The following is a 56,078-nucleotide window of genomic DNA, read 5'->3' as shown; positions in this document are numbered from 1 at the left end:
GGGCATGACGCTCTACACCTTCGCCAAGGATACGGATGGCAAATCGGCGTGCAACGGGTCCTGCGCCACGAACTGGCCGCCGCTGCTGGCGGATGCCGGCGCCAAGCCCGACGCCGGCTACTCGATCGTCACCCGCGACGACGGGGCCAAGCAGTGGGCCTACAAGGGCAAGCCGCTCTACACCTGGACCAAGGACAGCAAGCCCGGTGACATCACCGGCGACGGCTTCCTCAACGGCGCCTGGCACATCGCCGCGCCCTGAAGCCGCGCGCCGCGGCGGATGGAGGGGCCGGCTTGACCCGGCCCTCCATCACGCCAACAAAAGAGCCTTGCCCTGCGGTGCTCTTCGACGGGCGCGGCGGCGGCCTGCGGCTGCAGAGGTCCGAGATGCATGGCCCGCGATGACACCGCAGCCTTGCTGGAGCAGCAGATTCCGGCGCTGCGGCGCTACGCCTACGCCCTTGTGCGCGACCAGGATGCGGCGGACGACCTGGTGCAGGACTGCCTCGAGCGGGCGCTGTCGCGCTGGTCGCTCCGGCGCCCGGAGGGCGAGCTGCGTGCCTGGCTGTTCGCCATCCTCCGCAATCTTTATCTCGACCGCTACCGGCAGCTCGTCCGCCGCGGTCCGCATGTGGAGCTGGATACGGAGATGATGGCGCAGCCGGCCACCCAGGAGGCGGGTGCCGAAATGAGCGATGTGCTCGCCGCCTTGCAGCAGCTGCCGGAGGAGCAGCAGAGCGTGCTGCTGCTCGTCGGCGTCGAGGATTTTTCCTACGAGGAGGCGGCCCGCTCGCTCGGGCTTCCCGTCGGCACGGTGATGTCGCGGCTGTCGCGCGGCCGCAGCCGGCTGCGCGCCATCCTGGAGAACGGCCACGGCCCGGCCCTGCGGAGGGTGAAATGACGGCCGGCGAAGCGCCCATGGGCGACGACGATCTGCAGGCGTGGATCGATGGCCGGCTCGCCGGCACCAGGCTGGCGCAGGTCGAAGCCTATCTCGACGCCCATGCCGACGTGCGCGAGCGGGCGACGGCGGACCGGCGCCTGCGTGAGGGCTTGCGGGTCCGCCTGGCGGCCCGGGCGGCGGAGCCGATTCCGGCCCGGCTGCGCGTCGCCCATATCCAGGCTGGCCGTCGCGCCGCCCGGCTGCGCCGGTTGCAGGCCGCCGCCGCGGCCATCGGCCTGTTCGCGCTCGGGGGCGCCGGCGGTTGGGCCGCGGCGCGCTGGGGCGTCGTTCCGGCGGCCCCGCCGCAGCCGACGTCCGCCGTCGTCGCGCGCGATGCCGCCCGCGCCTACCGCGTCTTCGTTGTCGAAGTGGCCCACCCGGTCGAGGTCGCGGCCAGCAACGAGAAGCACCTGCTGCAATGGTTGTCGAAGCGGCTCGGCCGGCCGCTGGCAGCGCCGGATCTGGCCCGCTTCGGCTATCGGCTGATGGGCGGGCGCCTGCTGCCGGGCGGCACCGGCGCGGCGGCCCAGCTGATGTACGAGGACGGCGCCGGCCGCCGGTTGACGCTCTACGTGCAGGCGGCCAAGGGCGACGAGACGGCGTTCCGCTTTCGCGAGGAGGGCGGGGCCGCGACCTTCGTCTGGATCGATCAGGGCTTCGGCTTCGCGGTGACGGCGGGCCTCGACCGCGACGAGCTGCTGCCCATCGCCGAAGCCGTGTACCGGGAGGGCTGGTCGGGCGACGCCCGGCCATGACGCCATCGCTGGCCGGACGCGGGCCGCGCACGGCCGCCGTCGGCTTCCAGCCGCATGGTTTTCGACGATAAATTTTACAAGTGTATAAAAATACACTACCGTATAAAAATGACCAGGCCAAAACGCACCGATCGCTCCCGGAATCTCATCCTCGACGCGGCAGACGCGGCGTTCCGGGAGATGGGATTTACCAACGTGTCGGTGGAGCAGATCGCCCAGCGCGCCGGCCTGACCCGTAAGACGGTCTACAACCTGTTCAGCTCGAAGGAGGACATCGCCTTGCGGCTCATCGGCCGCGTGGAAGCGGACGACGCGGTCTATCGCACCCGCATCGCGGCAAACGAAGACGTATTGGCCCTGCTCCAGACAGTCTTTCTCGACAGCGCGCACTGGTGTCTGGCCAATCCGTCGCTTGCAAGGCTGGCGCTCGCTCCCGCCGAGCGACCGTCGCTCCAACCGCCGCCGGAGCGTCCATCCTTCCAGCGACTCGTCCGCGACCTTCTGGTGCTCGGACAACGGCAGGGCGTCATTCGCAAAGACGACGATCCCGACTTCATGTCGCTGGTTCTGCTCGGAATCTATGGGCAAGCCATGCTGTCGGCTCTTGCCGGAGGGCCCTTCAGCGAAGATGAGATCAGGCACCTCATCCGCATCGTCGTCGAAGGCATCGGCGAGCAGCCCTCGCGCTCATCCGCCGGGAAGGCTCTCGACAGCTTCGACGTTCGATAGGGGCAGGGTCGGCCGTGCTGGAACAATTCGGCCACGAGATCTGGACTGCGGATGGTTCCGATGTGGTGGCCATGATGGGCTTTCACTACCCGACCCGCATGGTCGTCATCAGATTGTCTGGTCGACGCCTCTTCGTTTGGTCGCCCGTTGCGTTGACGGATCGTCTTCGAAGCGCGGTCGATGCGCTTGGCGAGGTCCGCTATCTGATCGCTCCCAACTCACTCCACCACTTGTTCATCACGGATTGGAAAGGCGCCTATCCGGATGCGCAGATCTACGCCGCGCCCGGATTACGGGAGAAACGCAAGGATGTCGCTTTTGACGGCGATCTGGGAAGCGCGCCAAATCCCGGTTGGGCCGCGGAGATCGATCAAGTCGTGGTGCAGGGCAACGCCATCACCAGCGAAGTGGTATTCTTCCATCGTAACAGCCGCACCGTGATGTTCACCGACCTCATCCAACAACTCCCCGCTAATTGGTTTTCGAGCTGGCGTGCATTTGTGGCGAAATGGGACCTGATGCTCGGTCCTGAACCGGCAGTGCCGCGGAAGTTCCGTGCGGCCTTTACCAATCGCCGGGCCGCGCGCGCCTCCGTTGCACGCGTCCTCGCATGGCCTGCCGAAAAGGTGCTGATGGCGCATGGAACGCCCGTGACCGACGACGGTCAGGCGTTCATACGACGCGCATTCAGATGGCTGATCCCCTAACAACGGTTCGATCGAGCCAGCAGATCGGTCGAGACGTCGATCGTATATTTCGACATATCACAGGTATCGTTGCCGCCGTCGACTCAGATAGATGTGCATATGTATTATGCTGTCAGAATAGTGATGGTGATAAGATATATTCACACGATCACCTTACGGCCCGTATCGACAGCGCAACCGCTTGCATGACCGCTCGACGCGCCCCGCCGAAACATCGGTCGGACGACCTGCGCCGCTCCGAACCTGCGCGACGATTTTCAGGCACTCCGTGCGCGATGGCGTCCGCACTGCCCGGCCATGGGCCCCAGGGCGGGCGACCTAGACTCTCCAGTCGTGCGGAAGTATCCGTCGATCACGGCCAAGGTTCTGATTGATTGGCGTGGTGGAGCAATCCAGTTTGCGGGCGGCCCGCGCCGGCATCCGCGGTCCCTGCCGACGCCGACAATACTGTCGATCTGCCTCGGATCCGCGTCGTCCGGGCCGCAGCGTCATCGTGACATCTGCCTGGCTCGAGCTTGCGCCGTAAAAGGGCGTGGGCTTGACAAGTCGATCTCCCGCCCGTCCAGTTCCGCCCCAGGGCTGGCGCTGCGCTCTTGCGTTTTCAGGAGCACTGTGCGAGAGGGCGCCCGCGTTTGCCCGGGCATGGGCACTGGCGCAGGCGGCCTCGACTCTGAAAGTCATGCGGAAGTACCCGCCGGCCCCGGCCAAGGTACTGGTTGGTAAACATGTTGAAACAACCCAGTTTGCAGGCCGACGCGCCGGGATCCGCTATCCTGGCCGACGCCGCAATATTGTCGAGCTGCCTCGGGCCCGCATCGTTCTGGCCGCCGCGCCATATCGTGACGTCGGCCTGGCTCGAACACGCGCCGTTCGCGTTCTGGCTGGTGAGCGCCATGCGGCCGGATACCATCGTCGAGCTCGGGACGCACAACGGCTTCTCCTTTCTGTCGTTCTGCCAGGCCGTCCAGCAATTGGAGCTCCCGACCGCCTGTTACGCCGTCGATACCTGGCTTGGCGATGAGCATGCCGGGTTCTATGGCGAGGAGGTGTTTCACGAGCTGAGCGCCGCCAACGAGCGCAATTACGCCGCGTTCGCCAGGCTTCTGCGCTCGACGTTCGACGATTCCCTCCGCTATTTCGCCGACGGATCCGTCGACCTCCTGCATATCGACGGCGCGCACGGCTACGAGGCCGTCAGGCACGACTACGAGACCTGGCTACCGAAGCTCTCGTCCCGGGGCGTCGTCCTGTTCCACGACACCAACGTCAAGGAGCGGGATTTCGGGGTGTTTCGGCTCTGGGCCGAGCTGGCAGAGCAATATCCGTCCTTCGAGTTCCTCCACGGCAACGGCTTGGGCGTTCTGGGCGTCGGGAGGACGCTTCCGCCGGCTATACGTGTTTTGCTCGAGAGCGATATGAAGAGCCGGCAGCTCGTTCGGGCCGCCTACGCCTCCCTGGGGGCGGCGGTCACGAGCCGGTATCAGATAGATTCGGCCCGACGGCAGGCTGCCCAGCTCGAGGTTGCGGTCCGTGCGACGACGCAGGAACGCGACGCGGCGGCGGCGCGCGTGGCGACCCTCGAGGCGGACCGCGCAGCTTCAGAAGCCGAGCTCGACGCGCTGTCGGCCCATCGGGACGAGGCGAGGTCGGCCGCAGCGACGATGCTGCAGGAGAAAGAGCGGCTGAGCCTGGAGCTTGCCGCGGTCCAGGATGCCGCGAGGACCGCGCACGAGGAGAGGGCACGGCTCCGCGGCGAACTCGCCGCGTTGCAAAGCGCCGCGACGACGACGCAGCACGACAAGGAGCGGCTGAGCCGGGAGCTCGCCGCGCTGCAGGGCGCCGTGACGACGGCGCTGCAGGCGAACGGACGGCTGAGCCAGGAATTCGCCGAGCTGCACCATGCCCACGACACGGCCCGCGAGGACCTGCGTCAGCAGCATCGGGCTGCGCATGAAGCGACCCACCGGTTGCAGCTCATCGAGGGCAGCACCGCCTGGCGCGTGACCTATCCGCTGCGCGCCCGTCTGACGAATTTTCCGGGACTCCGTCGGTTCGCGCGACGTTCGCTCAAGCTGGCTTGGTGGACAGCCACCTTTCGGCTTCCGGCCAAGCTGCGCCTGCGGGCCGAGCAGGGCGGCGCCGCGGCCGCCGCCATTGGGACGGCGGGCCCGCCGCTGCCCGTTGATCAGGGCAGACGCCAGGAACAGGCATACGACGCCGCACATCTCGCCGGCCTGCGCGGCGAAGGCGCCGCAAAAATCGTGTTCATCTCCGGCGAGGCCGACACACCCGGCCACATCTATCGCGTACAGCGGGCCGTGGAGGCGGCGCGATCGGTCGGAGCGCAGGCTTTCGACATGCGGATCGAGCAGATCGAGGAGCATCTGCATACCATTCGGAGCGCCGATCTGGTCGTGCTGTGGCGGGCCGCTTGGGATCAGAACGTCGATGCGGTCGTGCGAGCGGCGCGGGATGGCGGATCGCGGCTGATCTTCGACATCGATGACCTGATGTTCGAGCCCGACGTCGCCAAGATCGAGATCATCGACGGCATCCGCTCCATGGGGCTCAGCGAGGGGCCGGTGCGCCGGCTCTACGAGCGGGTGCAGGCCACCCTGGCGCACGCGGACTACTGCATCGCCCCGACAGGGTCGCTGGCCCGTCGGCTGTGGCTGTGCGGCAAGCCGACATTCATGTTGCGGAACGGCTTCGATGAGGGCGTGCTCAATGCCTCGCGGCTGGCGGTACGCCATCGCGCGCTGCGGCCGGGCGACGACCTCGTGCGGATCGGCTATGCGACGGGGACCAGGACGCACCAGAAGGATTTTGCCCAGGCGGCCGAGGCGGTCGCGGACGTGCTGCGTGAACGGCCGCAATGTCGGCTCGTCCTGTTCCAGCATATGGGCGATCCGGTGATGCGGCTCGGCGAATTCCCCGTCTTCTCCGGCCTCGAGGAGCAGATCGAGTGGCGTGAGATGGTGTCGCTCGCGCAGCTGCCCTGGGAGCTGGCCCGCTTTGACATCAACCTGGCCCCGCTCGAGGTGGACAATCCGTTCTGTGAAGCGAAGAGCGAGTTGAAATATTTCGAGGCAGCTCTCGTCGGCGTGCCGACGATCGCATCGCCGACCGAGCCCTACCGCTTAGCCATTCGGGATGGCGATACCGGCTGCCTCGCCCGAACCCGTGACGAATGGCACGACGCGCTCGTGCGGCTGGTGGACAACCCGTCCGCGCGGGCCGCGATGGCCCGGGCGGCGTTCGATGACGTGCTCGGCAAGTTCGGTCCGGAAGCCCGCGCAGAGGCGATCGGCTCGATCATCGAGCAGATCCGCTTTGCCGGTCGTCGCGCGGCGCGCGCCTTCGAGCTGGATCTGGCCCGGGCGGCGAGACCGCTCCGGCCCCGACCTCATATCCCGAGCCATACGACCTTGTTCGAAACGGACCAGCTGCGCCTGGCCGAGGTCACGGTCGTCGTGCCGCTCTACAATTATGCCCATTTCGTCGTCGAGGCATTGGATTCCGTGCGGGACCAGACGCTGGCGGAGATCGACCTGATCGTCATCGACGACGCGTCGACGGATGACTCGCAGGCGATTGCAAGAGCCTGGCTGACGGCGAACCACGAGCGCTTCAATCGCGCCATGCTGATCCAGAATACGCCGAACGCTGGCCTCGCATTTTCGCGCAACGTCGGCTTCTCCCTTGCCGAGACGGCCTACGTATTGCCGCTCGATGCCGATAACCGGCTCATGCCCCGTTGCGCGGAGCAGTGCCTCGCGGCGATCAAGCGATCGGGAGCATCCTACGCCTATCCTCAGCTCCAGCATTTCGGCGACAGCCAGGACCGGATCGGCCTCGATCCCTACGAGCCGGTTCGCTTCGTGCCCGGCAACTACATCGATGCCATGGCCCTGGTCCGCAAATCCGCTTGGGTGAGCGTCGGGGGCTATGAACGTCAGGTCAAGTCCGGCTGGGAGGACTTCGATTTTTGGTGCAAGCTCGTCGAACAGGGCGGCTTCGGCGAGCACGTTCCCGAGGTCCTTGCGGGCTACCGCGTTCATGCTCATTCAATGCTTCACTACGAGACCAACGTGCCTGACAACAAGCTCCAGCTGATCGAGCAGATGCACGAGCGGCACCCCTGGCTGCGGCTGCGGTAGCGGACCCGCGCCGGGCGACATCCCCGTCGAGCGCGCCCACCCGCGGTGCGCAACGCGAGGGTGCCCAGATGGTTCGGAACAAAATTCTGGTGTGATCTAGTCGCTCGCCCCGAGTTTCCGCAGGCCAACGTCACAATACATGACGTAGGCGAGCGCAAAGTAGATCATTTCCCATCCATGCTTGACCATGAACTCGTTCGTGGCCTGTATGACTCCGTAGGGCTCGTTGCTCAGTCCGACTTCGGCTGGGATATAATCGTTCATCACGATCCAGCCGTCCGGCTTGACCTTCGGCCGTATCGCCTCCAGGTCGCGCCAAACGCCCTCATACGTATGGTCTGCGTCGACATAAAAGAGATCGACGCTCGCATCCGGCAGCGTCGAGATGACCGCCGCGCTATCACCTTCGTGCAGAGACACCTGGCCTCGCTCGATCTCGGCCGCAAATCGCCTCCGATAAAACTCGTGGTGGCTGAGATCACCGAAGTGTTCAGTGATGGGCGTGCCCCAGAGCGACGGCAGCTCGTGCAGATCGAAGCGGTCGATGGCCAGGAAGCGGCTCGGGCGGCAGGTCGCCAGGATGGCCTCCGAGAAGCCGCCGAGGGCGACGCCGATCTCGGCGATCACCGCGTTTTTCGGCCACAGGGCCAATGCGGCGTTGCGATCGGATACGACGCGCGATCGACGCAAATGACTGTCCGGCAGGACCGGATAGCGCTGAACATCGAGGACGGAACCCTGTGGCGGTGTGCTCATGTATCAGCTCCATGGCAATCTTTGATTGACAGAAGATGCAAATGCAACCGTAAAGGAAGACGATAGCCCCTCGGGCTGACGGGATGTCTGCCGTCCGTTCGCCCCTGGTCAGCGCCGAGCATCGACGGTGACGCCCCGTATCGGGCCGGGCGAGCAGCCTGCCCCTCACCGCAGACGGCCGTCAGGATGGCTTTGGTCAAAAACGAAACCGCATCCATGATCCCGGCGAAGCACTATACAGCATATTGTCGCCGGGGGTCCCGTAACGGAAGCTCTCGCGGCGGCGGGCATGCGCACCATTACCCCCGGGGTAATTGGACCGCCGCAAGGGGGCCGCTAACCTGCGCCCATGACCCAAGCTCAACGCACCGTCGGCGACCACTTGCGCGACTGGCGTCAGCGCCGCCGCCTGAGCCAGCTCGATCTGGCGCTGGAGGCCGAGATCTCCACCAAGCACCTGAGCTTCCTGGAGACCGGGCGCTCGCAGCCGTCCCGCGACATGCTGCTCCTGCTCGCCGAGCACCTCGATATTCCGCTGCGCGACAGGAACGTGCTGATGGTCGCCGCCGGCTTCGCCCCCGTGTTTCCGGAACGGGCGCTCGACGACCCGGCGCTGACCTCGGCCCGCGCGGCGGTCGACCTGGTGCTCAGGGGGCACGAGCCCTACCCGGCGCTGGCGATCGACCGCCACTGGACCATGGTCGCCGCCAACGGCGCCGTGGCGCCGCTGATGGCCGGCGTGGCGCCGGCCCTGCTCAAGCCGCCGGTCAACGTGATGCGGCTGGCGCTGCATCCGGACGGGCTCGCGCCCCATACGGCCAACCTGCCGGAATGGCGCGGCCACCTGCTCGCGCGCCTGCGCCACCAGGTCGAGGTCTCGGCCGACCCGGTGCTGATCGAGCTCCTCAGCGAGCTCAAGGCCTATCCGACGCCCAGCGTCTCGGGCCCGCGCACGCCGCCGCCGGAGGTCGACCACGCCAGCGTCGTGGTGCCGTTGCAGCTCGTCGTCGACGGCGTCGTGCTGTCGTTTATCAGCACCACGACCGTGTTCGGCACACCGGTCGACATCACGCTCGCGGAGCTGGCGCTCGAAACCTTCTTCCCGGCCGACGCCGCCACGGCGGAGGTGCTGAAGCGCATGGGCGAGGCCCGCGCGCCATAAGCAGAGCAAGAGCTTGCTCGAAGGCCGAGCGCCCTTCGGTCTGAAGCGCGTCCCTGTCGGGCCATGAGCGCTCGTACGGCCGCGGCCGCGGTGCGCGCATGGCGTTCGGGGAACTGTCGTCTAAAGTCGACAGCGCAAACCAAGCCATAAGACCGCCAAGGGTTGAAACCGTCCATGACCACGGCTCTGTCCGATGCGGCGCCGCAGCTCGACCTGCGCACGCGCCTGCTGCTCGAGCGGCCGGTGCTGCCGACGCTGGTGCGTCTCGCCGCGCCGAATGTCTTCGAAGCGCTGGCGCGCATCACCTTCATCACCGCCGATGCGTTCTTCGTCGCCTGGCTCGGCAACGAGGTGCTGGCCGGCGTCTCGGTGGTGTTCCCGCTGCTGACCCTGATGCAGACGATCACGGCCGCGGGCCTCGGTGCCGGCGTCGCCGCGTCGGTGGGCCGGGCGCTCGGTGCGGGCGACCGGGAGCGAGCCCGCTCGCTCGCCGGCACCGCCGTGGGCCTGGCGCTGGCCGGTGCCGTCGCCTCCAGCGTGATCCTGCTGCTCGCCGGCCCGTCCCTCTATCAGGCGATGGGCCTCAGCGGCGCCGCCCTGGCCGCAGCCACGGAGTATGGCGCCATCGTCTTCGGCGGCTGCGTCACCGTGTGGCTGATGAACACGCTCGCCAACATCTCCCGCGGGGCCGGCAACATGCTGGTGCCGGCCTCCGCCATTCTCATCGGTGAAGTCTTCCATCTGCTGCTGTCGCCCGCGCTGATCACCGGCTGGGGGCCATTTCCGCGGCTGGGCGTGGCCGGTGCGGGGGTCGCCGTGCTCGCCGCCTATGGCGTGGGCGCGCTGGTGCTGGGCGGCTATCTCGTGTCCCGCCGGGCGCTGGTGCGGCTCGATGGGCGTCACCTCCGCATCCGCCGCGACGAGGCCGCGGCCATTCTGCGCATCGGCCTGCTCGCCTCGGGGGCCATGGTGGTGTTCCAGGCGAGCGCGCTCCTCGTCACCGGCCTCGTCGGCCGCCTCGGCAGCCAGGCCATCGCCGCCTACGGCGCCGCGTCCCGGCTGGAGCTGCTGCAGGCGCCGGTCACCTTCGCCTTCGCCTCTGCGGTGATCACCATGGTGGCCACCGCCGTCGGCGCCGGCAACCGGCGGCGCGCCCGCCAGGCCGCCATGACCGGCATGGTCGTCGCCGCCGCCATCGGCGTGGTGTTCAGCATCGTGGCCGTCCGCGGCGAGATGTGGATGGCGATCTTCACCACCGATCCGGTGATCGCCGCCCAGGGCGCGCTCTACCTGCTGTGCCTGGCGCCGCTGTTTCCCATCATCGGGGCCGGCGTCGCCGCCTATTTCGCCAGCCAGGCCATCGGCGAGGTGGCACGGCCATTCGCTTGGATCGCCCTGCGCTTCGTCGTCGCGGTGGTCGGCGGGATGATCGGCCTCAGCCTCTATCCGGCGGTTCTGTCGATCTACCTCGCCAGCGCCGCAGCGGCCCTGCTGAGCAGCCTCGGCCTGATTTCCGTCGCCCTCAAGCGCTTCTGACCGATCGGCTCCCGCTCCGCACCGCCGTCAGCATGTAGTTGACGGCCATGTCGGCGGAGAGCCGCCAGCGGTCGGCCAGCGGATCGAAGACCACGCCGGTCTGCCGGTCCACCGTCAGGCCGGCCTGCGCGATCGAACGGGTGAGCTCGGCCGGGGTGACGAAGCGGTTCCAGTCGTGGGTGCCGCGCGGCACCCAGCGCAGCACGTATTCCGCCCCGACGATGGCCAGCGCGAACGACTTCATGGTGCGGTTGAGGGTGGCCATGACCAGCAGCCCGCCGGGCTTCACCGCGTCGCCGCAGCCCTGCACGAACTGCGGCACGCTCGGCACGTGCTCGACCACCTCCATGGCGGTGACGATGTCGAAGCGCTCGCCCACGTCCTCCACCGCCTGGTCGGTGTAGGCGATCGCAAGGCCGCCCGCCGCCGCGTGGGCGCGGGCCACGGCGATGTTCGTCGGCGCCGGATCGATGCCTTTGACCGTGGCCCCCAGCCGCGCCAGCGGCTCGGCCAGCATGCCGGCGCCGCAGCCGACATCGAGCACCGTCAAGCCGTCGAGCGGCGCCTCTGCCCTCGGGTCGCGCCCGAAGCGGGCGCAGGCCTGGTCGCGGATGAAGGCGAGCCGCACCGGGTTCATCCGGTGCAGCGGCTTCATCGGGCCGTTGGGATCCCACCATTCCCGCGCCAGCCGGTCGAAGCGGGCGACTTCGGCCGGATCGGCACCGCGATCGTGAGACGGTTCGGTCAGCGGCATCATCCTCGCTCCACGTCCCGGCTCATACCACGTCCCATCGACGCGCGGGCGGAATTGCGCGGACGTGGCCGCCGGAGCTTTTCGAATCTGGAGCGCTTCTCTCGCGATCGGGGTGATTCCGCCCCGTCGCGACGCTCTCCGGAGCAGGTCCATGCGACGGGATGGCGTCATCTGATCGCATGGCCATGCTCCAACTCCTTGAATCTGGAGCGCTTCTTTTTTGGGACCGGGTGGGCCTGGCCGATCGAGACGCATTCTAAGGTCTTGACCCGGCCCTCCGCATCCCCGATGCAGCCGCAACCCTCGTTCATCCAGTCCTTCCGGTCGAGTTCTTGCGCCGCCCTCGTTCCTTCCTCTCCCGTGTCGGCGAGCGCATTGCCGACGTGACCATGATCGGCCTCGTGCGCGCGGTCTCCGCTGTCCTGCGTCTGCTCGGCCCGGATCGCGCGAGTGCGGCGGGCGGCGCTCTCGGCGGCTTCATCGGCCCGCTACTTCCCGTCCACAAGGTGGCGCTCGCCAATCTGCGGGCCGCCTTTCCCGAGAAGGGCGAGGCGGAGATCCGCGCCATCGCCAAGGGCGCGTGGGAGAACCTGGGGCGCACCGGCGCCGAATACGCGCATCTCAGCCAGATCTTCGACTACGACCATCTCAACCCCAGGCCGGATGGGCGCATCCAGGTGGAGGGCATCGAGCACTTCATCGCGCTGCGCGACGACGGCCGGCCCGGGCTGATCTTCTCCTCGCACCTGGCCAATTGGGAGCTGCCGGCGATCTGCGCCGCCCGCTACGAGCTCGACGTGACGGCGGTGTTCCGGGCGCCGAACGATCCGGCGGTGGCCCACGCGGTGCAGGAGGTGCGCAGCCAGACCATGGGCGGCCTGGAGGCGGCGCGCCCGGGCGCGGCCTTCGCCATGGTCGAGGCGCTGGAGAGGGGCGGCCACCTCGGCATGCTGATCGACCAGCACTTCACTCGCGGCGTGGTGACGCCGTTCTTCGGCCGGCCGGCGCTGACCAATCCGATCATGGGCAAGTTCGCCCGGCGCTTCGAATGCCCGGTGCACGGCGTGCGCGTCGTGCGCACCGGCGGCGCCCGCTTCAAGCTGGAGCTGACGCCGCCGCTCGAGCTGCCGCGCGACGCCGGCGGCGAGATCGACGTCGCCGGCGCCATGGCTGCCATGACGGCGGTGGTCGAGGGATGGGTGCGCGAGCGCCCCGAGCAGTGGCTGTGGATGCACCGGCGCTGGCGGCCGGAGTTCATCAAGCCGTCGCCGGCCAAGGAAAAGCCCGGTGCGGGTGCACCGGGCGTGGACGAACTGTCGTCGTGAAGACGTGATGCGCGCCGCTCAACCCGGCGCTCGACCGTCTCCAGCGCACAACCGTCATGGCCGGACTTGATCCGGCCATCCATCCACTTGAAGACGCGGGCCTGAAGGCAGTCCTGGCGGGCTGGCGTTCATGCGACGATGGATGGCCGGGTCAAGCCCGGCCATGACGGAGGCGCCAGCCTTACTCGGCCGCCGCCTGCTTGGGCATGCCGAGCACGGCCTTCACCTCGAGGAACTCGCCGAAGGCGTGGTCGCCCCACTCGCGGCCGTTGCCGGACATCTTGTAGCCGCCGAACGGGGCCATCAGGTCCGGGTTGGCGCCGTTGAGGTTGACCTGCCCGGCGCGCAGCTGCTTGGCCACGTCCAGCACCTTGGCCGGATCGGTGCCGGAGACGTAGGCGGCGAGCCCGTATTCGGTGTCGTTGCCGACGTCGACCGCCTGCTCGACGCTGTCATAGCCGAGGATCGAGACCACCGGTCCGAAGATCTCCTCCTTGGCGATGGTCATGTCGTTGGTGACGTTGGCGAACACGGTCGGCTTGACATAGTAGCCCTTGTCCAGGCCCTCGGGCTTGCCGGTGCCGCCGGTGACCAGGGTGGCACCCTCGTCGATGCCCTTCTGGATCAGGCCCTGGATCTTGGTCCACTGGGTTTCCGACACCACCGGGCCCATGGCCACGTTGCCGCTGGGGTCGCCGACGATGGTGGCTTCAGCCGCCGCCCGCGCGATGGCGATGACGTCCTCCATCTTCTGGCCCGGCACCAGCATGCGCGTCGGCGCGTTGCACGACTGGCCGGAGTTCAGCATCACCGCCTTGACGCCGCCGGTCACCGCGTTCGTCAGGTCGGCATCCTCCAGGATGATGTTCGGGCTCTTGCCGCCCAGCTCCTGGTGCACGCGCTTCACCGTCGGCGCCGCATTGCGCGCCACCTCGATGCCGGCGCGGGTCGAGCCGGTGAACGACACCATGTCGACCTCCGGGTGCGAGCTGATCGCCGCACCGACCGTCGGCCCGTCACCGTTGACCAGGTTGAACACGCCCGGCGGTACGCCCGCCGCATCGAGGATCTCGGCGAAGATGTAGCCCGAGAACGGCGCGATCTCCGACGGCTTCAGGATCATGGTGCAGCCGGTGGCGAGCGCCGGCGCGACCTTGCAGGCGATCTGGTTCACCGGCCAGTTCCACGGCGTGATGAAGCCGCACACGCCGATGGGCTCCTTGAGCAGCAGCGTGGTGCCGCGCGGCTCCTCGAATTTGTAGCTCTTGAGCACCGCCGCGGCCGTCTGCAGGTGGGCGGCGCCCATGGCGGCCTGGGCGCGCTGGGCGAGCCACACCGGTGCGCCCATCTCTTCGGTGATCGCCTTCGCCATGTCCTCGTGGCGCTTCTTGTACTCGGCGACGATGCGCTCCAGCAGCTCGATGCGCTCCTCGCGGCTGGTGCGGGAGAAGGTCTTGAAGGCCTTGCGCGCCGCCTTGGCGGCCCGGTCGACGTCAGCCGCGGAGCCCAGCGAGATGCGGCCGGCGACGCCCTCGGTCGCCGGATTGATCACATCGAGGGTTTTGGCCTGGCCCGGCTCGACCCATGCCCCGTCGATGTAGAATTTGGTGTAGTCGCGCATGTCGCATCCTCCATCATCGGTCCGTCGGTTTCGCCGACCAACGGTCCCGGACGCCCGCCCTGCGCGGCGCCGCAACCTGTCGGCGCACAGCCACTGGTAGCTGCGTTCGGGGCCGGCCGTGGAGGGTTATCTCATCCCCGATGCATCGTGGGAAGGGCCGCGCCGCGTGGCTCGCGGCGCCGATTGGCCCGCTTACCGGACCAAAAACCGTCGCCCTGTCCCGGGGGAGCCGCTGTCCGGGGGAAGCGGTGGAGCCGTCAGCGGCGATAGACGCCCACGCGCATGCCGAGCACGCGCAGCCTGAAGCCGACGAGCCTGACGGCGATGGCTGCCCGAGCCTTGAGCGGCAGGGAAATGCGGGGCGTGTCTCGGGTCATTGCTGTCGAAGTCTCCGACGTCCGGCGGGCCTTCACGCTCCACGGGACGCATTGCGGGTCTGGGGATTGAGGATGCAGCTACCGGTCTGATCGGAACCGGACCACAGTAGCTGGCAACCTGTAGCACTGCACAGGGATTGTGACGGGTTTGCGTCGGCTGAGCCCTCTGCCATGGTCCAGCGCTTTGCGGCGCTGGAGCCGGCGAGAGCTCAGGCCAGGGCGATCACGACGACGAGCACGGTCGTCAGGCCGCAAAGCCAGGCCAGCACGAGACCCATGTCCATCGAGCTGACGCTTTGCCGGGGGGCCGGCCGGTATTCACGTTTCAACGGGTTCACCTCCAATCCGGAAGGCCGTTCCGGAGACCGAGCGTGCGCCGCGGCGGCAATGGCGCGCCGCGAATCGGAATTCGTCCGTCCGAGCTACGGCGCGCCGGCCCGCCTAGAGCGCTTCGCGATTGGGTGGACTCACCCAATCGCAGGAGAAGCGCTCCAGATTCAAAAAGTTATGAGCATTTCTCTGCCATTGGATGATCCCATCCAATGGCGAAATGCTCTAGACGCGAGGGCCGGATCCGATGCTCCCGGCCGTCAGATGCCGGCGCCGCGCATGGCGTTGGCGGCGATCAGCGCCGCGACCATCAGCGACCAGCCGATCGGCGTGGCGACCAGGATGGAGAAGGCGGAGCGGATGGCGGTCATTGTCTTGTTCCCCTGAGATTTGTGGGCCCGTGACGGGCCGTGCCAAGGGAATTGCAAGGCCGGCGCCAACGGCCTTGCAGAAAATTAACCAACGATATCAGGGGCGGCGCGCGAACGGGCGCGGGCGATTCGCAATCTGCGACGCAGGATGAGAGGCGGCTCGCAGATCGGGAGCCGGCCGCCGCCTCAGGCCCGAGCGCGCTTCGCGATCGTGTGAAATCACCCGATCACTGAGAAGCGCGATTCAGACCCAAAGAGAGTTGGAGCATCCCTCTCCGATCAAACGCTCGGATCTGATCGGGCCGCTACCGCAGCCCGCGACGGATCAGCCGAGCCAGGCGCTCGGAGAAGCCGCGGGTGTCGGCCGGCGGCACGCCGTCGAGGATGCGCGCTTCGTCGAACAGCAGGTGGGCGGCATCCTGGCGGAAATCCGGCTCGCCGTCGCCGAGCGCCGCCAGCGCCTCCACCAGCTCGTGGCCGGGATTGATCTCCAGGATCGGCTTCACCTCGCCCTTCAGCTGGCCGGCGCCGGCCAGCAGCTTCTCGAGCTGGCGGTCGGGCCCGTGCTCGGGGGCGGTGAGGCAGACCATGCTGTCGGTGAGCCGGTCCGAGGCGCGCACGTCGGCGACCGCGTCGCCGAGCGTCTCCTTGACGAAGGCGATGAAGCTGGTGACGGGCTCGCTCGCGGCCGCCGCGGGCTGGCGCGCCGCGTCGAGCGGCGGCACCAGGGCGAGGTCGGCGGTGCCCTGGGTCACCGATTTGAACGGCTTGCCCTCGAAGTCCGGCGCCGCCGTGACCCAGAAGCTGTCGATCGGCTCGGCCAGCAGCAGCACCTCGATGCCGCGGGCCCGGAAGCCTTCGAGCTGCGGTGAGGCTTCCAGCCGCGCCTGGTCGTCGCCGGCGATGTAGTAGATGGCGGTCTGGTTCTCGCGGAGGCCCGCCACATAGTCCTTCAGGGTGCGCCACTCGCCGGGGCGGCGGTGGTCCTGAAGCGGGCGAGGCCGAGCAACTGCTCGCGGCGCTCGAAGTCCTCATAGAGGCCCTCCTTCAGCACCGAGCCGAAGATCTCCCAGACTTTGGTGTAGGCCTCCTTGTCGGTCTCGGCGAGCTTTTCCAGGTCGCCGAGCACGCGGCCGGTCACGCCCTTGCCGACCGCCTTCAGCAGCGTGCTCTCCTGGATCATCTCGCGCGAGATGTTGAGCGGCAGGTCGGCGGAATCGACGATGCCGCGCACGAAGCGCAGGTAGCGCGGCAGGATGTCCGCGTCGGCGGTGATGAAGACGCGCTTCACGTAGAGCTTGACGCGGCCCTTGCGGTCGGCGTCGAACAGGTCGAACGGCCGGGCGCTCGGCACGAACACCAGGGCGGTGTACTCGTGGCGCCCCTCGGCGCGCATGTGCACGGTCAGCGCCGGCTCGTCGAGGTTGTAGCTGACGCTCCTGTAGAAGTCGGTGTACTCCTCGGGCCCGATGTCGCTCTTCGGCCGCGTCCACAAGGCGGCGCCGTCGACGATCTCGGCGGGCTCGGCGCCGGGCTTCTCGACGATGGCGATCGGCACCGGCACGTGGCCGGACTGGGTCCGGACCAGGTTCTCCACCTTGTAGCGCTCGGTGTACGGCTTGGCGTCGGCCAGCAGATGCAGGGTGACGCGCGTGCCCCGCTCCGGCGCGGCCGCCGGATCGGCGGCCTCGATGGTGTAGGCGCCCTGGCCGTCCGACGACCAGCGCGCCGCCGTTTCCGTGCCGGCGCGGCGCGAGATCACCTCGACGCGGTCGGCGACCATGAAGGCGGAGTAGAAGCCCACGCCGAACTGGCCGATGAGCTGGGCGCCGGCCTTGCCGTCACCGGCGTCCTGAGCCTTGGCATCCTGGGCCTTGGCGGCCTCGATGCGCTCCAGGAACGCCTTGGTGCCGGAGCGGGCGATGGTGCCCAGCGCCTCGACCATCTCGTCCGCGGTCATGCCGATGCCGTTGTCCTCGATGGCGAGGGTTCCGGCGTCGGGGTCGAGGGAGATGGTGATGCGGGCCTTGGCGTCGCTGCCGAGCAGGTCCGGCGTGCCGATCGCCTCGTAGCGCAGCTTCTCGCAGGCGTCGGCGGCATTGGAGATCAGCTCGCGCAGAAAGACGTCCTTCTCCGAATAGACCGAGTGCACCATCAGGTGCAGCAGCTTGGCCACATCGGCTTCGAAGGCGCGGCTCTGGGGAGCGGATGCTTCGGCGGTCATGGAACGCAAACCCTTCAATCCCTGGAGCATGTCCCGACCAGATGAGCTCATCCGATCGACGAGAGATGCTCCAACTTCTTGAATCTGGAGCGCTTCTTTTGGGATCGGGTTGATCCTGCGCAATCGCGAAGCACTCGGGAAATCGGCGTCCACCAGATGGCGGAACACGGATGGGATTTCAAGCTCGCGCGGCGCGCGTCGGCAATCGGCGATTGCGCGTGGGGCTCCCGGCGTCGTTGTCGATGGATGGCCGGATCAAGCTCAGTTCAACCACCAGAACGACTGATCCGAGATCGTGTCCTCGAGGCCGAGGTCGGGCGAGGCGATGCCAAAGACGTACTTCGTCAGGTCGAGCAGGACCATGTCCAGCATCGACTGGATGAGCTTGAGATCAGCCGTCACCGCAAGCGCATATGCTTCCATGAGCTTGTCGACCAGCGCGAACATCACGTCCTGACGCGACATTATCGGTTCCCCGTTCGAAGCTATAGCTACGCGCGGCGGATGCCGAAAGACGCGAGGCGACGCCCAAATCTCCTACGCTAGGTCGGGCGCGTTAGGAACTCGCAAAAAACGGGATGCCGGACGAATGAAGCCCGGCCATGCTCCGGCGGCTCGAATCCGGCCTGCTGCGTCCGCGGCCGGGCGGTTCGTCCGGCCGCGCCGCCCACGCCCGTGGCGTCAGGACGCCTTTTCCGGGCGTGCCGCCTCGATCTCCACGCCCGGGATGGCGATGGCGCGCGCCGTCGGCTCGGTGGCCGCGTCGAGCTCCTCGAGCCGCCGCCGGCTGGGCTCGATGCCGAACAGCGCCACCACGACGATCTGCAGCATGAGGAGGCCGATCATCAGCACCATGACGCCGGAGATCCCGTACGCCTCGAACAGCGAGACCACGATGAAGGGTGTCACGATGGTGGCGCCGCGGCCGAAGGTGTTGCAGATGCCGGAGGCGCGCAGCCGCACCTCGGTGGGGAACAGCTCGGGGATGTAGATGCCGAACAGCAGCGCCACCAGCACGTAGATCGGCACCGTCAGGCCGAAGCCGACGAGCGGCAGCAGGGTGGGGTCGGAGACGTTCGGGTAGATCAGGCCGAACAGCACGGCGAGCGCCGACGAGCCGATGATGGTGGGCTTGCGGCCCCAGCGGTCCGCGGTGAGCGCGCCGATGGCCGAGCCGACGGGCGCGCCGAGGCCCATGAGCAGCGAATAGCCGAACGAGGTGGCGATGCTCAGGCCCTGCTTGATGAAGAAGGTCGGCAGCCAGGTCACGAAGCCGTAGAGCAGGGTGTTGACCACGATCAGGCAGATGCAACCGACGACCATGCGCGACAGCAGCGGCGGGCGCAGCAGCGCGCCGAGGTCGAGCCGGGCCGCGGGGGCGGCGGCCGGCGCGGCCGGCGCCGGCAGCGCAGCACCGCGGCCGGCTTCCGCCTCGATCTGCCGGAGCAGCCGCTCGGCCTCCTCGGTGCGGCCGACGGATTCGAGCCAGCGCGGCGATTCCGGCAGCTTCTTGCGCAGGTACCAGACGACGAGGCCGCCGATCCCACCGATGACGAACATAGCCCGCCAGCCGAAGGCGGGGATGATGAGGTAGCCCAGCAGCGAGGCGACCGGCAGGCCAGTGACGACGAAGACGGCCATCAGCCCGAGCCAGCGGCCGCGCGAGCGGGCCGGCACGAACTCGGTCATGGTCGAGTAGCCGACGACGTTCTCGGCGCCGAGGCCGATGCCGATCAGGAAGCGCAGACCGATCAGCACCTCCATGTTCGGCGCGAAGGCCGCCGCCAGCGAGGCGAGGCCGAAGATCAGCAGGTTGGCCTGATAGGTGAAGCGCCGGCCGTAGCGGTCGCCCAGGAAGCCGGTCAGGAACGACCCGGCCATCATGCCGACGAAGGTCGCCGACACGAACAGGGCGTTCTGGCCGATGGTCGAGAAGCCGCTCTTCAGCGTCGCCCCCAGCACTGTCGCGGCGATGTAGATGTCGAAGCCGTCGAAGAACATGCCGACGCCGATGAGCCACATGATCCGGTAGTGGAACGGCCCGATCGGGAGCCGGTCGAGGCGTGGCCCCGCATTGACGATGGCTGACATGGCGTTCCTCCGCAGGCTGAGCGCGGCCCGCCGGACGATCCCGTGCGAAGACGGCTCTGGGTGTGGCGAGACGGTCGGCCCGTCTTGCGCGGGCTTCGGCCACGACGTGTCGTGCGTCGGATGCGGTCATCCGACGGCATGGGTCTGCTGTGCGTGAAGCTGAGCGTCTCTCTGCGCTCGGGTGACGTCACCCGGGCGGAAAACGCTCCAGGGTCAGTTGAGGCGCGGCTGGCTGGCCGTGTCGCGGTACCAGTCGAAGGCGCGGTCGGCGGTCGCCAGCATCACGCTCTTCACCTCGAAATGGTCGTTGAAGCTCTCGGTGCCGAACTCGCGGCCGACACCGCTCTCGCCGACACCGCCCCAGGGCGAGGCCGGATCGAGCCGGTGGTGGTCGTTGATCCAGACGATGCCGGCCTTCACGCCGGCCGCGACCCGGTGGGCGCGGGCGACGTCGCGGGTGCGGATGGCGGCGGCGAGCCCGAACGGGCTGTCGTTGGCGAGCCTGAGCGCCTCGGCCTCGTCCTTGAACGGGGTGACGCTGGTGAACGGGCCGAACACCTCCTCCTGGAAGATGCGCATGTCGGCGCGCACGTCGGCGAAGACGGTCGGCTGCACGAAATAGCCGTTCTCCAGGCCGGGGAGGATGGCGGGCTCGCCGCCGGCGACGAGGCGGGCACCGTCCTGGCGGCCGTAGCCCGCATACCCCAGCACGCGGTCGCGCTGCTTGGCCGAGATCACCGGCCCGAGCTGGGTCGCCGCATCGAAGGGGTCGCCGATGCGGATGCCGCGGGCCTTGGCGGCGAGCTTGTCGACGAACTCGTCGTAGACGGTCTGCTGCACCAGGTGGCGGCTGGCGCACACGCAGGTCTGGCCGGCGCCGATGAAGGCGCCGAAGGCGGCGTAGTTGACCGCCTGGTTGACGTCGAAATCGTCGAACACCAGCACCGGCGTCTTGCCGCCGAGCTCCAGCGTCTGGTGGGCGAAGACCTTGGCCGCCGCGCCGCCGGCGATGCGGCCGGCCTCGGTGCCGCCGGTCAGCACCAGCTTGTTGATGTCGGGATGCTCGGCCAGGAGGCGGCCCGCGGTGGCGCCATAGCCGTTGACGACGTTGAACACGCCGGCGGGCAGCCCGGCTTCGGCAAAGATCTGCGCCAGCTTCAGGGTGGTGAGCGGGGTATATTCCGACGGCTTCACCACCGTCGTGCAGCCCGATGCCAGCACCGCGGCGAGCGACTTGCACATGATCATCAGCGGGTGGTTGAAGGGCGTGCAGTTGGCGACGACGCCGATCGGCGTGCGCAGCGTATAATTGAGGTACGGCCCCTCGACCGGGATGACGTCGTCGCGGCGCGCCAGCGCCAGGCCGGCGAAGTAGCGGAAGAAGTCGGGCAGGCGCGAGAGCTGCGCCCGGGTCTCGTTGATCGGCCGGCCGTTGTTCAGCGTCTCCAGGCGGTAGAGCGTGTCGAGGTTGGCCTCGAAGGCATCGGCCAGGCGGTTGACCAGCCGGGCGCGGGCACGCACGTCCATGCCGCCCCATTCGCGCCCCTCGAAGGCGGCCCGCGCGCTCGCCATGGCGCGGTCCACGTCGGCGGCGGTGGAGTTCGGGATGCGGGCGATGACGGTGCCGGTGGCGGGGTTGCGCACGTCGATCAGCGTGCCGTCGCCGGCCTCGATCTCGCGTCCGTCGACGAAATTGCCGCGCGTTTCGACGGCGAGGGTCGGCCGCTCGTAGGAATTCATGGAACGCTCCTTCAGGGTCTGACGGCGCTGCGCGTCAGGGCCGTCAGCACGCGCTTCTCGGCGCTGGCGACGTGGGACTTGATGAGCCGGCGCGCGGTCCTGACGTCCCGCTGCTGCATGGCGTCGATGATGGCGACGTGCTCGCCGACGAGCTGGGTGGGATCGCGCCCCTTGATGGTGCCGATCGAGACCCGCACCAGCCGGTCGGCCTGCTCGATGAGGTCGCAGGCGACCGCCGCCATGCGGGCATTGCCCGAGGCCTGCGCCAGGGCGCAATGGAAGGCCCGGTTGTAGTCGATGAAGGGCTGCGACGGCGCCAGCGTCCTGAACCGGTCGAGCGCCGCGAGCACGTCGTCGTCGGCGCCCTCGATCGCCTCCGCCGCGCAGGCCGGCTCCAGCGCCAGCCGGAAGCGGAACAGGTCGCGCGCGTCCGATACCGAGATCGGGTTCACCTGGTAGCCCTGGCGCGGATGCACCTTGATCAGCCGCTCGCGCTCCAGCCGCAGCAGCGCCTCGCGCACCGGCTGCCGGCTCACCTCGTAGCGCGCCGCCAGATCGAGCTCCCGCACCTCGGCGCCGGGCATCAGCCGGCAGGTGAGGATCTCGTCCCGGATGGCTTCGTAGAGGTTGTCGCGGAGGAGCATGTCTGATCGACCTTTCCATGATTGATTCCACGTCGTGATATTTCACGCAAGCGAAATTCATGAGTCTTTTTAAGGATTGATGCCGGATATGGTGGGCCATATAACGGTATGTAGAATATGGAGATGACCGAATGAACGTCATGCTGGCCAACGGGCGCGTCAACGCGGCGGTGGTGGGGGACGGCCCGGCGCTGCTGCTCTTCCACTCGCTCCTGGCCGACCGCGCGAGCTTCGACCGGATCGTGCCGGCGCTGGCGCTCCGGTTCCGGGTGATCGTGCCCGAGCTGCCCGGCTTCGGCGGCTCGCCGGCGGTGAGCGGTGGCCTCGCCGCGGTGGCCGACCGCATGGCGGAGGTCGTGCGCGAGGTCTCCGCCGACGGCGAGCCGGTCGTGCTCGGCAACGGTTACGGCGGCTTCGTGGCGCTCCAGATGGCGGTCCGCCACCCCGGCATCGCCGGCCGCCTGGTGCTCGCCGATTGCGGCGCCGCCTTCTCCGAGCCCGGCCGCGAGGCGTTTCGCGGCATGGCTGCGGCGGCCGCCGCCAGGGGGTTGTCGGCCGTGGCCGATACCGCCATGCGCCGCCTCTTCGCCCCGGATTTCCAGGAGGCCCATCCGGAGCTGATCGGCGAGCGCCGGCAGGCGTTTCTGCGCACCGATCCGGCGGTGTTCCGGGCGGCATGCCTGGCGCTCGCGGCGCTCGACCTCTCGACCGAGGTGGGCGGCATCGAGACGCCCGCGCTGGTCCTGGTCGGCGAGCGCGACGAGGCGACGCCGCCGCCGATGGCGATCGACCTCGCCGAGCGGCTGCCCGATGCCCGGCTCGAGGTGCTGCCGAACTGCGCCCACGTCCCGCAGCTGCAGGCGCCCGAGCTGTTCCTCGAGGCGCTGTCCGGCTTCCTGCCCGAGCTTTCGGTGGCAGCGGTGGCGGCCATCTAATTCGGGCCGGCGGCACGGCGGGACGTTACGACTCGACCGCGCCTTGCTCCAACGCCGTCATGGCCGGGCTTGACCCGGCCATCCATCTCTTGATGAACGACTCATTCGGCCGACCCTGGCGGGTCGCGATTTTCTTGACCGATGGATGGCCGGGTCAAGCCCGGCCATGACGGGTCGGCGACCGCCAGTCTGCCCCGTCAGGAGCACTCCTTGCGGGCGCGCTCCAGGGCCTGGGTGAAGCCGCGCAGGGAGTATTCGTCGGAGAGCTTGTTGCCCCGGGACGACAGCACCTTCAGGACGAGCTTCTCGCCCTTGGTCATGGTGGCGATCACCTGGGCCTCCTGGGCGGGATCCTTGATCCAGCCGTTCTTGCCCTTGGTCACCACGGCGAAGCCGGTGCCGTCCACCGTCGCCTCCGCGTCGGCGCTGTCCTTGGCGCCGAAGCCGAGCACCCAGCTCACCTCGTTGCGCACGCCGTCGGCCGGCCGTAGCGATACGAACAGGTAGGCCGGGTCGCGGTTGAGGTTCTTGGGCAGCCGCTCCTTGGGCTGGGAGAGGGCGTAGCAGACCTTGTTCTTGCCCTGGGACGCATAGGCGCCCCAGTCGGCGAAGGCGCCGATCTGCTGGCCGCCGCCGGGCGCGGCAGCCTTCGCCGCCGGTGCGTGAGCCGACGGCTTGCTGGCCGACCGCGCCGTAGCGGGCTGGGCGAGAATGCACGCGGACAGCACCATGCCGGCACAGGCCAGCGCACGAAAAGCGACTGAACTCGGACGAATCATGGAGAGATCATAGTTCCTTGCGGCGATACCGGAAGGGCCCCCAAGGCGCGCGCCCGCCGCACAAGAGCACGAAACGAAGCGAATTTCGAATCCGGCGCGGCGGCGGCGCACGGGCGGCGGCGCCGACGCTTGGCGGCCCGGCGGAGCCGCTCGCGATGCTATGTCGCGCTGGCGGTGCTTTCGCCGGCGAGGGTCGCCTGCGCCTTGCGGCGGTGGGCCGGCGTGATGGCGCTGGAGACCGCCGCCAGCGCGAGCGCCAGCACCGCGGCATCGTCGGTGAAGCCGATCAGCGGCAGGAAATCGGAGATGGCGTCGATCGGCATGATGAAATAGCCGAGCGCGCCGAACAGGATCATGCGCACGCGCACCGGCGTCGCCGGATCGGTGGCGCAATAGAACGCGGCCACCAGGTCCTCGGCGAACGGCACGTTGCGCGCCACCCGCTTCAGGGCCGTCCAGAAATTCGCCCGCACGTGCGTTTCGTCGCCGGCGGCGCCCTCGGCGGCCCGGCGCATCGTCCGCATCTCCTCCGGCGTGAACGGCTCGGCGATTCCCATCGTCCTCTCCACGTCCCAGCCGGCCTATCCTAAGCGCGAGGGCGGCGGGTCCTCAAGACATGGTATGGCCCACCCGCGCCGCAAGGCCGCCGGGCCGGCCGCTCAGCCGAGCGGATAGGCCGCCTCGATCACGTAAGGCCCACCGCCCACCGAATCGCGCGAGGAGAACAGCACGAAGCGGTTGGCGGTGAAGCGCATGGTCGGGAAGGCGCCGCGCAGGGCGAGATAGTCGGCCACGTCCATGGGCGAGGCGTCGCGCAGGCGGGCCAGCGTCACGTGCGGCGTGAACTTGCGTCCCTCGGGCGGGATGCCGACGCTGCGCACCTTGCGCTCCTGGTCGGCCTGCAGCTCGGTGATGGCGCTGGTCGGCGCGACACGCGCGATCACCGCCCGCGGCCGGCCGCCGCCGAACGCTGACAGGCCGTCGAGCGTCACCGCGATCGGCTCCCGGTGCACCTCGCCGAGCACGGCGTAGATGTCGCGGGCCGTGGCGTGGTCGATGTCGCCGATGAAGCGCAGGGTGATGTGGTAGTTCTCCCGGTCGATCCAGCGGGCCCCGGGCAGGCCGCCGCGCATGCGGGCGAGCGCATCGCTCATGTCGGAGGGATCTCGAGGCCGGTGAACAGACGGGGCATCGCTCTCCTCCTTGGCGCCGGGCGCCGCCGTCGCGACAGCGGACGCGGGGGACCCGCAACCGCGCCGACGGCCCGAATCAATCGGGTGCGGCGCAGCAGCCCGTACAATGACACTATGACGGCGTTCCGAAACGGCGCGCCAATTGCCGCGACCCACCCCCTATCAACAGTCATGGATCGCAATCGGCAAATCGGCGATCCTGGCCGGCCGATCCCGAGGCCGACGCGCGCTCGCCGGCCTCGGATCGACGAAGGACCGTCGCCATGACGCCAGCCTCCTCCCCACGCTCGGACGACGAGCCGTTCTCCGCGGCGGACCTCGCCGTCGTGCGGCGGGCCTACGCGCGGCAGATGCTGGCGGTCGCCGGTGTCGACAACGCCGCGATCGCGAGGGCCTTCGCAGCCGTGCCGCGCGAAACGTTCGTCGGCGATCCGCCGTGGCGCGTCTCCACGCCGTTCGCCGCCTATCAACCGCTCGCCGCCGCCGATCCGGTCGTGCTGTATCAGGACCTCGTCATCGCCCTCGATCCGGCGCGCGGCGTGAACAACGGCAGCCCGTCGCTGCACGCCAGGCTGTTGGACGCCCTTGGCCCGAAAGCCGGTGACCACGTCGTCCATATCGGCGCCGGCGCCGGTTATTATAGCGCGATCCTGGCCGAGCTGGTCGGGCCGGCCGGCCGCGTCACCGCGGTCGAGGTCGATCCCCCATTGGCGCGCCGCGCCACGGCGGCGCTCTGCGACCGGAGCAATGTCCGGGTGGTTTGCGGCGACGGCGCCGCTTGGCCCGAAGCGCCGGCCGACGGCATCTACGTGAACGTCGGCGTGACCCGGCCCGCCGACCGCTGGATCGACCAGCTCGCGCCGGGCGCCCGGCTGGTGTTCTGGCTGGGCGGGCCCGGCCCGAAGCGGCCGGGCATGGGCGGCCGCCACAGCGATCGCGGCGCCGCCATGCGTGTCGAGCGGCGGCCGGACGGGTTGGCGGCGCGGGCCGTCAGCACGGCGTATTTCGTCTGCGCCGAGGGCGGCCTGGCGGCGCGGGACGAGGCGCAGACCGCGGCGCTGGCCGAGGCGTTCGACGCCGGCGGCATCGACCGGGTGCGGAGCCTGGTCTGGAAGCGTCCGGCGCCGCCCGATCGCTGCTGGTTCGTGGGCGAGGACTGGGCGCTCAGCAGGGACGAGGTCGCCGCGTGACCGGGCGGATGCAAGACCGCAAGGCCGTCAGGCCGCCTCGATGTCGGTCTGCGGAAAACCGGCTCCCTTGAACATCAAGGGCGCGCAGCGTGGCGCCCGCCGACGGGGGCGGCCCGACGGGGCCGCTCAACCCTGCTGCGGCAGGCTCTTCAGGAACGTCTCGACCGTGGGCAGCATGCGCTCGACGATGACCCGGACGCCCTCGGCGGTGGGGTGCAGCCCGTCGGGCAGGACGAGGTCGCGGCGGCCGGCGACGCCGTCGAGAAAGAACGGGTAGAGGGTCAGCTGATAGCGCTTGGCGAGATCGGTGTAGATGCCTTCGAACTCGGCCGCGTAGGGGCCGCCGAGGTTGGGCGCCGCCCGCATGCCGGCGAGCAGCACGGCGATGCCGCGCGCTTTCAGCTTCGCCGTGATGTCGTCGAGCGCCGCCCGCGTCACCGCGGGATCGACGCCGCGCAGCATGTCGTTGGCGCCGAGCTCCAGGATCACCGCCTGGGTGCCGTCCGGCACCGACCAGTCGAGCCGCGCCAGCCCGCCGGAGGAGGTATCGCCGGACACGCCCGCGTTGGCGATGGTGACGTTGTGGCCCTTCGCGGCGAGCGCCTGCTGCAGCACCACGGGGAAGGCGTCGGGCTGCGGCAGGCCGAAGCCGGCCGTCAGGCTGTCGCCGAGCGCCACGATGCGCAGCGGCGCCTGGGCGGGGCTTGCCATCGGGGCGGGGCTTGCCGCCGCCTGGGCGCCGGCAGGGGAGGAGGCGATTGACGACATGACGCATCCGGCCAGCATCACAGCAACTGCGGCGATGCGCTTAAGATGCGGCGGCCTGGCGGTCGAGCGACCTGGGGACCGGGAGGGCTGCGGCAAAGCGACCGGCGGTTGGCCGGCTCCGCTTCGCTCCCCATATGCAGCGCGGCGACAAACGAGAGCGGACAAGGACATGGAGCGATCCGTGGGCGGTAAATCCGGCCCCGATATGGCGATCTCGCTTGCGGATGTGCAATTGTCGCTGGGCGCCGGCGCGGCGCGCGTGCACATCCTGCGCGGCATTTCCCTCGACATCGCCGCCGGCGAGGCGGTCGGTCTCGTCGGCCCCTCCGGCTCCGGCAAATCCACCCTGCTGATGACGCTCGCCGGGCTCGAACGGCCCGACAGCGGCCGCGTCGCCGTCGCCGGCCAGGATCTGGGCGCGCTCGACGAGGATGGGCTCGCCCGCTTTCGCGGCCGCCACGTCGGCATCGTCTTTCAATCGTTCCACCTCGTGCCCACCATGACGGCGCTGGAAAACGTGGCGCTGCCGCTGGAGCTGGCGGACGCCGACGACGCCTTCGCCCGGGCCGAGGCGGAGCTGGCGGCGGTCGGCCTGCGCGAGCGCGCCGGGCACTACCCGGCCCAGCTGTCGGGCGGCGAGCAGCAGCGTGTGGCGGTGGCCCGCGCCATCGTCGCCGGTCCTGCCGTGCTGGTCGCCGACGAGCCGACCGGCAACCTGGACGAACGCACCGGCGCGGGCATCGTCGACCTGCTGTTCGGGCTGCGGCGCGACCGCGGCGCCACGCTTGTGCTGGTGACTCACGACCTCGGCCTGGCGCGCCGCTGCGACCGGGTGGTGCGGCTGCGCTCCGGCCGCATCGTCGAGGGCCAAGAGCCCGATATGCAAGAGCCGGATGCGCCGGTGCCGCCGGCCGGCTTGGCTGCGCCGTCGTCCGGGATCGTGGCCCGATGAGCGAAGCTGCGGCGGCCGGCACGTTGCCGGAGCAGCGCCGGCGGTGGCGTGGCCCGCTGGTGCTGCGCCTGGCCTTGCGCGAGCTGCGCGGAGGCCTGCGCGGCTTCGGCATCTTCCTGGCCTGCCTGGTGCTGGGGGTGACCGCCATCGCCGGCGTGGCGAGCGTGTCGCGCAGCCTGAGCGACGGGCTGGCGCGGGAGGGCCGCCGCATCCTCGGCGGCGACTTCGCCGTCAGCCTGCTGCAGCGCGAGGCGACGCCGGAGGAGCGGCGCCTGCTGGACGGCGTCGGTGCGGTGGCGGGCATCGCACACCTGCGCGCCATGGCGCGCAGCACAGGCGGCGCGGCGCTGGTCGAGCTGAAGGCGGTCGACGGCGCCTATCCGCTGGTCGGGGCCGTCGAGACCAAGCCGGAAGCGCCGGCGGCGTCCTTGCCGAGCCTGCTCGCGGCGCGCGACGGGGCCTTCGGGGCCGTCGCCGACCCGGCGCTGCTGGCGCGGCTGAACCTCGCCGTCGGCGACCGCGTCAGCATCGGCAACGCCACCATCGCGCTGCGGGCGGAGCTCGTCGGCGAGCCGGACAAGCTGTCCGCCGGCGTCGGCTTCGGCCCACGCCTGATCGTCTCCCGCGAGGCCCTGGCGGCGACGGGGCTGATCCAGCCGGGCAGCCTGGTGCGCTGGACCTACCAGGTCGTGCTGCCGGCGGGCCGGGGCGACGACGCGAGCCTCGCCCGCACCATCGACGAGGTGGGACGGGCGTTCCCCCAGGCCGGCTGGCAGATCCGGTCGCGGGTCAGCGCCGCCCCGCAGTTCGAGCGCAACGTCGAGCGCTTCACCCAATTCCTGACGCTGGTGGGGCTCACGGCGCTGGTCGTCGGCGGCGTCGGCATCGCCAACGCGGTGCGCGGCTTCATCGAGCGCCAGCAGCCGACGATCGCCACCATGAAGAGCCTCGGCGCGCCGGGCCGTCGCGTCGTCGCCATCTATCTCACCCAGATCATGATCATCGCGGCGCTGGGCGTGCTCGGCGGCCTCGCCCTCGGCGCGGTCTTTCCCTTCGTCGCGGTGGCGCTCGCCGGCTCCATCCTGCCGATCCCGATCCAGCCCACGCTTGCGGTGTCCGAGCTCGGCGTCGCCGCCGTCTACGGCCTGTTGACCGCCTTCGTCTTCGCCATCGGGCCCCTCGGCCGCGCCCACGACGTGCCCGTGTCCGGCCTCTTCCGCGACCTGGTCGAGCCGAGCCGGACCTGGCCGCGGCCGGCCTATCTCGTCGCCCTCGCGATCGCCCTGGCGGCCCTGGTCGCGGTCGCCGTCGGCTTCGCCTACGAGCGGCGCATCGCCATCATCTACGTGGCTGCTGCTGCTGCTGCGTTCCTGATGCTGCGGGCGGTGGCGCAGGGCCTGATGGCGCTGGCGCGGCGGCTGCCGCGGCCGCGCGCCCTGGTGCCGCGCCTGGCGCTCGCCAACATCCATCGGCCCGGCGCGCTGACGCCGTCGCTGGTGCTGTCGCTCGGCCTCGGCGTGACGCTGCTCGTCACCCTGGCGCTCATCGACGCCAACATCCGCCAGCAGCTGACGCGGACCTTGCCGGCCCAGGCGCCGGATTTCTATTTCCTCGACGTGCCCAGCAGCCGCGCCGACGAGTTTGCCGCGTTCGTCGGCCGCGAGGCGCCGGGCGGGCGCCTCGAGCGCGTGCCGATGATGCGCGGCCGGCTGGTCTCGCTCAAGGGCACTCCGGTGGAGAAGCTCTCGGTGGCCGAGGATGTCGCCTGGGTGCTGGACGGCGACCGCGGCATCACCTACGCGGCGGAGCTGCCCGAGGGCTCGCGGGTGACCGCCGGCGAGTGGTGGGCGGCGGACGATGCCGGCCCGCCGCTGGTCTCCTTCGACGCCGAGATCGCCAGGGGGCTTGGCCTGAAGGTCGGCGACGAGATCGTGGTCAACGTGCTCGGCCGCGACATCAAGGCCACCGTCGCCAACCTGCGCACGGTCGAATGGCGCTCGCTCGGCATCAACTTCGTCATGGTGTTCTCGCCCAACAGTTTCCGCGGCGCGCCGCATACCGACCTCGCCACCCTGCGGCTGGCCGCCGGCGCCGGCGCGGCGGGCGAGGCGCAGGTGGTGCGGGCGGCGGCGCAGGCGTTCCCGATGGTCACCAGCGTGCGCGTCAAGGATGCGCTGGCGGCCATCGACGACATCGTCAGCGAGCTGGCGCTGGCCATCCGCGGCGCCAGCTCGATCGCCCTGCTCGCCAGCGTGCTGGTGCTGGCCGGCGCCCTGGCCGCCGGCCATCGCGCCCGCCTCTACGACGCGGTGGTGCTGAAGACGCTGGGGGCGACGCGGGCGCGGCTGATGGCCGCCTACGCCCTCGAGTACGGCGCCCTGGGATTGGCCGCCGCCGTGTTCGGCCTGGTCGCCGGGACGCTCGGCGCCGCCGTCATCGTGACCCAGGTGATGAAGCTCGCCTTCGTCTTCTCCTGGTCGGGGCCGCTCTTCGCAGCCGTCGTCGCCATCGTGGTGACCGTCGGGCTCGGCCTCATCGGCACCTGGCGCGTGCTCGGCCAGCCGCCGGCGTCGCATCTGCGCAACCTGTGAGGGCGCCCGCGAACGCGGGGCCCGGCGCTCGAGCGTTTCGCAGTCCAAAAGCCGCGCCCGGCTTCAAGTCCAACGAAAAATAGCCTATCCCGCATCAGGTTATCTTCGGTGGTTTGGGCGGGCTGCGGCGGTGGAAAGCCGACTTGCCGTGACGCCGAAAAAACAAACGGGAGCGCGGCGGCCCGCCGTTGCAGGGCTCGAGGCCGGAACTCCGCATTTCAACGAGTCCGGCCGCCTCCGGCGGCAGTGTTACCGAAGATTAATCGCCGCCGGCCGTCTTTCTCTTGTAAGCTATCCCATATCGGACCATATTTACCGCGATGCCGTGAGAAGGCATCGAGGGGACTATCCAACCGTCTCGAGAGGGATTTATGTCAGACTGGAATCGCGGCGCCCCTGGCTATGGCCCGGGCTACGCTCAGACCGGGACCGTTGCGCTCGATCAGGGCCTGCGGTCCTACATGCTTGGCGTGTACAACAACATGGTCGTCGGCCTTGCCGTTACCGGCTTGGCTGCGATCGGCACGTACATGCTGTCGGTGACGACCGATCCGTCGAACGCGGTGGGGCGAGTCGGCAGCCTGATGCTGACCGAGTTCGGCCGTACGCTGTTCGTGAGCCCGCTGAAGTGGGTCATCATGCTCGCCCCGATCGGCTTCGTGTTCTTCCTGAGCGCCAGGATGGACCGGATGTCGGTGCAGACGGCGCGGCTGACCTTCTTCGCCTTCGCGGCGCTGATGGGCCTGTCGCTTGCTTCGGTCTTCCTGGTGTACACGCATGCCTCGATCGCCCGCGTGTTCTTCATCACCGCGGCGGCCTTCGGTGGCCTGAGCCTCTACGGCTACACCACCAAGCGTGACCTGTCGGCCATGGGCTCGTTCCTGGTGATGGGCCTGATCGGCTTGGTCATCGCCTCGCTGGTGAACCTGTTCCTGGCGTCCAGCGCCCTGCAGTTCGCCATCTCGGTGATCGGCGTGCTGGTCTTCTCCGGCCTGACCGCGTGGGACACGCAGCGCATCAAGGAGATGTACTACGAGGGCGACAGCCACGAGACTGCGGCGCGCAAGTCGATCTTCGGCGCGCTGTCGCTGTACCTCGACTTCATCAACATGTTCACCATGTTGCTGTCGCTCTTCGGTCAGCGCAACGACTGATCGGCAACAGCCTGATCTCAAACGAAAGGCCCCGGGCAACCGGGGCCTTTTTTTGTTGGGCCGCAAGCGCTGGCGCTGCCCTTGCAGAGCAAGAGTCGCGCCTTCGAACCTCAGCTTCCGACCAGCCGCAGCGGCCTGTCGAGCACCTGCAGCACGCGGGACAGCTCGTGCCCGCGTTTGAGGATGAGCCCGGTGGCGCTCACCACCGCATAGGCGCCCTGGCGCCGGGCCAGCCGGGGAATCTTCTCGATCCGGTAGAGCGGCACCTCGGAGGAGCGGCGGAACACCGAGAACACGGCCCGGTCCCGGAGAAAGTCGATGGCGTAGTCGCGCCATTCGCCTTCGGCGACGCGTCGGCCATAAAGGTTGAGCAGCTGGCTGAGCTCGCGGCGGTCGAACGAGACCTGAAGCGGATCGGAGATCGAGGGGACGCTCGAAGGCGCAATGGCCGATTCGCGCCGGAGCTCGATCACCGCCTGATGTGCTGGCGCCTCCTCGGCGGCCGCTCCGTCACCGTCGCTCATCGCGCCTCCTGCCCGTTCCACGCCGGAACTCGTCCCGATCGGTCGGGCCTGCTCCAACGCTTTGAAATCCGGTGCGCTTCCCGGCAGCAGGCGCTTCCGCCGTCCGGGACGCGCCGCTTGCGCCACAGCTTCGAGCCCAAAGTCATGCAGCCGTCATGATGGAGCGCCGATGGCCGGCGCGCAAGGGAATCGGGCTGCAAAGCGCCGCCGGCGCCCAGAGCATGTCGCCATTGGACGAGCATCGTCCGATGGCCGAGACATGCCCCCATGCTTTGATGCTCGGCGCTTCTCTGCAATCGGGCGATTTCACCCAATCGTGAAGCGCTCCAGGGCAGGCGACAGAAACAAAGAATCTCATTTCTGACAAAAACGCGCCTTTCGACAGCCCCAGTACGACGCGACAAAACTCGCGTTGCCTCGACGGCCTGGTCACCGGTCGCTGCGGATCGTCAGCCCCCCAGCCCCCTGCGGCTTCTGATGGCCAGGCCTCGAGCAACGCCGAATAGGAAATGCAAGGGCCGCGTCGCGGCCCTTTTTCGTGGGCGCAGTCCGCCCCCCGCGGCGGCTCCCCACTGTGGCGCTGTCGCCGCAGGGAACCGCCGCCGCCGCGATCCGTTTATAGTTTCGTCGGCAGGAGCTTGTGCTCGGCCATCGATTGCATCATCTAGGATGAAGCGGACAGTCCGCGGGTGGGGGACGACATGCGTTACGCCTTCGTTACTGGGACAGCCCTCGCCCTGGCGGGCGTGGCCCTTGCAACCGTCGCCGAAGCGCGCGAGGCGAAGCGCACGCCGCAGCGCTATCGCGAAATCACCGTGAGCGGGCGCAGCTACCTGGATGCGGGCCCCGTCGTGCCGGTCGGCTCCACCAACAAATACGTCTATGCCGGCCAGTATTATGCCGTGCGCCCGAACTTCGCCGGGCCGCAGCAGCAGACGCCGCTGCCGCAGTACCCCTTCGACGTGCCCGGCCGGCCGTTCTCGCCGCCGGCGGCGTTGATGCCGTAGTCTCACAGGCCTACTGCCGTCGAGAGGTCGCGGCTTAGCGCGCGCGGCCTTTTCGGCTGCGGTTGCGACGGCTCGACCCGACCCCCACCAGTCCCTTCCGCTTCGCCCAAGAGCGCTGCGCGCTCCTGATTCAAAATCAGGAGCATGTCCGAGGACATGCTCTTGACAGCCCCCCACACGGGGGAAGCCGTTCGATCGGCAGCCTCGCGCAACGCTGCAAGCAAGCGCTCCTACCTCCCCCACGAAGTGGCGGGGAGAGGTAGGGGTGGGGAGTGGTCCAGCTTGCGCTACGCTTTCAGAGCGCTTGAGGCCTCACGCCGCCTTGGCCAGCGCGGCCACGATGGCGTCGCCCATCTCGCCGGTCGACACCGCGTTGGCACCCGGCGCGGCGATATCCTTGGTGCGCAAGCCCTCGGCCAGCACGCTGGCGATCGCCGCCTCCAGCCGGTCCGCCGCCTCGACGAGCCCGAACGAATAGCGCAGCGCCATGCCGAACGATCCCAGCATGGCGATGGGGTTGGCGAGGCCGCGCCCGGCGATGTCCGGGGCCGAGCCGTGCACCGGCTCGTAGAGCGCCTTGCGCTTGCCGGTGGCCGGATCCTCGGCGCCGAGCGAGGCCGACGGCAGCATGCCGAGCGAGCCGGTGAGCATCGCCGCCACGTCCGACAGGATGTCGCCGAACAGATTGTCGGTGACGATGACGTCGTACTGCTTGGGATTGCGCACCAGCTGCATGGCGCAATTGTCGGCGAGCACGTGCTCGAGCCTGGCGCCGGGATACTCGTTCTTGTGGACGCGGGTCACCACCTCGTTCCAGAGCACGCCGGTGCGCATGACGTTGCGCTTCTCCGCCGAGGCGACGTAATTGCGGCGCCGGGCGGCGAGCTCGAAGGCGACGCGGGTGATCCGCTCGATCTCGTGCGTGGTGTAGAGCTGGGTGTCGACGGCGCGCTTCTCGCCGTTCTCCAAGGTCACGATCTCCTTGGGCTCGCCGAAGTAGACGCCGCCGGTGAGCTCGCGGACGATGACGATGTCGAGCCCCTCCACGTGCTCGCGCTTGAGCGAGGAGGCATCGGCGAGCGCCGGGTAGCAGATCGCCGGGCGCAGGTTGGCGAACAGGCCGAGGTCCTTGCGCAGGCGAAGCAGGCCCGCCTCCGGGCGCTGGGCGTAGGGCACGCTGTCCCACTTGGGGCCGCCGACGGCGCCGAACAGCACCGCGTCGGCGGCTTCTGCGCGGGCCATGGCCGCGTCCGAAATGGCCTCGCCGTGGGCGTCGTAGGCCGAGCCGCCGACCAGATCGCGCTCCACCTCGAACTTGGCGATGCCCTGCCGGTCGAACCAGCGCACCAGCTTCTCCACCTCGGTGGCAACCTCGGGGCCGATGCCGTCACCCGGCAGGAGAAGAAGATTGAACGATGCCATGGCGATCCTGCGCATTTGTGGGGGGCTGAAGGGCGGTGTCTAGAACCCCACCTGCGCCTTTGGCAAGGGTGTCAGGCGTCGACCGGGCCGCCGCGACGGCCAAGGCTACGTAGCTGATGCTCAGGCGTGGCCATCCCCATGCTTTGCCGGCGTCGGGGTCGCTGTCACGGCAGCTGCCAGCAGGGCCGACGCGGCCATCAGGCCGGCGGCGAGCAGCACCGCCAGCCCCGGCATCGCCTGGCCGACCTCGCCGCGGATCGACCAGGCGAAGACGAGGGTGAAGAGGCCCGGGCCGATCAGCCCCGTGAGGCCGATGATACTGGCGCTCGCCCCCTGCAGCTGGCCCTGCTCCGATACCCCGACCCGGCGGGTCATCAGCGCCATGACCGCCGGCTGGATCAATCCGACGAGGGCGAAGACGGGCAGGCCGAGCCAGTACAAGAGCGCGGTCGGCGCCAGCCCGTAGATGGCGAAGCCCAGCGCGCCGAAGGCAAGCCCGACGAGCAGCGCGCCGCGGTCGCCCAGGGCGCGACTGATCGGGCCGACGAGGAGCGCCTGGACGACGATGTTGGCAATGCCGGTGGCGGCGAGCATCACGCCGAGCTCGGCGGTGCCCCAGCCGTAGCGGTAGGAGGTGTAGAGCACGAAGATGCTCGGCAGCACGTGATGGGCGAGCTGGAACAGGAAGGTGACGCCGGCAAGCCCCAGCAGCTCCGGGTGAGAGCGCAGCAGCTTGAGCGAGCCCAGGGGATTGGCGCGCCGCCATTGGAAGGCGGTGCGCCGCTCCGGGGGCAGCGATTCCGGCAGGACGAAGAGCCCGTAAAGTCCGTTGAGAAGGGCGAAGGCCGCCGCTGCCCAGAACGGCACGCGCGGCCCCCATTCGCCGAGCAGCCCGCCGATCGCTGGTCCGAGCACGAAGCCCACGCCCCAGGCGGCGCCGACGAGGCCAAAGCTCTTGGCCCGGTTCTCCGGCGTGGTCACATCGGCAATGTAGGCGCCGGCGGTGGAGAAGCTTGCGGCGGTGATGCCGGAGATGAGGCGGCCCACGAAGAGCCACGCGAGCGAGGGCGCCAGCGCCATCAACACGTAGTCGAAGCCGAAGCCGAAGATCGAGATCAGCAGCACCGGCCGCCGGCCGTAGCGGTCGGAGAGCAGGCCGAGCACCGGCGCGGCGACGAACTGCATCAGCGCCCAGGCCGTGCCGAACAGCCCGAGCATCTCGGCCGCCCGCGCGGTGTCGCCGGTAAAGCTCTCGACCAGCTTGGGCAGCACGGGAATGATCAGCCCGAGCGACATCACGTCGATCAGCACGGCGACGAAGATGAAGCTGAGCGCCGGGCTACGGCGCGTAGGCACGGCGGAGGCCGCGACGGGAACGCGCATGGATCGGATCGGGCCGGACCGGCCTGGCGAGAGGCCGCGGGAGCGCCTGTTTAGGCGTTCGCGCCGCCGCTGCCAACCGGCGGGCCCGGATCCAAGGTCATGCCGACGTGCGGGGAGCCTTGCCGAAGCGCCCTGCGGGCGGGCACTGTGCCCCCCATGCGGCCCGCCGTCGTCCTGCTTGCCTTGCCGATCTCCGCCTGCGCCTCGGCGCCCCTGCTCGAGGCCTCCTCGTGCCCGCAGGGAACGCACGCCGGCGCCGTCATCGAGATGGTGCTGGGGCGCAACGTCGGCCCCACCGAGACGGTGAGCGAGCGCGCCTTCGCCCGCTTCGTCGACGACGAGGTCGTGCCGCGCTTTCCCGACGGGCTGACGGTGCTGGATGCGGCCGGCTATTGGAACGACGGCGGCGTCCCGGCCCGCGAGCGCTCCAAGATGATCGTCATCGCGGTTCCGGCCAATACGGCCGCCGCGACGACCACGACCGACAACGTCAGCGCCATTGCCGCGGCCTACAAGGCCCGCTTCCGGCAGAAGTCGGTCCTGACCATGGTGCGAAGGAGCTGCGTCGGTCTGTGAGCGCTCACCGCTCGCGCCGTAGCGCCGTCACCTCGATTTCGATCTTCATAGCCGGGTCGAGGAGGCCGGCGACGACGAGCAGGGTGGCGGCCGGGCGGATGTCGGCCAGCCGCTCGCCACAGACCCGCAGCAGCGGCTCGGCATGGGCCCGGTCGGTGACGTAATAGGTGGCGCGCACGATATCGCGGAGGCTGAAGCCGACGCTCTCCAGGACGTCGGCGATCGTCGTCCAGGCATTGCGCGCCTGCTCGCCTGCGCCGGCGGGCAAGACCATGGTGGCGTAGTCGTAGCCGGCGGTGCCAGCCACGAACACGAACGGCTCATCGACCAGCGCCCGGGAATAGCCGAACGCCGTCTCCATGGGGGAGCCGGTGGAGACAAGGTTGCGCGGCATGGGGTGCTCTCCCGATCAGGCGTCTTCGATCGGCGGCGCATTGGCGCGTCGCGCCTGCTGCTGCTGATAGCGGCCGGGCGTCGTGCCCACGGCGCGGCGGAACGCCCGTGAAAAATTGGCGGGCGAGGAAAAGCTCAAGGCGGCTGCGATCTCCGTGAGCGACAGGTCGCTCTGGCCCAGCATCGCCTTGGCGCGGGCGAGCCGCCGCTCGCTCACGTAGCGGTGCGGCGCGCGGCCCGTCGACGCCTTGAACGCCCGGGCAAAGTGGAACGGGCTGAGGCAGGCGACGGCCGCCATGCTGGCGATGCTGAGATCGCCCGTCAGCTGCCCCTCGATGAAGTCGAGGACCCGCGCGAGACGGCGCCGGTCGAGGCCTTTTGCCGTCCCGGGCTCGGCGGGTCCCGGGCCTGGGTGCCGCCCGTAGCTGTGCAGCAGCCGGGCGGCCAGGCTTCGGCCCAGCGTCTCGACGAGAAGCCGGCCGGAGGCCGTCTCCGCCTGGATCTCGGAGAGGACCGCACGCCCGATCTGCTCGAGCAACGGATCGCGAAAGCCGCCGAGATACTGCAGGCCGGCTTCGGCATCGTCGCCCATCTCGTCCGCACCCATGCCATCGGCGAACCGGTCGGAGCCGACGTAGATGTGAACGACTTCGAGCCTGTCGCCCGACGAGCGCAGGAAGTCGACCGGCACATGTGGCGGGCAGAGCCACATGGCTCCGGGCTTGGCCTCGGTCCGCTGGAGAACGCCCCTGGCGCGGCGCACCACCGTGCCTTCGCCGCGGACGAGGAGAGCGACCTCGGTGACGGGCTGCACGAACGCCGGGAGGTGGGCATCGCGGTGGGCGCGCAGCTCGGCAAACAGGCCCGACCAGTGGCGCTCGCCGGAGGACCACAGCACCTGGTCCGGACCGTACCCGTATTTTTCGCCGCCCCGGCTCAGCATGGCGCGCCTCCTCGCGATTCTCGCCCGCCGTGCCGTCTGCGCCACGTCGTCGGCCGCGGCCCATCGTAGGAGCGTGACTCCGAAGTCAGCAAGCACGGACAATCGCCCAGCAAGGCGGGACGATGACGGTCGGCGCGTGCGCTTTAGTCTCCTGCGGTCGCGGCTTCGCGCCGCGGCAAGGTGCAGAACCAAGGGAGGCGTCCGTGCCCGACATTCAGATCGAAGGCCAGAGGATCAGCTACGAGGATACGGGCGGCGGCGGGCCCGTGCTGGTGTTCAGCCATAGCTTCGGCATGGACGGCTCCATGTTCGCGCCCCAGATCGAGGCCTTTCGCGGCGCCTACCGGTGCATCACCTGGGACGAGCGGGCGCATGGCCGCAGCCGCGCCGAGCGGCCGTTCACCTTCTGGGATTCGGCCAGGGACTGCCTGGCCATCCTCGATGCCCTGGGCGTCGAGACGGCCTCGTTCATCGGCACCAGTCAGGGCGGCTTTCTGTCCCTGCGGGTGGCATTGCTGGCGCCGCAGCGGGTCCGCGCGCTCGCCGTGCTCGGCTCGTCGGCGGCTGCGGAAGACCCCGCTCAGAAGGTGGCGTTCCAGCAGCTCCACGAAGCCTTCGTCGGCGCGGCCGGCGGACCGCCCGAGCCGGTGCTCGACATGATGGCCCATATCTGCCTGGGCACCCGTGTCGATCCCGCACCGTGGAAGCAGATGTGGCGCACATGGCCGGCTGACCAGTTCACCCTGGCCTTCCGGGCCCTCGTCGACCGGGATTCACTGCTGGAGCGCCTTGGGGAGATCGATGCCCCGACGCTCGTGCTGCACGGCTCCGCCGACAACTCCTACGCCCCGTCCTACGGCGAGGCGATCGCGGCCGGCGTTCGCCGCTCCGAGGGCTTCGTGCTGATCGACGGCGGCGCCCACTTCCTGAGCCTGACCGACCCGGAGCCCGTCAACGCGGCGCTCGCGCCCTTCCTGAGCAAATACGCAGGTTAGGGAGCTCAGCCCATCCCAACATCATGGCCGGGCTTGACCCGGCCATATGGCCTTGGCGCGCCTAGTTCCCGCCTTCGATCAGGCGGCGGGCGATGACCTGGGCCTGGATCTCGGCGGCGCCTTCGAAGATCGACAGGATGCGGGCGTCGCAGAGCACGCGGCTGATAGCGTACTCCAGCGCGAAACCGTTGCCGCCGTGGATCTGCAGCGCGTTGTCGGCGTTGGACCAGGCGACGCGGGCGGCGAGCAGCTTGGCCATGCCGGCCTCCAGGTCGCAGCGCTTGCCCTCGTCCTTGGCGCGGCCGGCGAAATAGGTGAGCTGGCGGGCGATCATCAGCTCGGCCGCCATCATGGCGAGCTTGTCGGCGACGCGGGGGAAGTTGACCAGCGCCTTGGCGAACTGGATGCGCTCCAGCGCGTAGCGCAGGCCGAGCTCGAGCGCGCTCTGGGCGACGCCGACGGCGCGGGCCGCGGTCTGGATGCGGGCCGCCTCGAAGGTCTGCATGAGCTGGCGGAAGCCCTCGCCCTCGACGCCGCCGAGCAGGTTGTCGCCCTTCACCTCGAAACCGTCGAAGGCGAGCTCGAACTCCTTCATGCCGCGGTAGCCCAGCACCTCGATCTCGCCGCCGGTGAGGCCGTCGACGGGGAAGGGGTCCTCGTCGGTGCCGCGCGGCTTCTCGCCGAGCAGGAGCGACAGGCCGCGGTAGCCGGGCGCGTCGGGCTTGGTGCGGACCAGCATGGTCATCAGGTCGGCGCGCACCGGATGGGTGATCCAGGTCTTGTTGCCGTAGACCTTCCACACGTCGCCCTCCTTCACCGCGCGGGTGCGCAGCGAGGCGAGGTCGGAGCCGGTGTTGGGCTCGGTGAACACCGCCGTGGGCAGGATCTCGCCCGAGGCGATCTTGGGCAGATAGTGCTGCTTCTGCGCGTCGGTGCCGCCGCCCAGGATCAGCTCGGCGGCGATCTCGGAGCGGGTGCCGAGCGAGCCGACGCCAATGTAGGCCCGCGACAGCTCCTCCGAGACCACGCACATGGAGACCTTGGAGAGGCCCATGCCGCCGTATTCCTCGGGGATGGTCAGGCCGAACACGCCGAGCTCGGCCATGTGCGCCACGACCTCGAGCGGGATGTAGGAATTGGTCAGGTGCCACTCGTGCGCGAACGGCACCACTTCCGCATCGGCGAAGCGTTTCATCTCCGAGCGGATCGCCTCGAGCGTCTCGTCGAGGCCGGTGGCGCCGATGCTGGAGCCGCCGTCCATGTCGCGCATCAGCGTCACCAGGCGGGCGCGCGCCGCCGGCGTGTTGCCGCCGGCGATCAGCTCCTCGATGGCGGCGGTGCGGCGGGCGGCGACGGTGTGCCCGTCGAGGCCGAGGTCGGCCAGGCGCACGATCTCGTTCTGGCTGATCGGGATGCCGCCGAAGATCTGCGCCGCATACTCGCCGGCGGCGATGGCGAGCAGCAGCTGCTCCACCTCGCCGAACTTGCCTTCGTCCGTGAGCCGCTCGGCCCAGTGGACGGCCTCGCGCACGCCGGTGACGTAGGTGGCGAGCCAGGACAGGCCGTGGGTCGCGTGCTGCTCGGCATCGAGCAGGGACGAGGAGACCTTGCCGGCCTCCGTCACCCGGTCCCGCACGGTGGCGGTCGCGGCGGCAAGCAGCGATTCCAGATCCTGCGACGCCTGGCGCGCGAGCGCGATGATATCGGTCGCGGGCTGGGCGGTGGCGGTCGCCGCGGAGCTCATGGCAATGTCCTCGAAATCGGTGCTGCGTGGGCCGGTTCTGAACCGTCTGACTGCGTTGCAACATAGCCGAGCCACGGGGCGAGGCAACGCCGATGTGAACGGGGCCGTCGCGGCCACGGCTCAGCCGCGGGCCAGGGCGACGCCGCCGGCGGCGACCGCCATGCCGACGATCTGGACGAGGCTCAGCTGCTCGCCGAACAGGGCGTAGGCCAGCAGCGCGGCCACCGGCGGCACCAGGTAGAACAGCGCGGCGACACCGGCCACGGCGCCGCGGCGGAGGAGGCCGAGCAGCAGCAGGATGCCGCCGCTCGAGAGCACGAGCACGGCCCAGCCCAGGCCGATCCAGACGTCGGCCGATCCGTCGAACTGCAGGCTCTCGGCGAAGAGCGCCACGGGCAGCGTGACCACCAGGGCGGCGGCGAACTGCACCGCCGCGTTGGTGCGCAGGTCGATGCCGCCCCCCGTGCGCTTCTGCCAGAGGGTGCCCAGGGTCACCGCGACCATGGCCAGGCCGCAGGCGGCGACGGCGTAGGCCGGAAAACCGTCGGCCACGCCGAGCTTCGGCCACAGCACCAGGGCGACGCCGACGATGCCGGCGACGAGACCGGCCCAGCGGCGGCCGCTGACGGTCTCGCCCAGCACCGGGCCGGCGAGCAGCCCGGTGAGGATCGGCTGCATGGCGGTGATCAGCGCCGCGATGCCCGCCGGCAGGCCGTGACGGACCGACCAGAAGACGCCGCCGAGATAGATCGCCTGCAGCAGAATCCCGCTCACCACCGCGTCGCGCCAGGCCCGTCCCGTCGCCGGCCACCGTGCGCCGGCGGCCACCGCGAGCAGCGTGAGCACGGCGATCGTGCCGGCGTAGCGGGCGCACAGAAAGGTCAGAGGTTCCGCATGGGGCGCGACGAGGCGGGCGACGATGAAGCCGGTCGCCCAGATGAAGACGAACAGGGGCGGGGCGAACTGGTCGGCGGGGGATGGACGCATGGCGCGGCCCAGGAATCATGCTCCGGCGGCGGAGGCAACACGGGCGGCCGGCGGCGGATCGATTAGCCGGCACATTGACGGCCGTCGTCGCGGCGTCCGCACACCGGGACCGCGAGTGCGCCATTGCGTTGGCCACACCCTTGGGCAAACTGCGCCGGCCCACGCGCGAACCGGCTCCCGTCAGCCGTGCGGCACGGCAACGGATGAGGCGACGAAGGAGGCCCGGTGTCCTGGATCGCGGTGGTGTTCCGCACCGTTTACACGGCGGCGATGCGCTTCATCGAGCATGACGGCTGGGCGCTGGCGAGCCACATCGCCATGTCGATCCTGATGTCGCTGTTCCCGTTCATCATCGTGATGGCGGCGGTGGCGAGCCTGCTCGGTTCGGCGGAGCTGGCCGACAAGGCGGCCGGCTTCATCTTCGAGACGTGGCCGGCGGAGGTGGCGAAGCCGATCGCGCAGGAGATGCGCCACGTGCTGACGGTGACCCGTCGCGATGCGCTGACCGTCGGTGCGCTGTTCGCCCTCTATTTCTCGTCGAGCGGCATCGAGGCTCTGCGCGTCGGCCTGAACCGCGCCTATCGCTGCTACGAATGGCGGCCGTGGTACTGGACGCGGGTCGAGTCCATCGTGTTCGTGCTGTTCGGCGCCGTCGCGCTGATCGTCTTCGCCCTGCTCGTCGTGCTCGGCCCGGTGCTGTGGGCGACGCTGACCAGCTACGTGCCGGCGCTGCAGCCGCTCGGCACGCTGGTGGCGCTGGCGCGCTTCCTCATCGCCGGCGCAGTCATCTTCGTCGTGCTGCTGTTCGCCCACCTGGCGCTCGCGGCGGGCCGGCGGCGGCTGCGCGACGTGCTGCCCGGCATCTTCGCCACCATGATCCTGTGGCTCGCCGGCGGCACCATCTTCGGCTTCTATCTCGAGGACTTCGGCAGCAGGGGCTACGTGACCACCTACGCCGGCCTCGCCTCCGGCGCCATCGCGCTGGTCTTCCTGTACCTGCTCGCCGCCATCTTCCTGTTCGGCGGCGAGCTCAACGCCGCGCTGGTCGACGCCGAGAACGCCGGCATCAGCCCGGGGTGACGGCAGCGGTCCGAGCCGCGCCAATCACGACATGACGCCGAGGCTCTCTCCCGGGCACGGCTTCGCCGCTGCAAGTCGGGTAGGCCCGACTTGCACAGGGGACTAGGGAGGGAGGAGCCTCACTTGCTAGAAGGGCTCGCGCCCCCTCAGCCCGCGGCCTCGACCACGTCCTCGAAGGTGCGCAGGCCGGTGCGCGGGGCGTTGACCAGCACCGACATGTTGCCCGGCGCGTGCTGGTTCTTCCACATCTTGGTGTGCGCCAGCGGGATCTCGGCCCAGGGGAAGACCTCCGACATGCACGGGTCGATGCGCTGGTCGAGCACGAACTGGTTGGCGGCCGCCGCCTGCTTCAGGTGGGCGAAGTGGGAGCCCTGGATGCGCTTCTGGCGCATCCAGACGTAGCGGGCGTCGAAGGTGATGTTGAAGCCTGAGGTGCCGGCGCAGAACACCACCATGCCGCCGCGCTTCACCACCAGCGTCGAGACCGGGAAGGTCGCCTCGCCCGGGTGCTCGAAGACGATGTCCACGTCCTTCTTGCCGGTGATGTCCCAGATCGCCTTGCCGAAGCCGCGGGCGTTCTTGAGCCAGGTGTTGTACTCGGGCGAGTTGACCTTGGGCATCTGGCCCCAGCAGTCGAACTCCTTGCGGTTGATGACGCCCTTGGCGCCGATCTGCATGACGTAGTCGCGCTTGGATTCGTCGGAGATCACGCCGATGGCGTTGGCGCCCGAGGCGGCGCAGAGCTGCACGCCGAACACGCCGAGACCGCCGGAGGCGCCCCAGACCAGGACGTTGTCGCCGGGCTTCACCGTATGCGGCGCATGCCCGAACAGCATGCGGTAGGCGGTGGCCAGCGTCAGGGTGTAGGAGGCCGACTCTTCCCAGGTCAGGTGGCGCGGCTTCGGCATCAGCTGGCGCGACTGCACGCGGCAGAACTGGGCGAACGAGCCGTCCGGCGTCTCGTAGCCCCAGATGCGCTGGGACGGCGAGAACATCGGGTCGCCGCCGTTGCACTCCTCGTCGTCGCCGTCGTCCTGGTTACAGTGGACGACCACCTCGTCGCCGACCTTCCAGCGCTTGACCTTGCTGCCGACGGCCCAGACGACGCCCGAGGCGTCGGAGCCGGCCACGTGATAGGGCGCCTTGTGCACGTCGAGCACCGAGATCGGCTCGCCCAGCGCCGCCCAGACGCCGTTGTAGTTGACGCCCGCCGCCATGACGTAGACGAGCACTTCATCCTCGCCGATGGACCAGGTGGGGATCGTCTCGATCTGCATCGCCGTTTCCGGCGGGCCGTGCCGCTCCTTGCGGACCACCCAGGCCGTCATCGTCTCCGGCACGTGCCCGAGCGGCGGCACTTCGCCCATCGCGTAGTGGCCCTTGGCAGCATCGGACTTCAGCTTGTGGACGGCGCTCATAGAAATTCCTACTCGTTTCCGGCGGCCTTCGGAGGCCCATCATAGCTCAATGTTGCGGTGCGCAAAACCGGCCGGTCCGGATTTGTTACATTTGCGACTTCCGCGGACCGCCGTGCTACTCTCACGAACCGCGGCCCAGGCCAAGACCCCAAAACGGCCGTCTCATCATAAGTGATAGCAAGCGCGGGCGAGGCCGCTTTGCCCTCGGGCGAGACAAGCGCGATCGTTCCTGATTAGAATGGTGCAGAGCAACATGGCGGCGACCAGCAGAAGGGTGGACAGCGACATGACCGGAGCGAAAGCGGGCCAGGCGCCCCAGTCCTCGGCGCCCGAGCGCGACAAGCCCTGGATCTTCCGGACCTATGCCGGCCACTCGACGGCGTCGGACTCCAACAAGCTCTACCGCAGCAACCTCGCCAAGGGGCAGACCGGCCTGTCGGTGGCGTTCGACCTGCCGACGCAGACCGGCTACGACCCGGACCATGAGCTGGCGCGCGGCGAGGTCGGCAAGGTCGGTGTGCCGATCTCGCACATCGGCGACATGCGCACGCTGTTCGCCGACATTCCGCTCGCCACCATGAACACGTCGATGACGATCAACGCGACGGCGGCGTGGCTGCTGGCGCTCTACATCGCCGTGGCGGACGAGCAGGGGGCGCCGCGCGGGGCGCTGACCGGCACCACCCAGAACGACATCATCAAGGAATACCTGTCGCGCGGCACCTACGTATTCCCGCCGGCGCCCTCCATGCGGCTGATCAAGGACGTGGCGCTGTTCACGACCCGCGAGCTGCCGAAGTGGAACCCGATGAACGTCTGCTCCTACCACCTGCAGGAGGCGGGGGCGACGCCGGTGCAGGAGCTGTCCTACGCGCTGGCCACCGCCATCGCCGTGCTCGACACGGTGAAGGCCAGCGGCGAGGTGGACGAGGCCACCTTCGGCGAGGTGGTCGGCCGCATCTCCTTCTTCGTCAACGCGGGCCTGCGCTTCATCACCGAGATGTGCAAGATGCGCGCCTTCGCCGAGCTGTGGGACGAGATCTGCACCGAGCGCTACGGCATCACCAACCCCAAGCAGAAGCTGTTCCGCTACGGCGTGCAGGTGAACTCGCTGGGCCTCACCGAGCCGCAGCCCGAGAACAACGTCTACCGCATCCTGATCGAGATGCTCGCGGTAGTGCTGTCGAAGAAGGCGCGGGCCCGGGCCGTGCAGCTGCCGGCCTGGAACGAGGCGCTCGGCCTGCCCAGGCCCTGGGACCAGCAATGGTCGATCCGCATGCAGCAGATCGTGGCCTACGAGACCGACCTGCTCGACTACGCCGACATCTTCGACGGATCGACCGAGGTCACGCGCAAGGTCGAGGAGCTGAAGGCGGCCGCTCGCGCCGAGCTCGCCCGCATCGACGCCGAGGGCGGCGCCATCGCCGCCGTCGAGAGCGGCACCATGAAGCGCGCGCTGGTGGAATCCAACGCCCAGCGGCTCACCGCCATCGAGGCCGGCACCCTCACCGTGGTCGGCGTCAACCGCTGGACCGAGACCGAGCCGTCGCCGCTGACGGCCGGCGAGGGCGCCATCCTCACCGTGTCCGAGACGGTCGAGATGGATGCCGTCGCCAGGATCAAGGCGTGGCGCAGCAAGCGCGACCAGGCCGCGGTCGACGCCGCCCTGGGCGCGCTCGCGGCGGCGGCGAAGGACGGCCGCAACGTCATGGAGCCGTCGATCGCCTGCGCCAAGGCCGGCGTCACCACAGGCGAATGGGGCGAGACCCTGCGGGAGATCTTCGGCCAGTACCGGGCGCCGACCGGCGTGACCGTCGAGACCAAGTCGCCGGAGATGGAGCGGGAGGTCAGGCTGCTCGTCGCCGACCTGGCCGAGCGCCTCGGCGAAACGCCCCGACTGGTGGTCGGCAAGCCCGGCCTCGACGGCCATTCCAACGGCGCCGAGCAGGTGGCGCTGCGCGCCCGCGACGTCGGCATGGACGTGACCTACGACGGCATCCGCCAGACGCCCGGCGAGATCGTCGCCAAGGCGCGGGAGACCAACGCGCACGTCATCGGCCTGTCGATCCTGTCGGGCTCGCACATTCCGCTGGTGCGCGAGGTGAAGGCGCGGCTGCGGCTCGAAGGGCTCGACCACATCCCCGTCGTCGTCGGCGGCATCGTGCCGCCGGAGGACGAGCTGGTGCTGAAGAACATCGGCGTCGCCGCCGTCTACACGCCGAAGGACTATGAGCTCGACCAGGTCATGAAGGGCATCGTGCAGGTGGTGCAAAGATCCCTTGATCACCAGAAGGCGGCGGCCGAGGCTCAGCCGGGCGAGCGCCGGCCCCCGGCCGCGGGCCGGGTCGCCAGCCGCGGCTGAGGCGTTCGCCGCGGCCTAAGCCGAATGTCCGAGCTCCGTCCACCGGGCGGCCTCGGACATTCTGTATGATCTCAACGTCTTGGTAGAGATTCGCGGCGAAGAGGCACCGGATCCGATGGTTGAAGCATCCCCATCGCGGCCGTCGCCCGAGCGGCGCGGCCATGCCAACGAGCACGGTGCCTGCGCGCTGACCGGCCAACACCTGCCGTTGCGGGATCTCATGCTCATGGGCGAGGTGCGGCCGGCGCTCGCCACCCGCATCATGGCCGAGCACCCGGGCCTCGACAGCAACGCCCTGGTCAGCCGCGACGAGGTCGCGCGCTACCGCGCCCGCTATGTCGAGGAGCTGCTGACGGCCGAGCGCGGCGAGCTGACCGCGCTCGACCGGGAGGTGACCGAGAGCCTGGCGCGGCAGGAGACGCTGGTCGAGAACATCGAGGCCCAGTTCGATCAGAAGCGCAGCCTCGGCGAGCGGCTGTCGGACGGCCTGGCGACCTTCGGCGGCAGCTGGGGCTTCCTCATCAGCTTCGCGCTGGTGCTTGTCGGATGGATCGCGCTCAATGCCGCGCTCCGGGCCGAGCAGGCATTCGATCCCTTTCCCTACATCCTGCTCAATCTCGTCCTGTCGTGCCTCGCCGCCGTCCAGGCACCGATCATCATGATGAGCCAGAAGCGCCAGGAGACGAAGGATCGCCTCCGCTCGGAGAACGACTACAAGGTGAACCTCAAGGCCGAGCTGGAGATCCGCCACCTGCACGAGAAGCTCGACCACCTGCTCACCCGGCAATGGCAGCGGATGACGGAGCTGCAGCAGCTGCAGCTCGAGCTGATGCAGGAGCTGGACAAGCGCAGCAAGCGCTGAGGGCCTGCGTAGAGATTGCGGCGGGCTTGACCCGGCCGTCCATCCGCTCAAGAGAAGCGGCCAGACCAAGAGACTGACCGTAGGGAGATGGGCCGATGTCCGACAGCCAGCTATTCTCGGGCTATGCTCTGCGCGACATCCGGCTGAAGAACCGCATCGTCGCCTCGCCCATGTGGCAGTACCGCGGCGAGCGGGGCTTCGCGACGGACTGGCACCTCATGCACCTGGGGCGGCTCGCCGACGGCGGCGCCGGCCTCGTCGTCCAGGAGGGCACCACGGTCGAGCGGCGCGCCTGCGGCACGGTCGGCGATATCGGCATCTGGGACGACGCGTTCGTGGCGCAGCTGTCGCGCATCGTCCGGCTGATCCGCGCCAACGGCGCCGTGCCGGGCATCCAGCTCATGCATGCCGGCCGCAAGGCCCGCACCAAGCGCCCCGTCGACGGTCCAGGCCTGTTGGAGCGCACCCCCGAGATCGACGACTGGGAGGCGTGGGACGTGGTCGCGCCGAGCGCCGTGCCGTTGAAGGAGGGCCTGGCGCCGCCGCGGGAGATGACGGCGGCCGACGTCCAGGCGGTGATCGATGCCTTCGTCGCCGGAGCGCGGCGGGCCGGTGAAGCCGGTTACGACGTGCTCGAGATCCACGGCGCCCACGGCTATCTGATCCACCAGTTCCTGTCGGAGCTGACCAACCGTCGCGGCGATCGCTACGGCGGCTCGTTCGACAATCGCGTCCGCTTCCTGACCGAGGTGGTGGAGGGCGTGCGCTCGGTGTGGCCCACCGGCAAGCCGCTCATGCTGCGGCTGTCGTGCATCGACGGGGCGGGCTGGACGCTCGAGCATACCATCGAGCTGGTCAAGCGCGTGAAGAGACTGGGCGTCGATTGCATCGACTGCAGCTCCGGCGGCCTCGTCGGCTCGCCGATCCCGTCGGGCCAGCCGCTCGACTATGGCTACCAGGTCCCCTTCGCCGCCGCGGTGCGCCGCGCCGCCGAGATTCCGACGGCTGCTGTGGGCCTGATCGTCCACGCCCGCCAGGCCGAGGACATCGTGGCAGGCGGAGCCGCCGATCTGGTCCTGCTCGGCCGTGAGCTGATCTACAATCCCAACTGGCCGATCGACGCGGCGCAGAAGCTCGGCATCGATCCGGGGTTCGCGGCGCAGCCCGCCCACATCGGGCTCTGGCTCGGCAAGCGTGCGTCGACCTCGCCGAGCCTGGTGCCCTCGACCTTTCCCGTGGCTTGAGCTGCCGCAGCGTCGCCCGATCAGGTGTGCTCATCTGATCGGGACGAGATGCTCAAACCCCGTGGGCAGCGGTCCCGGCGGCGGTCAGGCCTGTTTCTTGGCCCGCTCGATCGCTTCCACCACGAACTGGCGCGCCTCCTCGGCATCGCCCCAGCCGCGCAGCTTCACCCACTTGCCGGGCTCCAGATCCTTGTAGTGCAGGAAGAAATGCTCGATCTGCTTCCAGGTGATCTCGGGCAGGTCCGTGTAGCTGTGGACCTTTTCGTAGCGCCGCGTCAGCTTGAGCGACGGCACGGCGATGATCTTCTCGTCGCCGCCGCCGTCGTCCTCCATCTTCAGCACGCCGATCGGCCGGCAGCTGATCACGGCGCCCGGGATGATCGGCCGGGTGTTGGCCACCAGCACGTCGATGGGATCGCCGTCGTCGGAGAGCGTGTGCGGCACGAAGCCGTAGTTTCCGGGATAACGCATGGGCGTGTAGAGGAAGCGGTCGACGTAGAGGGTGCCGGCGGCCTTATCCATCTCGTATTTGACAGGCTCGCCCCCCATCGGGACCTCGACGATGACGTTGATGTCGTGGGGCGGGTTCTTGCCGATCGGGATGGCATCGATACGCATGAGATGAGGCTTTCCAGTCCATCTGTGGGAGGAGGCGCTCGAGCGCCTCGCGACCCGGCGGACATCACCCGGTCGCCGATAAGCGCTCCAAGGCCGCTTGCGACCACGCCTGTTTATGGCGAGATGCGCCGGCCAACAAGCTCACGATTTGACCAAAGTTCTGCCGGGGCTGGCGATTTCGCCGCAGCTATCAGCCGAAGGCGAAGGCCACGCGCTCCAGCGGCACGCCGCCGAAGCGGGTTTCGCCACGGGTGACGGCCCGGCCGCCCATGCCCTCATAGAACCGGCAGGCCCGATCGTTGTCGGCCAGCGACCAGACCACGAACGTCTTGAAGCCCTGGGTGGCGAGGTCGCGGCGCACCGCGCCGAACAGGCGCCGGCCGAGCCCGATGCCCTGGAACACCGGATCGAGATAGAGCTCGTCGATCTCGCCGCCCTGCGGCAGCCCGAGCGAGCGGCTCTGCCCGTAGCTGGCATAGCCGCCGATACGCTCGCCCATGTCCAGCACGACGAGCGGCCGCGCCCGCGCCGCGGCGGCGATGCGCCACCACCGTGGCCCGCGCTTGGCGATCATGCGCTCCAGCACCACACCGGGGATGAGGCCGCGATAAGCTTCCCGCCACGCGGCGTCATGCACGACCGCGAGGCCCGCGGCATCGGAGGGCTTGGCACGACGGATGCTGGTGACGAGCTCGCGCACGAGGTGAAGGTTAGGAGAGGCGGGGGCGCGGCACAAGAGGAAACGCATGTGACGAACGCGTGATGGAATGCCGCGCATGCGGATGCGAGCGCGGCACCGCCCTCGTCACCATCTCCGGCGGAACCGCCGCCTGTTTCGGAGCCGATTTGGGATTCGGGGACGGCTTTGTTAAAGAGCCCGCGCGCCCGCGCCGTGGCGAATTTGCGGATGACGACGAGCGTCGATGACTTTCAGCAGGGACATGAGGGACGAAGCGCGCTACGCCCGGCGCATGGCACGGATCGCGCGCTGGGATCGGCCGGTGGGCGGGGCGGTCGACCGGCTCAGCGCCTGGGCCAACATGCTGCTGGTCGACCACGGCCTGTTCCGTGTCTTCTACCTCAACCGCGTCCGCGTCACGCCCAAGTTCTGGCGGGCGGCCCAGCCGGCGCCGCACCAGATCGCGGCCCTGGCCCGGGCCGGCGTGAAGACCGTGGTCAATCTGCGCGGCGGCCGCGAATACGGCTCCTGGCCGCTGGAGCGGGAAGCCTGCGACCACCACGGCATCGCGCTGACCGAATTCGTCGTGCGCTCGCGCGAGGCGCCGACCCGCGACACCATCGTGGCGGCCAAGGCCTTCTTCGACACGCTGACCTATCCCGTGCTGGTGCATTGCAAGTCGGGCGCCGACCGCGCCGGCTTCATGGCGGCGCTCTATCTCCTGCTGCACGAGGAGCGGCCGCTCGCCGAGGCGGTGCAGCAGCTGTCGATCCGCTACGGCCATTTCCGCTTCGCCAAGACCGGCATCCTCGATGCCTTCTTCGAGGCCTATGCACGGGATGGCGAGGCCAAGGGCCTGGATTTCCTGACCTGGGTCGAGACGGTCTACGATCCCGAGGCGCTGCAGCGCAGCTTCAAGCCCGGCCTCCTGTCGGACCTGCTGGTCGACCGCGTCATGCACCGGGAGTGATCCGGCGGCGGTCCAGCTTACGTTAGGCTTTCAGAACGATCCCGGCTCACGCCCGCAGGGCGTCGGCGGCGCTCGCAAGCTCCACGATGAGGCCGTCGTCGGCGAGCTGAAGCCGGCTCAGCTTGGCGTAGAGGCCGCCGCGGGCGACGAGCTCGTCGTGGTCGCCGACCTCGGCCACGCGGCCGTGGTCCATGACGACGATGACGTCGGCGTCGCGGACGGTGGACAGGCGATGGGCGATGACGAGGGTGGTGCGCCCCTTCATCAGCCGTGCCAGGGCGGCCTGCACCAGCCCTTCCGATTCGGCGTCGAGCGCGCTGGTCGCCTCGTCGAGGAGCAGGATCGGCGCGTCCTTGAGGATGGCGCGCGCCAGCGATACGCGCTGGCGCTCGCCGCCGGAGAGCCGCGAGCCGCCGGGGCCCACCCGCGTGTCGTAGCCTTCCGGCAGCCGCGCGATGAACTGGTGGGCGGCGGCGGCTTCGGCCGCCGCCATGATCTCCGCGTCGCTCGCGCCCGGCCGGCCGAAGGCGATATTGGCCTTCACCGTATCGTCGAAGAGCACGACCTCCTGGCTCACCAGGGCGATCTGGGCGCGCAGGCTGGCCAGGGTGGCGTCGCGCACGTCGGTGCCGTCGATGCGGACGGCGCCGGCGGTGACGTCGTAGAGGCGCGGCACCAGCGCCATCAGCGACGACTTGCCCGATCCCGAGCGGCCGACGAGCGCCGTCGTCCTGCCGCCGGGCACGGTGAGGTCGATGCCCTCCAGCGCCGGCGCGTCGTCGCGGTAGCGGAAGCGCACGTCGTCGAAGGTGATGGTGCCGGAGGTGACCGCCAGCGCACCGGCACCCGGGCGGTCGACGATGGTCGGCGCCTCGTCCATCAGCGTGAAATAGCGCTTCAGGGCGGACATGGCCTCCTGCACGATGGCATTGAGGTTGCCGATCGAGCGCATCGGCTGGGCGGCGAGCAGCAGCGCGGTGACGAAGCCGGTGAAGGCGCCGACGGTCGATGTGCCGCTGGAGATGCGCAGGCCGATCAGCACCAGCACGCCGGCCACCGCGACGCCGCCGCCGACCTCGAGCAGCGGGTCGAGGCGCCCGCGCGCGTTGGCCGCCTTCATCTTCAGCCGCCGCACGTCGTCGAAGGCCTTGCTGGCGCGCCCCTTGAGGTAGCCCTCCAGCGCAAATGTCTTGGCGACGCGGGCGCCGGCCAGGCTCTCGGTGACGAGGCCCGCCATGGCGCCGATCTGCTCCTGGGTGGAGGTGGCGACGCGGCGCAGCTTCTTGCCGATGCGGCCGATCGGGATCGCCGCGAACGGCACCACCAGCCCGGCGACGATGGTCAGCACCGGGTCGATCCACAGCATGGCGCAGACCAGCGCGATGATCTGCGCCAGGTCGCGCAGGAACACGGTCGACAGCCGGGTCAGCGCCTCCTTGATGAAGGCGAAGTCGGTGGTGAAGCGCTGGGTGAAGGCCGCCGGGCTCTCGCGGCCGAGCTGGGCCAGGTCGGCGTCGATCAGGTGCGCATAGAGCGCGCTCTGCATGTCGGCTTCGATCTGGGTCACCACGCGGTTGGTCAGGATCGTCTGCGCCAGCAGCGAGAAGCCGCGCACCGAGGTGACCGCGACGACGAAGAGCGGCGCGTACAGGATCGCCTGGGTGTCCTTGTTGGTGAAGGCGTCGTAGGCGTGGTTGATCAGGATGGGGTAGAGGCCGGTCGCTCCCGCCACCAGCGCGATGCAGGCGAGCACCAGCAGCAGCGTCGGCCAGTGCGGCTGCATCCAGCCGCTCCACAGCCGCCGCAACGTCGGCAGCGTGTCGCCCGACAGGTCCAGGGGAGCCTTGCTCATGGCAAGGGGGCTAGCACGCGGCCTGCCCGCCGGCAAACCGGCCGTGGCGCCGACCCCATTCCATGGGGCATCACGGGTCGTGGGCGGCGAGCGGCCGGGCGATGCTTTCGAGCGGCTTGCGTTCCGCCGCGATGCCCCAGCCCCACATGACGGCCGCGGCGGCGATCATCAGCGCCGCGCCGAAGGCGTAGCCGCCGAACACCGCCTGGCGCGATCCGGTCTCCACCAGCCAGGCGAAGACGGCCGGCCCGGCGACGCCGCCGATGCCGGTGCCGACGGCGTAGAAGATGGCGATGGCGAGCGCCCGGATCTCGAGCGGGAAGGTCTCGCTGACGGTGAGGTAGGCGGAGCTCGCGGCGCACGAGGCGAAGAAGAAGATGACCGACCAGCACAGCGTCTGCGTCGTGGCCGACAGCAGGTCGGCGGCGAACAGGGCGCCCGTGGCCACGAGCAGCAGGCCCGAGACGAGATAGGTCGCGCTGATCATGATGCGCCGGCCGAGCGTGTCGAACAGGCGCCCGAGCACCACCGGGCCCAGGAAGTTGCCGGCGGCGAACGGCAGGATGTACCAGCCGATGTGCGCCGCCGGGATGCCGTAGAAATCCATCAGCACCAGGGCGTAGGTGAAGAAGACGGCATTGTAGAAGAAGGCCTGCGCCACCATCAGCGCCAGCCCCACCAGGGCGCGCCGGCGGTGGACGACGAACAGCGCGGTGAAGGCTTCGCCCATGGGCGTGTGGGTGCGCGGGCGCAGGCGGATCGGGCCGCCCGCGGGCGCCGGCAGCTGCTTGCCTTGGGCCTCCAGCGCCGCCTCGATCTCGGCGGCGATGCGGTCGGCCTCGGCCTTGCGGCCGTGGATGATGAGCCAGCGCGGGCTCTCCGGCAGCCAGGTGCGCAGCACCAGGATGACGAGGCCGAGCGCCGCGCCGATGAAGAAGGCGAGCCGCCAGCCGAGTTCCGGGTCGATGATGGCTGGATCGAGCAGCACCAGCGAGCCGGCGGCGCCGAGCGCCGCGCCGACCCAGAAGCTGCCGTTGATGACGAGGTCGGTCTGGCCCCGGTAGCGGGCCGGGATCAGCTCCTGGATGGTGGAGTTGATGGCCGTGTACTCGCCGCCGATGCCGGCGCCGGTGAGGAACCGGAACAGCATGAAGCTCCACAGGTTCCAGGAGAAGGCCGTGGCCGCCGTGGCGGCGATGTAGAGCGCCAGCGTGATGAAGAACAGTCGCTTGCGGCCGAGCCGGTCGGTCAGCCAGCCGAAGCCGAGGGCGCCGAGGACGGCGCCGAGCAGATAAGCGCTCGCGGCGAGGCCGACGTCGGCGTTGCTGAAGGCCAGCACCGGGCTCTTGGTGAGCGCACCGGCCAGGGAGCCGGCGAGCGTCACCTCCAGGCCATCCAGGATCCAGGTGACGCCCAGCGCCACCACGACCAGCGTATGGAAGCGTCCCCATGGCAGCCGGTCGAGCCGGGCGGGAATGAGCGTCTCGACCGGGACGGGCGGTGCCGGCTCAACCTGGCGGGACCGGGCGAGGACACCGTCGCTGCTCACCGCGGGTGCCCCGCCATTCGCTCCCCCGTCCTTTCAGGGCCCGTTCAGCCGACGCACGCCACAGTCGGGCCGAATCAGGGTCCGTCGCCGCAACGGCCGTCCCCCACATCAACCGGGCGGGGCGGCGACGGTTCCGTCGTGCGGCCGCATGTGGCAGAATCGTCGGGCGGAATGGACAGGCGAATGGCTGATGTGGCGTCCCGGAAGGGAATCGAACCCCTGACCCCAGGTTTAGGAAACCTGTGCTCTATCCTGCTGAGCTACCGGGACCTTGTTGCCATCCACGACATCGTGCCGGCCGGCCAACGAACCGTACGCTGCTTCCCCAGCAGGGGCAGCGCGATCCGGCGGCGACCGCCCGCGTGTTTATCACATCGGGCGCGTTTTGATAGCGTCGAGACGTGCATCGTTGCGCCTTCGGCCGGACATTCGCACCGCCACGCATGATGGCCGCGCCGCTTCACGTCACCGGCGCCGCGGCGCTCGCCTGCGCGGTCTCGACGCCGGGAGCGGCGCAGGAGCGCCCGCCCGCTCCGCCGTGCCTTGCCGACGCGGAGCCGGCCCGCGTCGCCGCGGTCGCTCCGGCGGGCGAGGTCACCCTGGCCGACGGGCGGCAGCTCAGGCTGCCCTGGATCGACATCCCGCCCGAGTTCAGGACCACGGTGCACGCGGTGCTGGCGGCTTTCGTCGGCCGCGACGTGCTGGTGCTGCCCATGGCGGCCGAGGACCGCTGGGGCCGGCTGCCGGCCCAGGTGGCGGCCCTGCGCGACGACGGCGAGGCGGACGAGACCCTGCCGGTGCTGCTCGCCGGCCGCGGCCTGGCCCGCCTCCGGCCCGATGGCGGTGCCAGGCCGCCGAGTGCCTGCCTGGAGCCGTTGCGCCAGGCTGAGGCCCTGGCGCAGCGCAAAAAGCTGGGCATGTGGGGCGAACTGCATTATCGCGTCTATCAGGCGCGCGAGGTGGATGATCTGCGCGCGCTCGTCGGCCGCTTCGTCGTCATCGAGGGCCGCGCCGCCAGCGTCGGTGAGCGCAAGGCGTTCACCTACATCAATTTCGGCCACCGCTGGACCGAGGACACCACGGTTACGGTCCCGAAACCTGTCTGGCGTATTCTCGTCGATCGTGGCATGTCCGCATCCGTCCTGCGACAGCGTCGGATCCGTGTGCGGGGGATCGTCCAAGACCGCGGGGGTCCACTGATCGAGATCGTATCGCCGGATGAGATCGAGCTCGCCGGCATGGAAGAGACGCGTTGAGCGTAGGCTTGGTGTTTCACTCCCCGATCGTGCGTCGCACCCGGTCACGGGTGATCGCCTTGGCGTGCGTGGCCGTGCTCGGCGGCTGCACCACGGACCAGCAGGGGGGATCGTCCGCCTCCTTGCCGGAGGCGGCGCCGCGCATTCTCGGCCTCGAGCGGGCGGCCGACCGCGAGCACAACCGCCTGGTCGCGACCTTCGGCGGCCAGTATCGCTCCCCCGCCCTCGAGCGGGACCTGGACGATATCGTGCGGCGCGTCGCGGCCGCCAGCGATCAGCCAGACCAGACCTACAAGGTCACCATCCTCAATTCGCCCGTCGTGAACGCGTTCGCTCTGCCGACGGGCAACGTCTACGTGACGCGCGGGCTGCTGGCGCTCGCCAACGACAATTCCGAGGTCGCCGCCGTCCTGGCCCACGAGATCGC

General features: G+C 69.4%; 46 protein-coding genes, 1 tRNA gene and 2 pseudogenes (2 of these 49 running past the window's edge). 24 read left to right on the top strand and 25 right to left on the bottom strand.

Annotated features, from left to right (window positions below):
• From ACZ5PO_RS07415 to ACZ5PO_RS07390, 6 genes are all read left to right on the top strand, one after another.
• Positions 1 to 262: the 3' portion of a COG4315 family predicted lipoprotein gene (locus ACZ5PO_RS07415; RefSeq protein WP_464191819.1), read on the top strand. The gene continues 128 nt to the left of window position 1, outside the view; only the last 262 of its 390 coding nucleotides appear in the window; its start codon lies off the left edge, out of view; the stop codon is at positions 260 to 262.
• A gap of 129 nt (positions 263 to 391) precedes the next feature.
• Complete coding sequence (locus ACZ5PO_RS07410; RefSeq protein ID WP_464191817.1) at positions 392 to 901, top strand: RNA polymerase sigma factor; 510 nt, start codon at positions 392 to 394, stop codon at positions 899 to 901.
• Entirely contained in the window at positions 898 to 1,698 is an 801-nt protein-coding gene (locus ACZ5PO_RS07405) for an anti-sigma factor family protein (RefSeq protein ID WP_464191815.1), read from the top strand. The genes ACZ5PO_RS07410 and ACZ5PO_RS07405 overlap by 4 nt, the downstream gene beginning before the upstream one ends.
• A gap of 54 nt (positions 1,699 to 1,752) precedes the next feature.
• Positions 1,753 to 2,427 (top strand): TetR/AcrR family transcriptional regulator, encoded by a 675-nt coding sequence (locus ACZ5PO_RS07400; protein ID WP_464191813.1) that lies wholly within the window; start codon positions 1,753 to 1,755, stop codon positions 2,425 to 2,427.
• A 14-nt stretch (positions 2,428 to 2,441) separates the two neighbouring features.
• The gene (locus tag ACZ5PO_RS07395; RefSeq protein WP_464191811.1) at positions 2,442 to 3,134 is read left to right on the top strand and encodes a DUF4336 domain-containing protein; all 693 of its coding nucleotides are present in this window, start codon (positions 2,442 to 2,444) and stop codon (positions 3,132 to 3,134) included.
• Positions 3,135 to 3,859: 725 nt separating this feature from the next.
• Positions 3,860 to 7,294, top strand: coding sequence for a class I SAM-dependent methyltransferase (locus tag ACZ5PO_RS07390; protein ID WP_464191809.1), 3,435 nt, complete (start codon positions 3,860 to 3,862; stop codon positions 7,292 to 7,294).
• 96 nt (positions 7,295 to 7,390) lie between these two features.
• Here the strand turns inward: ACZ5PO_RS07390 and ACZ5PO_RS07385 are convergent, their stop codons facing one another.
• Complete coding sequence (locus ACZ5PO_RS07385) at positions 7,391 to 8,050, bottom strand: class I SAM-dependent methyltransferase (RefSeq protein ID WP_464191807.1); 660 nt, start codon at positions 8,048 to 8,050, stop codon at positions 7,391 to 7,393.
• Positions 8,051 to 8,399: 349 nt separating this feature from the next.
• Here ACZ5PO_RS07385 and ACZ5PO_RS07380 point away from each other — a divergent pair, with 349 nt between their 5' ends.
• Both ACZ5PO_RS07380 and ACZ5PO_RS07375 read left to right on the top strand, forming a co-directional pair.
• On the top strand, positions 8,400 to 9,212 hold the full coding sequence (locus tag ACZ5PO_RS07380; protein WP_464191805.1) for a helix-turn-helix domain-containing protein: 813 nt from the start codon (positions 8,400 to 8,402) through the stop codon (positions 9,210 to 9,212).
• A 174-nt stretch (positions 9,213 to 9,386) separates the two neighbouring features.
• A complete protein-coding gene (locus tag ACZ5PO_RS07375; RefSeq protein WP_464191803.1) occupies positions 9,387 to 10,748 on the top strand; it encodes an MATE family efflux transporter in 1,362 nt (453 codons plus the stop codon).
• On the opposite strand, the gene ubiG is transcribed toward ACZ5PO_RS07375, so the two are convergent.
• Positions 10,735 to 11,502: a bifunctional 2-polyprenyl-6-hydroxyphenol methylase/3-demethylubiquinol 3-O-methyltransferase UbiG gene (ubiG, locus tag ACZ5PO_RS07370; RefSeq protein ID WP_464191801.1), complete on the bottom strand. Its 768-nt coding sequence runs from the start codon at positions 11,500 to 11,502 to the stop codon at positions 10,735 to 10,737. The genes ACZ5PO_RS07375 and ubiG overlap by 14 nt on opposite strands.
• 332 nt (positions 11,503 to 11,834) lie before the next feature.
• Between ubiG and ACZ5PO_RS07365 the strand changes: the two genes are divergently transcribed.
• Positions 11,835 to 12,827, top strand: coding sequence for a lipid A biosynthesis lauroyl acyltransferase (locus ACZ5PO_RS07365; protein ID WP_464191799.1), 993 nt, complete (start codon positions 11,835 to 11,837; stop codon positions 12,825 to 12,827).
• Between the two features lie 181 nt (positions 12,828 to 13,008).
• On the opposite strand, the gene ACZ5PO_RS07360 is transcribed toward ACZ5PO_RS07365, so the two are convergent.
• The 6 genes and pseudogenes from ACZ5PO_RS07360 to ACZ5PO_RS07335 form a co-directional block, all read right to left on the bottom strand.
• The gene (locus ACZ5PO_RS07360; RefSeq protein WP_464191797.1) at positions 13,009 to 14,448 is read right to left on the bottom strand and encodes an aldehyde dehydrogenase family protein; all 1,440 of its coding nucleotides are present in this window, start codon (positions 14,446 to 14,448) and stop codon (positions 13,009 to 13,011) included.
• A gap of 1,383 nt (positions 14,449 to 15,831) precedes the next feature.
• A pseudogene (gene htpG, locus ACZ5PO_RS07355) lies at positions 15,832 to 17,750 on the bottom strand (molecular chaperone HtpG).
• 261 nt (positions 17,751 to 18,011) lie between these two features.
• Positions 18,012 to 18,215, bottom strand: coding sequence for a hypothetical protein (locus ACZ5PO_RS07350; RefSeq protein ID WP_464191795.1), 204 nt, complete (start codon positions 18,213 to 18,215; stop codon positions 18,012 to 18,014).
• A gap of 216 nt (positions 18,216 to 18,431) precedes the next feature.
• Entirely contained in the window at positions 18,432 to 19,841 is a 1,410-nt protein-coding gene (locus ACZ5PO_RS07345; protein ID WP_464191793.1) for an MFS transporter, read from the bottom strand.
• 213 nt (positions 19,842 to 20,054) lie between these two features.
• Positions 20,055 to 21,581 carry an aldehyde dehydrogenase gene (locus ACZ5PO_RS07340; RefSeq protein ID WP_464191790.1) on the bottom strand — a complete coding sequence of 509 codons (1,527 nt, stop codon included), beginning with the start codon at positions 21,579 to 21,581 and terminating at the stop codon, positions 20,055 to 20,057.
• Between the two features lie 11 nt (positions 21,582 to 21,592).
• Positions 21,593 to 22,225 carry a GntR family transcriptional regulator gene (locus tag ACZ5PO_RS07335; protein ID WP_464191788.1) on the bottom strand — a complete coding sequence of 211 codons (633 nt, stop codon included), beginning with the start codon at positions 22,223 to 22,225 and terminating at the stop codon, positions 21,593 to 21,595.
• 131 nt (positions 22,226 to 22,356) lie between these two features.
• Between ACZ5PO_RS07335 and ACZ5PO_RS07330 the strand changes: the two genes are divergently transcribed.
• Positions 22,357 to 23,160 carry an alpha/beta fold hydrolase gene (locus tag ACZ5PO_RS07330; protein ID WP_464191785.1) on the top strand — a complete coding sequence of 268 codons (804 nt, stop codon included), beginning with the start codon at positions 22,357 to 22,359 and terminating at the stop codon, positions 23,158 to 23,160.
• A gap of 197 nt (positions 23,161 to 23,357) precedes the next feature.
• Here ACZ5PO_RS07330 and ACZ5PO_RS07325 read toward each other — a convergent pair whose 3' ends face one another.
• The 3 genes and pseudogenes from ACZ5PO_RS07325 to thpR form a co-directional block, all read right to left on the bottom strand.
• Entirely contained in the window at positions 23,358 to 23,939 is a 582-nt protein-coding gene (locus ACZ5PO_RS07325) for an invasion associated locus B family protein (protein WP_464191783.1), read from the bottom strand.
• A gap of 158 nt (positions 23,940 to 24,097) precedes the next feature.
• Positions 24,098 to 24,496, bottom strand: a complete 399-nt coding sequence (locus tag ACZ5PO_RS07320) for a YkvA family protein (RefSeq protein WP_464191781.1) — start codon at positions 24,494 to 24,496, stop codon at positions 24,098 to 24,100.
• Positions 24,497 to 24,598: 102 nt separating this feature from the next.
• Positions 24,599 to 25,131 (bottom strand): annotated as a pseudogene (thpR, locus tag ACZ5PO_RS07315) (RNA 2',3'-cyclic phosphodiesterase).
• A 264-nt stretch (positions 25,132 to 25,395) separates the two neighbouring features.
• Here thpR and ACZ5PO_RS07310 point away from each other — a divergent pair.
• Positions 25,396 to 26,322 carry a protein-L-isoaspartate O-methyltransferase family protein gene (locus ACZ5PO_RS07310; protein ID WP_464191779.1) on the top strand — a complete coding sequence of 309 codons (927 nt, stop codon included), beginning with the start codon at positions 25,396 to 25,398 and terminating at the stop codon, positions 26,320 to 26,322.
• Positions 26,323 to 26,448: 126 nt separating this feature from the next.
• Here ACZ5PO_RS07310 and ACZ5PO_RS07305 read toward each other — a convergent pair whose 3' ends face one another.
• On the bottom strand, positions 26,449 to 27,090 hold the full coding sequence (locus ACZ5PO_RS07305; RefSeq protein ID WP_464191777.1) for an arylesterase: 642 nt from the start codon (positions 27,088 to 27,090) through the stop codon (positions 26,449 to 26,451).
• Positions 27,091 to 27,295: 205 nt separating this feature from the next.
• On the opposite strand from ACZ5PO_RS07305, the gene ACZ5PO_RS07300 reads away from it, so the two are divergent.
• The 3 genes from ACZ5PO_RS07300 (at position 27,296) to ACZ5PO_RS07290 (ending at position 31,787) form a co-directional block, all read left to right on the top strand.
• Positions 27,296 to 28,042 carry an ABC transporter ATP-binding protein gene (locus tag ACZ5PO_RS07300; RefSeq protein ID WP_464196734.1) on the top strand — a complete coding sequence of 249 codons (747 nt, stop codon included), beginning with the start codon at positions 27,296 to 27,298 and terminating at the stop codon, positions 28,040 to 28,042.
• Positions 28,039 to 30,633: an ABC transporter permease gene (locus tag ACZ5PO_RS07295; RefSeq protein WP_464191774.1), complete on the top strand. Its 2,595-nt coding sequence runs from the start codon at positions 28,039 to 28,041 to the stop codon at positions 30,631 to 30,633. The genes ACZ5PO_RS07300 and ACZ5PO_RS07295 overlap by 4 nt, the downstream gene beginning before the upstream one ends.
• Positions 30,634 to 31,004: 371 nt before the next feature.
• On the top strand, positions 31,005 to 31,787 hold the full coding sequence (locus ACZ5PO_RS07290) for a Bax inhibitor-1/YccA family protein (RefSeq protein ID WP_464191772.1): 783 nt from the start codon (positions 31,005 to 31,007) through the stop codon (positions 31,785 to 31,787).
• A gap of 110 nt (positions 31,788 to 31,897) precedes the next feature.
• Here ACZ5PO_RS07290 and ACZ5PO_RS07285 read toward each other — a convergent pair whose 3' ends face one another.
• Complete coding sequence (locus ACZ5PO_RS07285; protein ID WP_464191770.1) at positions 31,898 to 32,311, bottom strand: DUF2794 domain-containing protein; 414 nt, start codon at positions 32,309 to 32,311, stop codon at positions 31,898 to 31,900.
• Between the two features lie 701 nt (positions 32,312 to 33,012).
• On the opposite strand from ACZ5PO_RS07285, the gene ACZ5PO_RS07280 reads away from it, so the two are divergent.
• On the top strand, positions 33,013 to 33,318 hold the full coding sequence (locus ACZ5PO_RS07280; RefSeq protein ID WP_464191768.1) for a hypothetical protein: 306 nt from the start codon (positions 33,013 to 33,015) through the stop codon (positions 33,316 to 33,318).
• A gap of 312 nt (positions 33,319 to 33,630) precedes the next feature.
• On the opposite strand, the gene leuB is transcribed toward ACZ5PO_RS07280, so the two are convergent.
• Both leuB and ACZ5PO_RS07270 read right to left on the bottom strand, forming a co-directional pair.
• Positions 33,631 to 34,740 (bottom strand): 3-isopropylmalate dehydrogenase, encoded by a 1,110-nt coding sequence (gene leuB / locus ACZ5PO_RS07275; RefSeq protein WP_464191766.1) that lies wholly within the window; start codon positions 34,738 to 34,740, stop codon positions 33,631 to 33,633.
• A gap of 120 nt (positions 34,741 to 34,860) precedes the next feature.
• Positions 34,861 to 36,123, bottom strand: coding sequence for a TCR/Tet family MFS transporter (locus tag ACZ5PO_RS07270; RefSeq protein ID WP_464191764.1), 1,263 nt, complete (start codon positions 36,121 to 36,123; stop codon positions 34,861 to 34,863).
• 156 nt (positions 36,124 to 36,279) lie between these two features.
• Here ACZ5PO_RS07270 and ACZ5PO_RS07265 point away from each other — a divergent pair, with 156 nt between their 5' ends.
• Positions 36,280 to 36,699, top strand: a complete 420-nt coding sequence (locus ACZ5PO_RS07265; protein ID WP_464191762.1) for a DUF3574 domain-containing protein — start codon at positions 36,280 to 36,282, stop codon at positions 36,697 to 36,699.
• 4 nt (positions 36,700 to 36,703) lie between these two features.
• Here ACZ5PO_RS07265 and ACZ5PO_RS07260 read toward each other — a convergent pair whose 3' ends face one another.
• Positions 36,704 to 37,093, bottom strand: a complete 390-nt coding sequence (locus ACZ5PO_RS07260; protein ID WP_464191759.1) for a RidA family protein — start codon at positions 37,091 to 37,093, stop codon at positions 36,704 to 36,706.
• A 15-nt stretch (positions 37,094 to 37,108) separates the two neighbouring features.
• Complete coding sequence (locus tag ACZ5PO_RS07255; RefSeq protein ID WP_464191757.1) at positions 37,109 to 38,035, bottom strand: helix-turn-helix domain-containing protein; 927 nt, start codon at positions 38,033 to 38,035, stop codon at positions 37,109 to 37,111.
• A gap of 203 nt (positions 38,036 to 38,238) precedes the next feature.
• On the opposite strand from ACZ5PO_RS07255, the gene ACZ5PO_RS07250 reads away from it, so the two are divergent.
• Positions 38,239 to 39,030, top strand: coding sequence for an alpha/beta fold hydrolase (locus tag ACZ5PO_RS07250; protein WP_464191755.1), 792 nt, complete (start codon positions 38,239 to 38,241; stop codon positions 39,028 to 39,030).
• 61 nt (positions 39,031 to 39,091) lie between these two features.
• On the opposite strand, the gene ACZ5PO_RS07245 is transcribed toward ACZ5PO_RS07250, so the two are convergent.
• Both ACZ5PO_RS07245 and ACZ5PO_RS07240 read right to left on the bottom strand, forming a co-directional pair.
• Positions 39,092 to 40,774: an acyl-CoA dehydrogenase family protein gene (locus ACZ5PO_RS07245; RefSeq protein ID WP_464191753.1), complete on the bottom strand. Its 1,683-nt coding sequence runs from the start codon at positions 40,772 to 40,774 to the stop codon at positions 39,092 to 39,094.
• Positions 40,775 to 40,894: 120 nt separating this feature from the next.
• A complete protein-coding gene (locus tag ACZ5PO_RS07240; protein WP_464191751.1) occupies positions 40,895 to 41,761 on the bottom strand; it encodes a DMT family transporter in 867 nt (288 codons plus the stop codon).
• 225 nt (positions 41,762 to 41,986) lie between these two features.
• Between ACZ5PO_RS07240 and ACZ5PO_RS07235 the strand changes: the two genes are divergently transcribed.
• Complete coding sequence (locus ACZ5PO_RS07235) at positions 41,987 to 42,841, top strand: YihY/virulence factor BrkB family protein (RefSeq protein ID WP_464191749.1); 855 nt, start codon at positions 41,987 to 41,989, stop codon at positions 42,839 to 42,841.
• 146 nt (positions 42,842 to 42,987) lie between these two features.
• Here the strand turns inward: ACZ5PO_RS07235 and ccrA are convergent, their stop codons facing one another.
• On the bottom strand, positions 42,988 to 44,259 hold the full coding sequence (ccrA, locus tag ACZ5PO_RS07230) for a crotonyl-CoA carboxylase/reductase (protein WP_464191747.1): 1,272 nt from the start codon (positions 44,257 to 44,259) through the stop codon (positions 42,988 to 42,990).
• A 286-nt stretch (positions 44,260 to 44,545) separates the two neighbouring features.
• Between ccrA and ACZ5PO_RS07225 the strand changes: the two genes are divergently transcribed.
• The 3 genes from ACZ5PO_RS07225 (at position 44,546) to ACZ5PO_RS07215 (ending at position 48,727) form a co-directional block, all read left to right on the top strand.
• Complete coding sequence (locus tag ACZ5PO_RS07225) at positions 44,546 to 46,621, top strand: protein meaA (protein WP_464191745.1); 2,076 nt, start codon at positions 44,546 to 44,548, stop codon at positions 46,619 to 46,621.
• Between the two features lie 115 nt (positions 46,622 to 46,736).
• Positions 46,737 to 47,483 (top strand): DUF1003 domain-containing protein, encoded by a 747-nt coding sequence (locus ACZ5PO_RS07220; protein WP_464191743.1) that lies wholly within the window; start codon positions 46,737 to 46,739, stop codon positions 47,481 to 47,483.
• A 95-nt stretch (positions 47,484 to 47,578) separates the two neighbouring features.
• Entirely contained in the window at positions 47,579 to 48,727 is a 1,149-nt protein-coding gene (locus ACZ5PO_RS07215) for an NADH:flavin oxidoreductase/NADH oxidase (protein WP_464191741.1), read from the top strand.
• Between the two features lie 84 nt (positions 48,728 to 48,811).
• Here ACZ5PO_RS07215 and ppa read toward each other — a convergent pair whose 3' ends face one another.
• Positions 48,812 to 49,345: an inorganic diphosphatase gene (ppa, locus tag ACZ5PO_RS07210; RefSeq protein ID WP_464191739.1), complete on the bottom strand. Its 534-nt coding sequence runs from the start codon at positions 49,343 to 49,345 to the stop codon at positions 48,812 to 48,814.
• A 190-nt stretch (positions 49,346 to 49,535) separates the two neighbouring features.
• Positions 49,536 to 50,093 carry an N-acetyltransferase family protein gene (locus ACZ5PO_RS07205; protein WP_464191737.1) on the bottom strand — a complete coding sequence of 186 codons (558 nt, stop codon included), beginning with the start codon at positions 50,091 to 50,093 and terminating at the stop codon, positions 49,536 to 49,538.
• Between the two features lie 175 nt (positions 50,094 to 50,268).
• Between ACZ5PO_RS07205 and ACZ5PO_RS07200 the strand changes: the two genes are divergently transcribed.
• Complete coding sequence (locus tag ACZ5PO_RS07200; protein WP_464191735.1) at positions 50,269 to 50,994, top strand: protein tyrosine phosphatase family protein; 726 nt, start codon at positions 50,269 to 50,271, stop codon at positions 50,992 to 50,994.
• 46 nt (positions 50,995 to 51,040) lie between these two features.
• On the opposite strand, the gene ACZ5PO_RS07195 is transcribed toward ACZ5PO_RS07200, so the two are convergent.
• From ACZ5PO_RS07195 to ACZ5PO_RS07185, 3 genes are all read right to left on the bottom strand, one after another.
• Positions 51,041 to 52,846 carry an ABC transporter ATP-binding protein gene (locus ACZ5PO_RS07195; RefSeq protein ID WP_464191733.1) on the bottom strand — a complete coding sequence of 602 codons (1,806 nt, stop codon included), beginning with the start codon at positions 52,844 to 52,846 and terminating at the stop codon, positions 51,041 to 51,043.
• Positions 52,847 to 52,916: 70 nt separating this feature from the next.
• On the bottom strand, positions 52,917 to 54,395 hold the full coding sequence (locus ACZ5PO_RS07190) for an MFS transporter (protein ID WP_464191731.1): 1,479 nt from the start codon (positions 54,393 to 54,395) through the stop codon (positions 52,917 to 52,919).
• A 193-nt stretch (positions 54,396 to 54,588) separates the two neighbouring features.
• Positions 54,589 to 54,665: transfer RNA gene (locus ACZ5PO_RS07185), tRNA-Arg, on the bottom strand.
• A gap of 173 nt (positions 54,666 to 54,838) precedes the next feature.
• On the opposite strand from ACZ5PO_RS07185, the gene ACZ5PO_RS07180 reads away from it, so the two are divergent.
• Together ACZ5PO_RS07180 and ACZ5PO_RS07175 are read left to right on the top strand one after the other, a co-directional pair.
• Positions 54,839 to 55,651, top strand: coding sequence for a hypothetical protein (locus ACZ5PO_RS07180; RefSeq protein ID WP_464191729.1), 813 nt, complete (start codon positions 54,839 to 54,841; stop codon positions 55,649 to 55,651).
• Between the two features lie 11 nt (positions 55,652 to 55,662).
• Positions 55,663 to 56,078: the beginning of a M48 family metalloprotease gene (locus ACZ5PO_RS07175; RefSeq protein WP_464196732.1), read on the top strand. Its footprint extends 1,039 nt past the window's final position; the window shows 416 of its 1,455 coding nt (coding positions 1-416); its start codon is at positions 55,663 to 55,665; its stop codon lies off the right edge, out of view.

This window comes from Chelatococcus sp. KU-N122, from assembly GCF_055391085.1.
The sequence above is the reverse complement of the archived record's forward strand: the minus strand, read 5'-3'. Positions and strand labels throughout refer to the sequence as shown.

Bases quoted from the DNA above. Each gene is read 5' to 3' on its own strand.
- ACZ5PO_RS07255 (WP_464191757.1), bottom strand. From the start codon at position 38,035: ATGCTGAGCCGGGGCGGCGAAAAATACGGGTACGGTCCGGACCAGGTG.
- ACZ5PO_RS07180 (WP_464191729.1), top strand. From the start codon at position 54,839: ATGATGGCCGCGCCGCTTCACGTCACCGGCGCCGCGGCGCTCGCCTGC.
- ACZ5PO_RS07270 (WP_464191764.1), bottom strand. From the start codon at position 36,123: ATGCGCGTTCCCGTCGCGGCCTCCGCCGTGCCTACGCGCCGTAGCCCG.
- ACZ5PO_RS07300 (WP_464196734.1), top strand. From the start codon at position 27,296: ATGGCGATCTCGCTTGCGGATGTGCAATTGTCGCTGGGCGCCGGCGCG.
- ACZ5PO_RS07295 (WP_464191774.1), top strand. From the start codon at position 28,039: ATGAGCGAAGCTGCGGCGGCCGGCACGTTGCCGGAGCAGCGCCGGCGG.
- ACZ5PO_RS07240 (WP_464191751.1), bottom strand. From the start codon at position 41,761: ATGCGTCCATCCCCCGCCGACCAGTTCGCCCCGCCCCTGTTCGTCTTC.
- ACZ5PO_RS07305 (WP_464191777.1), bottom strand. From the start codon at position 27,090: ATGTCGTCAATCGCCTCCTCCCCTGCCGGCGCCCAGGCGGCGGCAAGC.
- ACZ5PO_RS07200 (WP_464191735.1), top strand. From the start codon at position 50,269: ATGACTTTCAGCAGGGACATGAGGGACGAAGCGCGCTACGCCCGGCGC.
- ACZ5PO_RS07340 (WP_464191790.1), bottom strand. From the start codon at position 21,581: ATGAATTCCTACGAGCGGCCGACCCTCGCCGTCGAAACGCGCGGCAAT.
- ACZ5PO_RS07310 (WP_464191779.1), top strand. From the start codon at position 25,396: ATGACGCCAGCCTCCTCCCCACGCTCGGACGACGAGCCGTTCTCCGCG.
- ACZ5PO_RS07245 (WP_464191753.1), bottom strand. From the start codon at position 40,774: ATGAGCTCCGCGGCGACCGCCACCGCCCAGCCCGCGACCGATATCATC.
- ACZ5PO_RS07285 (WP_464191770.1), bottom strand. From the start codon at position 32,311: ATGAGCGACGGTGACGGAGCGGCCGCCGAGGAGGCGCCAGCACATCAG.
- ubiG (WP_464191801.1), bottom strand. From the start codon at position 11,502: ATGCCGCTGACCGAACCGTCTCACGATCGCGGTGCCGATCCGGCCGAA.
- ACZ5PO_RS07405 (WP_464191815.1), top strand. From the start codon at position 898: ATGACGGCCGGCGAAGCGCCCATGGGCGACGACGATCTGCAGGCGTGG.
- ACZ5PO_RS07280 (WP_464191768.1), top strand. From the start codon at position 33,013: ATGCGTTACGCCTTCGTTACTGGGACAGCCCTCGCCCTGGCGGGCGTG.
- ACZ5PO_RS07350 (WP_464191795.1), bottom strand. From the start codon at position 18,215: ATGTCGCGTCAGGACGTGATGTTCGCGCTGGTCGACAAGCTCATGGAA.
- ACZ5PO_RS07325 (WP_464191783.1), bottom strand. From the start codon at position 23,939: ATGATTCGTCCGAGTTCAGTCGCTTTTCGTGCGCTGGCCTGTGCCGGC.
- ACZ5PO_RS07195 (WP_464191733.1), bottom strand. From the start codon at position 52,846: ATGAGCAAGGCTCCCCTGGACCTGTCGGGCGACACGCTGCCGACGTTG.
- ccrA (WP_464191747.1), bottom strand. From the start codon at position 44,259: ATGAGCGCCGTCCACAAGCTGAAGTCCGATGCTGCCAAGGGCCACTAC.
- ACZ5PO_RS07330 (WP_464191785.1), top strand. From the start codon at position 22,357: ATGAACGTCATGCTGGCCAACGGGCGCGTCAACGCGGCGGTGGTGGGG.
- ACZ5PO_RS07360 (WP_464191797.1), bottom strand. From the start codon at position 14,448: ATGCGCGACTACACCAAATTCTACATCGACGGGGCATGGGTCGAGCCG.
- ACZ5PO_RS07265 (WP_464191762.1), top strand. From the start codon at position 36,280: ATGCGGCCCGCCGTCGTCCTGCTTGCCTTGCCGATCTCCGCCTGCGCC.
- ACZ5PO_RS07345 (WP_464191793.1), bottom strand. From the start codon at position 19,841: ATGTCAGCCATCGTCAATGCGGGGCCACGCCTCGACCGGCTCCCGATC.
- ACZ5PO_RS07375 (WP_464191803.1), top strand. From the start codon at position 9,387: ATGACCACGGCTCTGTCCGATGCGGCGCCGCAGCTCGACCTGCGCACG.
- ACZ5PO_RS07225 (WP_464191745.1), top strand. From the start codon at position 44,546: ATGACCGGAGCGAAAGCGGGCCAGGCGCCCCAGTCCTCGGCGCCCGAG.
- ppa (WP_464191739.1), bottom strand. From the start codon at position 49,345: ATGCGTATCGATGCCATCCCGATCGGCAAGAACCCGCCCCACGACATC.
- ACZ5PO_RS07260 (WP_464191759.1), bottom strand. From the start codon at position 37,093: ATGCCGCGCAACCTTGTCTCCACCGGCTCCCCCATGGAGACGGCGTTC.
- ACZ5PO_RS07290 (WP_464191772.1), top strand. From the start codon at position 31,005: ATGTCAGACTGGAATCGCGGCGCCCCTGGCTATGGCCCGGGCTACGCT.
- leuB (WP_464191766.1), bottom strand. From the start codon at position 34,740: ATGGCATCGTTCAATCTTCTTCTCCTGCCGGGTGACGGCATCGGCCCC.
- ACZ5PO_RS07410 (WP_464191817.1), top strand. From the start codon at position 392: ATGGCCCGCGATGACACCGCAGCCTTGCTGGAGCAGCAGATTCCGGCG.
- ACZ5PO_RS07385 (WP_464191807.1), bottom strand. From the start codon at position 8,050: ATGAGCACACCGCCACAGGGTTCCGTCCTCGATGTTCAGCGCTATCCG.
- ACZ5PO_RS07335 (WP_464191788.1), bottom strand. From the start codon at position 22,225: ATGCTCCTCCGCGACAACCTCTACGAAGCCATCCGGGACGAGATCCTC.
- ACZ5PO_RS07400 (WP_464191813.1), top strand. From the start codon at position 1,753: ATGGTTTTCGACGATAAATTTTACAAGTGTATAAAAATACACTACCGT.
- ACZ5PO_RS07205 (WP_464191737.1), bottom strand. From the start codon at position 50,093: ATGCGTTTCCTCTTGTGCCGCGCCCCCGCCTCTCCTAACCTTCACCTC.
- ACZ5PO_RS07320 (WP_464191781.1), bottom strand. From the start codon at position 24,496: ATGGGAATCGCCGAGCCGTTCACGCCGGAGGAGATGCGGACGATGCGC.
- ACZ5PO_RS07390 (WP_464191809.1), top strand. From the start codon at position 3,860: ATGTTGAAACAACCCAGTTTGCAGGCCGACGCGCCGGGATCCGCTATC.
- ACZ5PO_RS07215 (WP_464191741.1), top strand. From the start codon at position 47,579: ATGTCCGACAGCCAGCTATTCTCGGGCTATGCTCTGCGCGACATCCGG.
- ACZ5PO_RS07220 (WP_464191743.1), top strand. From the start codon at position 46,737: ATGGTTGAAGCATCCCCATCGCGGCCGTCGCCCGAGCGGCGCGGCCAT.
- ACZ5PO_RS07380 (WP_464191805.1), top strand. From the start codon at position 8,400: ATGACCCAAGCTCAACGCACCGTCGGCGACCACTTGCGCGACTGGCGT.